The 50,533-nt window shown below is 63.3% G+C and carries 47 protein-coding genes (1 of these 47 cut by a window edge); 21 read left to right on the plus strand and 26 right to left on the minus strand.

What is annotated here, in order from left to right; all coding sequences use genetic code 11:
* The 4 genes from BLW08_RS15975 to BLW08_RS15990 all read right to left on the minus strand — a co-directional run.
* Positions 1-112: the 5' end (the start) of an FG-GAP repeat domain-containing protein gene (locus BLW08_RS15975; protein ID WP_091326305.1), read on the minus strand. 1,160 nt of this gene lie to the left of the window's left edge; the window shows 112 of its 1,272 coding nt (coding positions 1-112); the start codon lies at positions 110-112; its stop codon lies off the left edge, out of view.
* A complete protein-coding gene (locus BLW08_RS15980; RefSeq protein ID WP_091326403.1) occupies positions 109-1,320 on the minus strand; it encodes an MFS transporter in 1,212 nt (403 codons plus the stop codon). The genes BLW08_RS15975 and BLW08_RS15980 overlap by 4 nt, the downstream gene beginning before the upstream one ends.
* Before the next feature lie 5 nt (positions 1,321-1,325).
* Positions 1,326-2,507, minus strand: a complete 1,182-nt coding sequence (wecB, locus tag BLW08_RS15985; protein WP_090824628.1) for a non-hydrolyzing UDP-N-acetylglucosamine 2-epimerase — start codon at positions 2,505-2,507, stop codon at positions 1,326-1,328.
* A gap of 67 nt (positions 2,508-2,574) precedes the next feature.
* A complete protein-coding gene (locus BLW08_RS15990; protein WP_091326404.1) occupies positions 2,575-3,264 on the minus strand; it encodes a hypothetical protein in 690 nt (229 codons plus the stop codon).
* A gap of 202 nt (positions 3,265-3,466) precedes the next feature.
* Here BLW08_RS15990 and BLW08_RS15995 point away from each other — a divergent pair, with 202 nt between their 5' ends.
* The 5 genes from BLW08_RS15995 to galU are packed head-to-tail and all read left to right on the plus strand — an operon-like array spanning position 3,467 to position 7,641.
* Positions 3,467-4,306: an alpha/beta hydrolase gene (locus tag BLW08_RS15995; RefSeq protein WP_175538727.1), complete on the plus strand. Its 840-nt coding sequence runs from the start codon at positions 3,467-3,469 to the stop codon at positions 4,304-4,306.
* Position 4,307: 1 nt separating this feature from the next.
* Complete coding sequence (locus BLW08_RS16000; RefSeq protein WP_090824625.1) at positions 4,308-4,829, plus strand: hypothetical protein; 522 nt, start codon at positions 4,308-4,310, stop codon at positions 4,827-4,829.
* Positions 4,826-5,851: an LLM class flavin-dependent oxidoreductase gene (locus BLW08_RS16005; RefSeq protein WP_091326309.1), complete on the plus strand. Its 1,026-nt coding sequence runs from the start codon at positions 4,826-4,828 to the stop codon at positions 5,849-5,851. Before BLW08_RS16000 ends, BLW08_RS16005 begins: the two co-directional genes overlap by 4 nt.
* The gene (locus tag BLW08_RS16010; protein WP_091326311.1) at positions 5,823-6,704 is read left to right on the plus strand and encodes an acyl-CoA synthetase family protein; all 882 of its coding nucleotides are present in this window, start codon (positions 5,823-5,825) and stop codon (positions 6,702-6,704) included. The genes BLW08_RS16005 and BLW08_RS16010 overlap by 29 nt, the downstream gene beginning before the upstream one ends.
* Positions 6,697-7,641, plus strand: a complete 945-nt coding sequence (gene galU, locus BLW08_RS16015) for a UTP--glucose-1-phosphate uridylyltransferase GalU (RefSeq protein WP_091326312.1) — start codon at positions 6,697-6,699, stop codon at positions 7,639-7,641. The genes BLW08_RS16010 and galU overlap by 8 nt, the downstream gene beginning before the upstream one ends.
* 65 nt (positions 7,642-7,706) lie before the next feature.
* Here galU and BLW08_RS16020 read toward each other — a convergent pair whose 3' ends face one another.
* A complete protein-coding gene (locus BLW08_RS16020) occupies positions 7,707-10,787 on the minus strand; it encodes a S8 family serine peptidase (protein ID WP_254779912.1) in 3,081 nt (1,026 codons plus the stop codon).
* Positions 10,788-11,143: 356 nt separating this feature from the next.
* Positions 11,144-14,080: an exo-alpha-sialidase gene (locus BLW08_RS16025; RefSeq protein WP_254779905.1), complete on the minus strand. Its 2,937-nt coding sequence runs from the start codon at positions 14,078-14,080 to the stop codon at positions 11,144-11,146.
* Positions 14,081-14,290: 210 nt separating this feature from the next.
* Here BLW08_RS16025 and BLW08_RS16030 point away from each other — a divergent pair, with 210 nt between their 5' ends.
* Positions 14,291-15,238 (plus strand): phosphoglycerate dehydrogenase, encoded by a 948-nt coding sequence (locus tag BLW08_RS16030; RefSeq protein WP_091326316.1) that lies wholly within the window; start codon positions 14,291-14,293, stop codon positions 15,236-15,238.
* Between the two features lie 153 nt (positions 15,239-15,391).
* Entirely contained in the window at positions 15,392-16,387 is a 996-nt protein-coding gene (locus BLW08_RS16035) for a manganese catalase family protein (RefSeq protein WP_090824614.1), read from the plus strand.
* A 61-nt stretch (positions 16,388-16,448) separates the two neighbouring features.
* Here the strand turns inward: BLW08_RS16035 and BLW08_RS16040 are convergent, their stop codons facing one another.
* Together BLW08_RS16040 and BLW08_RS16045 are read right to left on the minus strand one after the other, a co-directional pair.
* Complete coding sequence (locus BLW08_RS16040; protein ID WP_090824612.1) at positions 16,449-16,739, minus strand: DUF1540 domain-containing protein; 291 nt, start codon at positions 16,737-16,739, stop codon at positions 16,449-16,451.
* A gap of 122 nt (positions 16,740-16,861) precedes the next feature.
* Entirely contained in the window at positions 16,862-17,059 is a 198-nt protein-coding gene (locus BLW08_RS16045) for a hypothetical protein (RefSeq protein WP_090824610.1), read from the minus strand.
* Between the two features lie 306 nt (positions 17,060-17,365).
* On the opposite strand from BLW08_RS16045, the gene purS reads away from it, so the two are divergent.
* The 3 genes from purS to purL are packed head-to-tail and all read left to right on the plus strand — an operon-like array spanning position 17,366 to position 20,695.
* Entirely contained in the window at positions 17,366-17,617 is a 252-nt protein-coding gene (gene purS, locus BLW08_RS16050) for a phosphoribosylformylglycinamidine synthase subunit PurS (protein WP_011773385.1), read from the plus strand.
* A 1-nt stretch (position 17,618) separates the two neighbouring features.
* Positions 17,619-18,389 carry a phosphoribosylformylglycinamidine synthase subunit PurQ gene (gene purQ / locus BLW08_RS16055; RefSeq protein ID WP_090824608.1) on the plus strand — a complete coding sequence of 257 codons (771 nt, stop codon included), beginning with the start codon at positions 17,619-17,621 and terminating at the stop codon, positions 18,387-18,389.
* Positions 18,386-20,695 carry a phosphoribosylformylglycinamidine synthase subunit PurL gene (gene purL, locus BLW08_RS16060; protein WP_091326319.1) on the plus strand — a complete coding sequence of 770 codons (2,310 nt, stop codon included), beginning with the start codon at positions 18,386-18,388 and terminating at the stop codon, positions 20,693-20,695. Before purQ ends, purL begins: the two co-directional genes overlap by 4 nt.
* Before the next feature lie 67 nt (positions 20,696-20,762).
* Here purL and BLW08_RS16065 read toward each other — a convergent pair whose 3' ends face one another.
* The 6 genes from BLW08_RS16065 to BLW08_RS16090 all read right to left on the minus strand — a co-directional run bounded on the left by BLW08_RS16065 (position 20,763) and on the right by BLW08_RS16090 (position 29,595).
* Positions 20,763-22,181, minus strand: coding sequence for a putative bifunctional diguanylate cyclase/phosphodiesterase (locus tag BLW08_RS16065; protein ID WP_254779906.1), 1,419 nt, complete (start codon positions 22,179-22,181; stop codon positions 20,763-20,765).
* Positions 22,178-22,681, minus strand: a complete 504-nt coding sequence (locus BLW08_RS16070) for a hypothetical protein (protein ID WP_091326321.1) — start codon at positions 22,679-22,681, stop codon at positions 22,178-22,180. Before BLW08_RS16070 ends, BLW08_RS16065 begins: the two co-directional genes overlap by 4 nt.
* Positions 22,678-23,856: a GGDEF domain-containing protein gene (locus BLW08_RS16075; RefSeq protein WP_091326323.1), complete on the minus strand. Its 1,179-nt coding sequence runs from the start codon at positions 23,854-23,856 to the stop codon at positions 22,678-22,680. The genes BLW08_RS16070 and BLW08_RS16075 overlap by 4 nt, the downstream gene beginning before the upstream one ends.
* A 111-nt stretch (positions 23,857-23,967) precedes the next feature.
* Positions 23,968-25,926 (minus strand): glycosyltransferase family 2 protein, encoded by a 1,959-nt coding sequence (locus BLW08_RS16080; RefSeq protein WP_091326325.1) that lies wholly within the window; start codon positions 25,924-25,926, stop codon positions 23,968-23,970.
* Positions 25,923-27,617, minus strand: coding sequence for an ArnT family glycosyltransferase (locus tag BLW08_RS16085; RefSeq protein ID WP_091326327.1), 1,695 nt, complete (start codon positions 27,615-27,617; stop codon positions 25,923-25,925). Before BLW08_RS16085 ends, BLW08_RS16080 begins: the two co-directional genes overlap by 4 nt.
* Positions 27,607-29,595, minus strand: a complete 1,989-nt coding sequence (locus tag BLW08_RS16090) for a cellulose biosynthesis cyclic di-GMP-binding regulatory protein BcsB (RefSeq protein WP_091326329.1) — start codon at positions 29,593-29,595, stop codon at positions 27,607-27,609. Before BLW08_RS16090 ends, BLW08_RS16085 begins: the two co-directional genes overlap by 11 nt.
* A gap of 173 nt (positions 29,596-29,768) precedes the next feature.
* On the opposite strand from BLW08_RS16090, the gene BLW08_RS16095 reads away from it, so the two are divergent.
* Positions 29,769-30,062, plus strand: coding sequence for a DUF503 domain-containing protein (locus tag BLW08_RS16095; RefSeq protein ID WP_090824595.1), 294 nt, complete (start codon positions 29,769-29,771; stop codon positions 30,060-30,062).
* Here BLW08_RS16095 and BLW08_RS16100 read toward each other — a convergent pair.
* On the minus strand, positions 30,059-30,700 hold the full coding sequence (locus BLW08_RS16100; protein WP_091326331.1) for a GntR family transcriptional regulator: 642 nt from the start codon (positions 30,698-30,700) through the stop codon (positions 30,059-30,061). The genes BLW08_RS16095 and BLW08_RS16100 overlap by 4 nt on opposite strands.
* A 216-nt stretch (positions 30,701-30,916) precedes the next feature.
* Here BLW08_RS16100 and BLW08_RS16105 point away from each other — a divergent pair, with 216 nt between their 5' ends.
* From BLW08_RS16105 to BLW08_RS16130, 6 genes are read left to right on the plus strand one after another with little or no spacing between them, the layout of a single operon-like run.
* On the plus strand, positions 30,917-32,278 hold the full coding sequence (locus BLW08_RS16105) for an MFS transporter (RefSeq protein WP_091326332.1): 1,362 nt from the start codon (positions 30,917-30,919) through the stop codon (positions 32,276-32,278).
* Positions 32,275-33,069 (plus strand): carbon-nitrogen family hydrolase, encoded by a 795-nt coding sequence (locus BLW08_RS16110; RefSeq protein WP_091326334.1) that lies wholly within the window; start codon positions 32,275-32,277, stop codon positions 33,067-33,069. Before BLW08_RS16105 ends, BLW08_RS16110 begins: the two co-directional genes overlap by 4 nt.
* Positions 33,070-33,077: 8 nt before the next feature.
* Positions 33,078-33,764: a DUF2848 family protein gene (locus BLW08_RS16115; protein WP_091326336.1), complete on the plus strand. Its 687-nt coding sequence runs from the start codon at positions 33,078-33,080 to the stop codon at positions 33,762-33,764.
* Positions 33,761-35,233, plus strand: a complete 1,473-nt coding sequence (locus BLW08_RS16120; protein WP_091326338.1) for a 4-hydroxyphenylacetate 3-hydroxylase family protein — start codon at positions 33,761-33,763, stop codon at positions 35,231-35,233. Before BLW08_RS16115 ends, BLW08_RS16120 begins: the two co-directional genes overlap by 4 nt.
* 2 nt (positions 35,234-35,235) lie before the next feature.
* On the plus strand, positions 35,236-35,607 hold the full coding sequence (locus tag BLW08_RS16125) for a cupin domain-containing protein (RefSeq protein WP_091326340.1): 372 nt from the start codon (positions 35,236-35,238) through the stop codon (positions 35,605-35,607).
* Between the two features lies 1 nt (position 35,608).
* The gene (locus BLW08_RS16130; RefSeq protein WP_090824583.1) at positions 35,609-36,133 is read left to right on the plus strand and encodes a flavin reductase family protein; all 525 of its coding nucleotides are present in this window, start codon (positions 35,609-35,611) and stop codon (positions 36,131-36,133) included.
* 86 nt (positions 36,134-36,219) lie between these two features.
* Here the strand turns inward: BLW08_RS16130 and BLW08_RS16135 are convergent, their stop codons facing one another.
* The 8 genes from BLW08_RS16135 to BLW08_RS16170 form a co-directional block, all read right to left on the minus strand.
* A complete protein-coding gene (locus BLW08_RS16135; protein WP_090824581.1) occupies positions 36,220-36,540 on the minus strand; it encodes a putative quinol monooxygenase in 321 nt (106 codons plus the stop codon).
* 149 nt (positions 36,541-36,689) lie between these two features.
* The gene (locus tag BLW08_RS16140) at positions 36,690-37,583 is read right to left on the minus strand and encodes a carbohydrate ABC transporter permease (protein WP_090824579.1); all 894 of its coding nucleotides are present in this window, start codon (positions 37,581-37,583) and stop codon (positions 36,690-36,692) included.
* Positions 37,583-38,599 carry a carbohydrate ABC transporter permease gene (locus BLW08_RS16145; RefSeq protein WP_090824858.1) on the minus strand — a complete coding sequence of 339 codons (1,017 nt, stop codon included), beginning with the start codon at positions 38,597-38,599 and terminating at the stop codon, positions 37,583-37,585. Before BLW08_RS16145 ends, BLW08_RS16140 begins: the two co-directional genes overlap by 1 nt.
* A 5-nt stretch (positions 38,600-38,604) precedes the next feature.
* Positions 38,605-40,014 carry an N-acetylglucosamine/diacetylchitobiose ABC transporter substrate-binding protein gene (gene ngcE / locus BLW08_RS16150; protein ID WP_090824577.1) on the minus strand — a complete coding sequence of 470 codons (1,410 nt, stop codon included), beginning with the start codon at positions 40,012-40,014 and terminating at the stop codon, positions 38,605-38,607.
* A 176-nt stretch (positions 40,015-40,190) separates the two neighbouring features.
* Entirely contained in the window at positions 40,191-40,817 is a 627-nt protein-coding gene (locus tag BLW08_RS16155; protein WP_091326342.1) for a hypothetical protein, read from the minus strand.
* A 95-nt stretch (positions 40,818-40,912) separates the two neighbouring features.
* Entirely contained in the window at positions 40,913-41,323 is a 411-nt protein-coding gene (locus BLW08_RS16160) for an MmcQ/YjbR family DNA-binding protein (RefSeq protein WP_090824574.1), read from the minus strand.
* Between the two features lie 38 nt (positions 41,324-41,361).
* A complete protein-coding gene (locus BLW08_RS16165; RefSeq protein WP_254779907.1) occupies positions 41,362-42,153 on the minus strand; it encodes a polysaccharide deacetylase family protein in 792 nt (263 codons plus the stop codon).
* Positions 42,154-42,279: 126 nt separating this feature from the next.
* Complete coding sequence (locus tag BLW08_RS16170; protein ID WP_091326345.1) at positions 42,280-42,705, minus strand: CoA-binding protein; 426 nt, start codon at positions 42,703-42,705, stop codon at positions 42,280-42,282.
* A 217-nt stretch (positions 42,706-42,922) separates the two neighbouring features.
* On the opposite strand from BLW08_RS16170, the gene acs reads away from it, so the two are divergent.
* The 4 genes from acs to BLW08_RS16190 are packed head-to-tail and all read left to right on the plus strand — an operon-like array spanning position 42,923 to position 48,076.
* The gene (gene acs, locus BLW08_RS16175) at positions 42,923-45,040 is read left to right on the plus strand and encodes an acetate--CoA ligase (RefSeq protein ID WP_091326347.1); all 2,118 of its coding nucleotides are present in this window, start codon (positions 42,923-42,925) and stop codon (positions 45,038-45,040) included.
* On the plus strand, positions 45,037-46,227 hold the full coding sequence (gene sfnG, locus BLW08_RS16180; protein WP_091326348.1) for a dimethylsulfone monooxygenase SfnG: 1,191 nt from the start codon (positions 45,037-45,039) through the stop codon (positions 46,225-46,227). The genes acs and sfnG overlap by 4 nt, the downstream gene beginning before the upstream one ends.
* Positions 46,227-47,585, plus strand: a complete 1,359-nt coding sequence (locus tag BLW08_RS16185; RefSeq protein ID WP_091326350.1) for an O-acetylhomoserine aminocarboxypropyltransferase/cysteine synthase family protein — start codon at positions 46,227-46,229, stop codon at positions 47,583-47,585. Before sfnG ends, BLW08_RS16185 begins: the two co-directional genes overlap by 1 nt.
* Entirely contained in the window at positions 47,582-48,076 is a 495-nt protein-coding gene (locus tag BLW08_RS16190; protein ID WP_091326351.1) for a CoA-binding protein, read from the plus strand. Before BLW08_RS16185 ends, BLW08_RS16190 begins: the two co-directional genes overlap by 4 nt.
* Before the next feature lie 23 nt (positions 48,077-48,099).
* Here the strand turns inward: BLW08_RS16190 and BLW08_RS16195 are convergent, their stop codons facing one another.
* The 3 genes from BLW08_RS16195 to BLW08_RS24175 form a co-directional block, all read right to left on the minus strand.
* The gene (locus BLW08_RS16195) at positions 48,100-48,930 is read right to left on the minus strand and encodes a hypothetical protein (protein WP_091326353.1); all 831 of its coding nucleotides are present in this window, start codon (positions 48,928-48,930) and stop codon (positions 48,100-48,102) included.
* The gene (locus BLW08_RS16200; protein WP_090824560.1) at positions 48,927-49,481 is read right to left on the minus strand and encodes an RNA polymerase sigma factor; all 555 of its coding nucleotides are present in this window, start codon (positions 49,479-49,481) and stop codon (positions 48,927-48,929) included. Before BLW08_RS16200 ends, BLW08_RS16195 begins: the two co-directional genes overlap by 4 nt.
* Before the next feature lie 445 nt (positions 49,482-49,926).
* A partial coding sequence (locus BLW08_RS24175) for an HNH endonuclease (RefSeq protein ID WP_254779908.1) occupies positions 49,927-50,533 on the minus strand: 607 nt, incomplete at its 5' end.

Here is a 50,533-nt window from a genome sequence, read left to right on the forward strand (position 1 = left end):
CCGCTTCCAGCCAGTAGCCGTCGCGCAGGAAGTCCGTGACTGTCTCGGTTCCGAATACCGGTTCGGTGACATCCAGAGTGGGTGTGGTCTTGGGGATCGCTGGTGGAGTCATGAGAGTACCTTTCGTGTGAGTACGGGTGATGGTGCTGTTTCCGGTGTGCCTGAGGTGTTCGTTCGTCGCAGCATCAGCGACGCTGACGCAATGAGCGCGACAGCGATGATGGCCAGGCCCGCGCCAACCCAGATGGGTGAGGCCAAGCCAAGCCCTGCCGCGATGGTTGTCCCGCCGAGGTGGGCGCCTATCGCGTTGCCAAGGTTGAACGCGGAGATGTTGACTCCGGAAGCCAGCGTTGGCGCTCTGTGCGCGAAGGACAGGACGCGGGTCTGCATTCCGGGCACTGCCGCGAATCCGACAGCACCGAGGAGGAACAATGTCACCGCTGCACCCCACGGGTTATGGACGGTGACTGTGAAGACCAGCAAAACAACGGTCAATGCCGAGAGGAGGGCCACCAAGGATTTGTCCAGGTTTCCGTCCGCCGCCTTGCCACCGATGATGTTCCCGGTGAACAGTCCGACGCCGAAAATGACCAGCATCCACGGCACCGCCCCTGCCGGCATCCCGGCGAGCTCGGTGAGCATCGGTGCGATGTAAGTGAACGCGCCGAACATGGCCCCGAACCCGAAGACGGTGACCAGAATGGACAGCCACACCTGGCCGGACGTGAAAGCCCCGAGCTCGCGTCGCAGCTGTCCCGGTCCCCGCTCGACGGCGTCCTGCGCCGGTACGTAGGCCATCAGTCCGGCCAGGGCGATGATTCCCACAATGGTGATCGCCCAGAAAGTGGACCTCCATCCCAGCTGTTGGCCGAGGAACGTACCCATGGGAACGCCGAGGACGTTGGCGATGGTCAGCCCGGCGAACATGATGGAGATCGCCCTGGCTTTGCGATCCGGGGTGACCAGCTGTGAAGCCAACACGGCTCCAATCCCGAAGAACGCCCCGTGGCACAGCGCCGCCACGATTCTGCCCGCAAACATGGTTGCGTAGTCCCCGGCCACCGCTGACAGCAGGTTTCCCAGAATGAAGAGCACCATCAAGGCGCACAGAACAGTCTTGGGGCGAAGGGCCGCCGTCGCTGCAGTCACCAGCACCCCTCCGACGGCGACGCTTAATGCGTACCCGGAAACCAGGTGCCCGGCAACCGGAATGCTGACGGAGAAATCCGCCGCCACCTCCGGCAACAGTCCCAGGATGACGAACTCGGTGAGGCCGATGCCGAAGCCTCCCACCGCGAGGGCCAGCAGCCCCAACGGCATCCTGGTCATGCTGCGGTCCGTGTCGGTGCCGGCACGAAATCTGCGCCCGGCACGAACGGCATGGCGGCCGGGCCCAACTTGAAATAGTGGGCCACGGCGGCAATGGTCCGGTCGGTGGCTTTGCCATCACCGTAGGGGTTAATCGCGGTCGCCATCTCCATGTAGGCGTTCGGATCATCCAGCAGGCGTTCCACCTCGTGAACGATCTGGCCACGGTTTCGGCTGACCAGGCGCGAACTTCCCGTCAGGATCGACTCGCTGCGTTCGGTGATTTCCCGCAACACCAGCGTCGGCTTGCCCAGCGCCGGGCCTTCTTCCTCGGCCCCGGAGCTGTCCGAGAGGATCAGGTCGCTGCGCTGCAGGAGCCTGCAGAAGCTCAGGTATGGAAGAGGGTCCACCATGTCCACGTTGGGGATACCGCTCAGCACTGGAACCATGACTTCGCGAACCTTCGGGTTCAGGTGCAGCGGGACCACAATGCGCACGTCCTCACGTCGCCGGGCGATGTCAGCCAAGGCGGCAGCGATCTCCCGCATGGGCTTGCCGTGGCTTTCACGCCGGTGGGTGGTGGACAGGATCACCTTGCGGGGATCGTTGTCGAGATCCGCCAATGCCGGTTCCCCGTAGCCGCGAAGGTTGTTCATCCCCCACTGCAGGGCATCAACTATGGTGTTTCCGGTGATCACGATTGAGTGTTCCCGGACGCCTTCACGGATCAGGTTGGCGCTGTTTCCCGGAGTGGGGGCCAAGTGCAGCGCGGCGATCTGCGCCACCAGCTTCCGGTTCACTTCTTCGGGGAACGGCGAGTAATTGTTCCCGCTTCGCAGGCCGGCCTCGACGTGGATGATGGGCACGGAGCGGTGCAGTGCGGCCAGGGCGCCGGCCAGGGTTGTGGCGGTGTCCCCATGGACCATGACGGCGTCGAGGCCTTCCATGTGGTCTCCGGAGCAGAGTCCTTCCAGTATCCGGTGGGTCACCTGGGAGAGGGTCTGCTGCTCTTTCATGATGCGCAGTTCAACATCAGGGGTGATGCCGAATTCCTCCAGCGTGCTGTCAAGCATTTCGCGGTGCTGGCCGGTGGAAATCAGCACCGGGCGGAAACGGGGATCCTGGATCAGGGCGTGGATGATGGGGGCAAATTTCACAGCTTCGGGTCGTGTCCCGAAGACAATTCCAATGTTTTTCATTGCTGCTCTCCTGAAAATGGGCATAAAGGACCTGCCGGTTGTCGCCGGCGGATATGAGACGGAGTGATTAGCTGAGGTGGTATTCCAGCGCGAGCCAGATACAGTCTGTGTCTGCCCGGTACTGGTGCCACGGGTAGGTGAAAGTACCCTCCCGCTCCAGACAGAACGGCACGGGGTTGGTATTGCCGGGGCTCAACAGCTGGTCCTCATAGAGGGACGCGTGGTCCTGAGATGTGAATTTCTGCATGCGTCCGAGACCGGAAATCTGGGTGTGGACCTCGATGAAGTCATGCCGGTTATGGATTCCGCAGTCGGTTCCTGCAGGGCTGAACCACAGATTAGCCTTCACAATGAAGGACTTCTCTCCCGGTGCCAGCCCGGGCTGACGCAGAACCAGGGCAGGGTCCAGCAGGACCGTCCCTACCGTGTCCTGCGAGGAGCGCAGCAGGACCGGCTGTCCGGTTTGGGCACCGTAGAAGTCGGACCACCCGAGGTCCCGTGCCAGCTGTTCCCCATTCTGGACCGTCTCCACGGAAAGCATGGCGAGCAGGGCCCCTGTTATGGAACCGCCGTGGAGAATCGTGGAGCTAAAGGCCGGTAATGCCGCTGACTGTCCGTGACCGACGAACGCGTCGCTGCCGGCAAGGTTCACCACGACGACGGGTCCTGTCACCTCGTACTGCTGCACGTCCCGCAGCACGACGGCGTGAGTCAACCCGCTGCTGAAGGACAGTTCTTCCAATAGGACAGTTCCCACAATTACCCCCAAGGTCATCATTCAATCTCTGCGCACCTACGGATCGGCACAAAGAAGTGGAACGGTGCGAAACCTTCGCCAGGCCACAACACTGTCCCACTGGAGCAAGTATTGGCAGTGCCAGGCAAAGTTATCCACCCCCTGTCAGTGATAGGCAGAACAGGGACAGGCGCGGATCCTTCATGGCATGAAGGATGAAAGCATGACTTCAGATACTTCTGCGCTGCCCGGGGCCCCGCGCCTCCGCGAAAAACGGCCCACTGTGCCGTGGTCGGACCTCTTTGTGCAGGGGGCGGACGGTGCGGATATCCGGTTGCGCGTTTATGAAGCCGCGGCCCGCCCGTCCGTAACACTGGTGTGGGCGCATGGCGGCAGCTGGACCCGCGGGTCCATTGAAGGTTGGCATGAAGCGTGCGCCGCTCTGGCCTCTCTTGGCACTGCAAGGATCATCAGCGTTGGCTACCGGCTCGCTCCCCGATGGCTCCACCCCACCGCGGTGATGGACATCGCCGCAGCCACTCTCTGGGCACAGCAAAAGTACAGTCACCCGGTGCTGGTGGGCGGTGACAGCGCAGGTGGAACCCTGGCCGCGGGTGTCGCACTCTGGTTCCGGGACAATGGGCTGCCCCTTCACGGACAAGTCCTGGCCTATCCCCCGCTGGATCCCGAGTGCAGCGCAGCGTCTTACCGGCACAGCAGGTCCTTCCCGCCCCGATCACTGCTGCTGGATGCGTGGGGCGAGTACGCCGGCTCCGAAACCGACCTACGGGAACGGCTGTACCTTTCGCCGTTGCACGCGGCCAGACTCACTGGGCTCTGTCCTGTTTCCCTCATAGTCGGCGCGGCTGACCCGGTGCGCGACGACGTCGAGCAATTCGCCCAGCGGTTGGCAGCATCGTCGGTCCCCGTGGACCTGGAAGTAAGCCCGGCCGTCGCCCACGGACACTTCCTGGACAGCTCCCCGGCGAACCCGGTCCATCGGTGGATCCAAACCCGCCTGAGCCTCAAGAACAACCAACCAGCTACAACTGAAGGAGCATGAGATGAGCACCACCACCAGCCCGGACGCCGCTTACACCAAGGCCCTGCTGCGGCACTTCGCTGACCTCCGCGATGGAACGCACGGAGAGGCCGTGAGCCGGCAGGACAAGGAAGCTCTCTTCCGCTCGGCAGTCGATCTGCTGGAACCCTACGCACGCCAGGCTCTGGATGAAGTCAATGATGTCCTCATGCTGGGCCAGGGCACCGTGGAGTCCTCAGGCATTGGCCGTTCACCGGACACCGGGTTGATCTGCTCCTGGACGCTGGGGTGGGCCGAACAGCGCGCCGCCGGCATCCCACCGATCACCATTCACGCCTATTACGGACGCGGTTTCCACCACCCCCACTTACGGGGCGGGACGGTCAAAGAATGGCCGCTGAACGTGTTTACCCCCGAACAGGCCGCACAGGAACTGCCGATCCTGCGCGCCATTGCGTCGGCCGAGATCCACAACCTCGTTTTCCTGGCCGATTACACGATCGTTCCGTCCTCCAAGCCCGGCACCACCACCTCGACGCGATGAAGCTCTCAGTCCTCGACCAATCCCCCATCGCCGCCGGCCACAGCAAGGCCGGGGCACTGGGTGAAACCATTGCGTTGGCCCGTGCTGCGGAGGAAGCCGGCTACCACCGCTTCTGGCTCGCCGAACACCACGATTCCCCGGGCTTCGCCGGCACCACTCCCGCCCTCATGGCGATGGCCGTCCTGGATGCCACCACCAGGATCACTGTCGGCTCCGGCGGGGTCCTGCTGGGCCTGCATGAACCCTGGCAGGTTGCGGAGTCCTTCGACATCCTTGCGGCCCTCCATCCGGGCCGCGTGAACCTCGGCGTCGGCCGGGCCGGCAGCGGCGGTACGGGTTCCTTCAACGAGAAGATCATCGAACTGCATGCACGGCTTGGCCTGATGCCCGGAACGGAGGGCCGGGATGACCTGGACATCTGGCTGCTGGGCGCCGGCACCGGCTCGGCGCCCCTGGCCGCCGCCACCGGAGCAGGATACGCCCATGCCCACTTCCTCAACACCGGAAGCGCCAGGACAGCCCTGGCGCACTACCGGGAGAACTTTCGTGCCGGTGCGGTACGGAAGCAACCGGAGGCGCTCCTTGCTGTGCGGGCCATCGCTGCCCACACCGATGCCAAGGCACAGGAACTCGCCAACCCGGTGAGGCTCTGGAGGGCACGGAAAGACCTCGGCCTGGACGAACCCTTCCCCCTCACCACAGATCCTGCAGGGTGGTCCGCAGAGGAGCTTCGCCGGACTGAAAACAACGAAAGCCGGCTGATCGTCGGCGCCGCGGACGACGTTGCCCATCAACTCACCGTCCTGGCGGAAGAACTGGGGGTCAATGAACTGATGATCAGCAGCCCTGTTCCCTCCCTGGAGGACCGCATCAGCTCCAACACGCTGATCGCCCGCGCCTTTGCCCGGCTTTCCCCTGGAGACACCGGTGGCCGGCCCGCCCAGGAAGGGGCAGCCGCCCAGGAAGGGGCAGCCGCCCAGGAAGGGGTTAGGAGTGCATCCCCTCGTTTCAGCCATTCATGATGTAGCCAGGCACCACCCTGGCAAGGTGGCCCTTCGGTGGAATTGCCATGACTTCCCTTACGCGGCCGTGGACAGGCAGATCAACACCAAGGCCCTGGCCATGCAGCTCAAAGGCGTACGGGCGGGTGAACTCGTGGCATTTGCCGCAGCCCCGGGCCCGGACAGCCTGGTGGAATCCGCGGCGCTGTGGGCACTGGGGGCTGCCGGGCTTCCGCTCCACTCAGGTGCCGAAGGAACGCTGCCTGCCCATGCGATCCTTGAGCAGGCTACCGGCTTCATGCACCCCGACGGCGACTACCTCAAGGCTGCCCCCGGGTCCGGAACCGCACCGTCTTTTCCCCCTGCCGTGTGGCTTCATGAAGAGCCTGCCGCCGGGCCAACTGCGGTGGATGTCCAGGAGTTCACAGCTGTTCTTGAGGGCGCTGAAAAGAGGTTCAGCCTCTCGACGCGCACCGTGCTTGGACTCAGCAGCTTGGTGCACCCGGGGTCCATGATCGATGTGTGGGCGGTTCTGGCCGCGGGCGGGACGGTCGATCTGATCAACCACCACGAATCACTGACTGGAGACTGCCTCGGGCAGCATCTCCGCGAGACCGAAGCGGACCTGCTGGTGGTCCCTTCGGCTCTTCCCCGGAGGCTCCGCGACGTTCCCGGTGCTGTCTTCGCTCAGTTCCGCGACGTCATGGTCCTTGAACCCTTCGACAGGGATTCCCGCACCACCCTGGCGGATGCTTTCCCATGCGCCATTTTTCATCACTGGGACCCCTCAACAGCTTTTGAGGACATGTCCGATTACTGCCCGGCGGACTTTGTTGCCGGTACCAACCACCAACCAAAGGACTCCCATGCGTAAGGCAGTCATCCCCGCTGCGGGGCTCGGAACGAGGTTCCTGCCGGCCACCAAGGCGATGCCCAAAGAGATGCTCCCCGTCGTAGACAAGCCCGCCATCCAGTTCGTCGTGGAAGAAGCAGTCCGGGCGGGTATTACTGACGTTGTGATGATCACCGGGCGGAACAAGCGGGCTTTGGAGGATCACTTCGACCGCGAGCCCTTCCTGGAACAAACCCTGATAGCCAAGGGAGACCACACCAAATTGGCTGCCGTCCAGGAGTCCTCGTCGCTGGCGGATCTGCATTACCTGCGCCAAGGCGACCCGAAAGGATTGGGCCATGCCGTCCTGCGGGCGCGGGCACACGTTGGCAATGAACCGTTCGCGGTGCTGCTCGGCGACGACCTCATCGATGAAAGGGACAGCATTCTGGACGACATGGCCCGGGTCCAGGAACGCACCGGGGGCTCAGTGGTGGCCTTGATGGAGGTGGAGCCGGAACAGATCAGTTCCTACGGCTGTGCCGACGTTGCCTCCAGCGACGTGGAGGGGGCCTTCAGGGTCCGCGGTCTCGTCGAAAAACCTGAACCCGACAACGCGCCGTCGAACCTTGCCATCATTGGCCGCTACGTTCTTCATCCACGGGTTTTTGAGGTACTTGAGCAAACGCCTCCGGGCCGTGGAGGGGAAATTCAGCTGACGGATGCCCTGCAAACCCTTGCGGTTTCCGACGGACCGGGCTCCGGAGTGTACGGGGTGGTGTTCCGTGGCCGGCGCTTCGATACGGGCGACAAGTTGAGCTATCTCAAGGCCGTGATGACGGTGGCTTTGGAACGCGAGGACACCGGGCCCGGGCTGCGTGCGTGGCTCCAGGAAAATGTTTGCCTCAGCGACGTGGACCAGCCGGAGGGCCTCCCCGCAGGAAGGACTCAATTCGTTCAAGAGCCGGCAGGTGCTTGACGGGTAAAGCAGAGTGGCCGGTGGGAAGCCCCACCGGCCACTGCCGTCACTACATCAAGAAAGCCTTAGCCGGCGTTGTTGCTTTGTACCGGCTCGTCAGCGCGGATCTTGCCGCGCGGTTTCTTGTCCTTCTTGTCCTTCTTGGGGTCTTCCTCGTCCGGGACCACTACGGCTCCGCCCGGGTTGACCAGGACGGTGACGAAGCTCGGCTCGCTGGTCCCTGCGAAGGTGAGGCGGCCGATGTAGGAACCCGGGGTCAGGTTCTTCCAGTTGAGCGTGATCTGGCCCGCCTTTCCGTTGGCCAGGCGGATCGGATTCGGCGTCACGGTGGCGTTGCCCTGGTTGGCACCCAGGACGGCAGCATCAACAGTGGCCTTGGTGGGCTGGTTGTTGGGGCTGGCGTAGAGGTTGGCGAAGACGTAGTAGTCGCCGGGTGCCGGGTTGGGAACGGACAGTGTCTCACTGGCCGAGGCCGTTGCGGCCGGCAACTGCTGGCCGGAGGGGGTGAGGACCAGCATGTCGAAGTCCGCGGCCTCGTTGGAGGAAATCACCGAGAACTTGGCAAGGGCGCTGCCCTCACCAACGGTCACCTTCTTCACGTAGTTGGACGCGTTGGTCTCGCCTGCGAAGGGACCCGGGACCAGTTCCACTGCCGAGGAATCAGCCTTGGACAGTCCGTCAACCGTGACACCGACGGGCAGGTTGGTGCCGGAGGTGATGTTGATGGTGGCGGAGCCGTTGGGCCCGGTTCCCGTGAACGCCAGGGCCTTGTCCGCAATGACGGACTGCGGCCGGACGGCGATGGGCGAGGTGACTGTCTTGTTGGCGCCCTGCCAGCTCAGCGAACCCATGGCGAACTTGCCCAGGGCTGCGTTGTTGTTTTCGAACTGCACCTTGAACGTCTTCTTCTCTCCGGCTGCCCCGAAGTTCAGGACGGACGGGGTGACCTTGACGTTGACGCCGGGGACGTTGACTGAGGCGCGGTACAGGCCCGGGGTCAGTGCGGTGACCGTGCGGGTGACCTCGATCTTGCCGGCCAGGTTACCCAGCGCGAAGGAAGGTACGTTCATGTCGCGGGCAGCGGTGGTACCGAGCCCTTCGATGCCCAGGTCCATGCCGGTGCCCTGGATGAACTTGAGGTAGTCCTCCGTGGTGGCGTCGTACACGAGCCCCGGGCTGAGGACCTTTGCGGGGTCAACCTGTCCGGCACCGGTGGCGAAGACATCCTTGTTGATGGCGCCGTTGGCCAGCTTGACCGGACCGGCGGTGGTCATCATGGCGGACTTCACGGTAGCCGGGGACCACTGCGGGTTCTTGCCCAGGATCAGTGCGCCGAAACCGGCCACGTGCGGTGAGGCCATGGATGTTCCGGACAGGAAGCCGAAGTTGTCTCCACCGGTTCCGATCGGCGAAACACCCGCGAGGATTGCGACACCGGGAGCGGATACGTCGGGCTTCAACAGATCCGAGTCGGTAGCGAGCAGCGGTCCGCGGGAGGAGAATCCAGCGATCTGGGGCTGCGCTTCAGCAGGCAGGCCCGTGGTGTCGCGGTTCAGCAGGGACACGGTGATGGCCGGGTTGGCCCCTACTTTGTCCTTGATGGTCTGCGTTGCTGGCGGGTTCACGTGGACCGTGGGGATGACGTGCTTGTCCGTGTCCAGCGAAGAATCCGTCAGGTTCACCAGGATCATGCCCACGCCACCGCCGCGCAGGACCTCGGCGCTCTTGGCGGTACGGTCAACAACGCCGCGGTCACAGACCACAACCTTGCCGGCAACCTTGGCCGGATCCAGGGACCCGGGAGCACAGAGTGCCGCGTTGCCTTCACCGCTTGCAGCGTTGTTGGACAGCACGACGCCGGCCCCGCTCACCTCGCGGTTCATGATGGACGCTCCGCGGAATTTGCTGCCGTCTGAGAATTCGACAGTACCCTGAAGCTCCTGCGAGAACGAGGTAGCGGCAACCGTGGTCAGCCACGGTGCTCCGTGGTTCACGGTGCTGGCGGTCGGCCCGGAGTTGCCGGCCGAGGTTGCCACGAAGATGCCGGCGGAAGCTGCCGAGAGGAACGCCAGGGAGACCGGATCCGTGGTGGACGTGGTGGAGCCTGAGATGGAGTAGTTCAGGACGTCCACGCCGTCCAGGATGGCCTGCTCAATAGCGTCCACGGAAGCTGAGCCGTAGCAGCCACCCGTGGCAGGATCGGTGTCTTCCCAGCAGACCTTGTACACGGAGAGCTTGGCGGCGGGAGCGATCCCGCTGGTGGTTCCGAAGCTGCGGCCGTCCACGACGGCGTCGACGTTGGCGTTGCCCGCCGCGGTGCTGGCCGTGTGGGTGCCGTGGCTGTCCACGTCAACGGGAGAGATGACTTCTTCCGGGGCACGGTTTTCCGGCGGGACTGTTTCCAGGAAGGCGTCGGCGAAGTAGTGGGTGCTGAGGACCTTGGAGTTGCAGGCGCTGCCGTCGTAGTCAGCGCCGGTATCGGTACCGGCCTGGCATTCGCCGATGAACGTATCGCCATCGGCCTTCAGCATGGCGATCTTGCCGTCAGCGGTGCGGTAGGGAACGCCTACCTGGGGGTTGCCCACCAGCGGACCGACGGGCTCTCCCGCAAAGAACGGGTTGGAGGGGGTGTAGCCGGTGTCGATCACGCCAACAACGGTGCCCTTGCCGGCGTTGTCCTGCCCGCCGTATTGCGTGGCCCAGGTGCCGTTGGGGCCGCTGAGCTTGAGGAAGTCGGTGGTGGAGTAGTCCGGGGCGTACTGCGTGTCCGGCGCCACCATGAGGACCTTGGGATCCTTGGCCAGGTTAATGGCCTGGTCTGCGGTCAGGTTGGCACTGAAACCGTTGACTGCCGTGGTGAAGTCACGCTCGATCGTGATGTTTTCCTGTTTCGCGACCTCCTGCTGTTTCTGCTGCAGGTGCGATTGGTATTCCTTCACCTCGGCGCTGTCGGCGTCGAGCTTCTTGCCCTCCTCCGGCTTGGTAGGCGCGAGTCCCGCCGTGCCGCCGTCGTAAGTAGCCGCAGGCTTCTCGGCAAGGACCACCATGTAGCGGCCGTCCTTGTATGTGCTGGGGTCAAGGTTCTTCTTGGCCACGCCCGCAACGTTCCCGGGCGTCTCCGGGGCGGGAGCGGCCTGGGCAGGCATCGCCATTGACGAGAGCAGCAACGGCAGTCCGACGGCGAGCGCCGCGGCCTTCCGAAGCCCCCCGCTTCTGACGAAGCTCTTTCCTTGTGATTTCACGAGTGGTTGCACCTTTCACTGAGGGAGGCCCGGGCTCCATCACCAAGGCCTGTCAACTAGTAGTTGGTTGAACCTTTGACAGTTCTTGTCAAAGCCGCGCAACCAGCCGAGTCACAGAGTACCTAGTGATAGCCGAATATGACATACAGCACATTTTGGGAAATTTGTCTTGTCACAGTGCGGGTGATTCGTCATGGAACGACCAACAGCGGACCGCGGTAAATGACCCGCGGTCCGCTGCTTGTCACAGCCCCAAAAAGTCAGCCCTTGGGTGTCACGTGCAGCCTGTCGAAGGAGACCTGGGCGCCATCCTTGTCCAGAACCACAACGTCGTCACGGCCGTTCTTCGCCTCCGGGGGAAGGATGAACTCAACCGTGTTGTCAGTGGTGGGGAAGATCCACCCCAGGCGGTATTCCGTCTTGTTCAAGTACACGTAGTACCACTGGCCATACTCGAGCCCCTTGAGCACCACCTTCTGGCCGGTCCGGTATTTGTCCGCGGTGCCCAGGTCAAGGGGTGGCGTGCCCAGCTCCTGCGGGGCGATCGCAGGATCTGAGGATGGCTGGAGGGGCTGGACCTTCAACTCCACAGGGTCACCCGATGCCGCAGCTGCGGCATCCAGGGCTCCGTTGCGTGCGGTCGCCCTGAAAGAAACCCCTTCCAAAGTCCCCGCCGCAACGTCCGCGGCAGTCAGCACATGATCGCGGGTAGCGGTGACGGTGTCACCGGCGGCCAACGTGGCTGCCGAGATGCCGGCCTCGGGTGCTTCCAGCCCGGTGACCGCCACGTTCCCGGCATTTCCTACCGTGTAGGTGTACGTCACGGGATCGCCGACGCTGGCGAACCGGTCGCCGTCAGCGTCGCTCCACTGGGCGGACACAGTTCCTTCCAGCTTGGGCTCGCGGACTTTCAGGTCCACTTCGCCGCCATTCACCGAGAAGGTCTTGGTGGTTTGGCCCGCCGAGCTCACGTCCCAGGTGCTGGTGGGGACAAAGAACCCCTGCGCGGCTTCTTCTGCGGTCACGGTATGGCGCGGGGTGGCGCACTGGTAGCTCTGGCCTGCGGGGAGCACGCTGTAGCGGCAGTTGCCTGGCCCTTCCGGGAGGAACGGGCTGAAGTTACCGGCGGTGGGGACCACTTTCTCCACCAGCGGGCTCGTGTTCTTCACCGAGAACGCGTATGGGACAAGGTCTCCAGCCGCGTAAGGCTGGGTTGCCAGGTCACGCCCGACGTCGGCACGCGCCCCGGCGATGTCGGCCGTCAGCAGTCCGTCACGCAGGGCCACCGCAGCGCCGGTGAACGGGACGGTTTTGGTGAGTGACGGCGTCGAACTGGAGGTGATGCTGAAGCTTGCCTCCGGCACGAAGTAGCCGCGTTGGACATCTGCTGCCGTGATCACGTGCTTGGCGGTGGTGCAGCTGTAATTCGCACCTGCGGCCAGGTTGTTGTAGCGGCAGTTAGGGGCCGACGGCGGAAGGAACCCGGAGTCGAAGGTCCCGGAGAGCGGCACCGAGTTGGCCGTGACGTTGGCGGTGCTCTTGACGTTGAGCGAGTAGCTGAGGACCTCGCCCACTTGGTACGGGCTGGCCACCACGTCGCGGGCGGGCGCCGTTCCGGTGATGGTCAGGCCGACCTGCGGGGCCACCGGCACGGTGGCGGCGAAGGTGAACTGCGAAACCCGGCCATTCGCCGTGGTGAAGGCTGCGTTGAGGTTCTGCGGACCGCTGGCGTTGGCCGGCGCTGTCAGCGCAACGTTGACAGTGACCGAGGCGCCAGAAGCGACGTCGGGAACCGGCACCGTGGTGGCCGACCAACCACTGGGTGTGTACACAGTGGCGGTTGCGCCGGACAATGTGGCGGCTTCTTGGTTGGTAACGGTCACGGGGACCTGCTGCGTAGCGCCCGGCGCAGTGGTGACGGCCGGGACCGAGAGCGGGGCGCAAACATAGTTCAGCCACGCGTCGTCGAACTTCGCGAACGGCATGTTGTCCTTGTAGTTGCCTTCGTAGAGCACACCGAATTTGCCGTCTTCCAGGCGGGTCACGGTGGAGTAGGCGGAGAATCCGGAACGGATGGTGCGGACGCCCGGCCACGTGGCGCCGTTATCGCAGGAGACGCGGGCGGAGACGTTTTCGCGGCCGGTCTTGGAGTTGGCGTTGGTGAAAATGAGCTTCTGCGCATCAGCTGAGCCCTGCGCTGCGTTGGGGAACATCCGAGCAATGGCGCCGTTGTTGGCGGGATCCGGGAGTTCGGTGTCCTGCGTCACGGGACCATAGCTGGCCCCGCCGTCCGTGGAGATGGCCACCTTGCGGTAGCCCTGGTTGGCGTTGTCCCGCGAGTTCAGGAGCACACGGCCGTCCGAGAGTTCCACAGTCTTGTTCTCGTCCATGCGTTCCCCGACGTTGGCGCCCTTGTGCCAAGTGGCGCCGTGGTCATCCGAGTAGACGCTGTAGGCCTGGATCTTGTTGGTGCCGTCCATCTGGCGGACATCACCGGCATATTGCTGGATCAGGCGGCCCTTGTATTGGCCGTACTTGAGTTGGATGCCTTCACCGGAGGACGCGAAGTTGGACCTGACATCGCCCGCCACAGGGCTGGTTTTGCTGGTCCCGGGCTTGGTGACGCCCGTGATCAGCCGCGGCTGACTCCAGGTGAGCCCGCCATCCGATGACTCGATGACCGCTGAGGAAATCACCGTCCGGTCAGCGTCGCTGTTGCCGAACTGGCTGCCACCGAAGCCCTGGTCCTTGGAGTACACGAAGAAGGCGAAGACCTTGCCCGCCTCGGCATCGTAGATGTAGGAGGGATCGCTGTAGCCGTACTTGGGTCCACTGGCATCGCCAACGTGTCCCGCGGCGATGACCGTGACGGGTCCCCAGGTCTGGCCGCCGTCAGTGCTGCGGCGCTGCACAATCGAGTTCGGATTGGGAGCGTCCGCCGCTGAATCCGGACGTCCGTCCCACGCGGCGAGCACCACATTATTGCCCAGGTACGTCAGGGCGGGAATCCGGTAGAAGAAGTTGGCTGCGGTGCGGTCAGCTCCGATGTTGGCTTCGGTGAAACTGCCGGGAGCTGCCGCAGGGTTGCTGGGCGGGATGGGCGCGGCGGTGGCGGGAAGGCCCAGGCCGGCCAGAAGGCCCAGGCTCACGATGCCGGTTGCGGCGATGCGGGCCAGAGGTGCTGTAGGGGATCTCAAATCCGATGTCCTTTCGAAACTGCTTCGAGCGGGAGGATGCGAAACGACGACATGAAGATTGCTTGTGTTACGTGCCACGTCGAACGTCCTACAACCATAAGGTGTCAGTCGTCACATTGCTAGAGATGAAGTTCACGAGCCACCCCGGGCCGGGCGAAGAGATAGCCTCGAGAGCGAAAAGCCCCCGCAACACAGACCCCTGGAGCCAACGTGAAAATCCTCGTCCCGGACACCATCGAACTGGACCTCGCCCACCTCGCTGCCGCGGGTGACGATGTGGTGGTTTACGCGGTGGACCAGCCGATTCCTGCTGAACACCGGGACGCCGAGGTTCTGGTGGTATGGCGGAACACGTCAGAAAACCTGTCCGACGCCGCCGGGTCGATGCCCCATCTGAAACTGGTCCAGACGCTCGCGGCCGGCCCGGATTCCGTGCTCGCCGCTGGCTTCGCGGACACCGTGGCCATCACCTCGGGCCGCTCACTCCACGACGGCCCGGTGGCCGAGCACGCGCTGGCACTGGTACTGGCAGCCGTGCGCCGGCTGGACGTTTTGCAGGATTCCCAGAAGGCAAACACGTGGAACCAGCCCTACAACGCCGAACAGTCCAACCCCGACACCGAACAGCTCTACACGCTCGACGGCGCCAAGGTCACCATTTGGGGCTTCGGCTCCATCGCAGGGCGACTCGCTCCCCTGCTGGCAGCATTGGGCGCGACGGTCACCGGCGTCGCCAACTCCAAGGGCGAACGTTACGGATTCCCCGTGGTTTCCACCGACGAACTGTCCGAGGTCCTGGGTGCAACCGACGTGCTGATCTCCATCCTGCCCGCCACCCCGGAAACCACGGACTCCCTCAGCAAGGAGATCCTCGCCGCCCTGCCATCAACGGCAATTTTTGTGAACGTGGGCCGCGGCGCAACGGTGGACGAAGACGCACTTCTTGCAGCTCTTACCGAGGGCCGCCTGCGCGCCGCGGCCTTGGATGTCACCAAAATTGAGCCCCTCCCCACCGACTCGAAACTGTGGAGTGCCCCGAACCTCATCATCACGCCGCACGTGGCAGGCAACCGCCCCAAAGGTTCCGCCCGTCTGGTCACAGAAAACATCGCCGCACTCAAGGACGGCAAGCCACTGACCAACCAGGTGGCCGGCTAGCCAACACCCGCATCAATCCGGCTCAGTCCGGCCGGTTTCCTTGCGGGAAATACCCTTGCGTGAAAATAGTAAGCATGCTTATGTTATGGAGTCCGGGGTGGCCAGCAGAGGGTTTCCATCCCACGCACAGCATGAGACAACGTGAGGAAACGTATGTACCTGCACACCCAGCTTCTCATCAATGAAATCGCCTCCGACGAGCCGGATCCCGCGGCCGCCAATGCCCTCCAGGAAGGTCTCGGCGGACAGTTCGGCGAGATGCGCACCATGATGCAGTACCTCTTCCAAAGCATGAATTTCCGGGGTGACGCCGCCTCGAAACCCTACAAGGACCTCCTCCAGGGCATCGGCACCGAAGAGATCAGCCACGTGGAGCTCATCGGGACTACCATTTCCCAGCTCCTGGATGGTTCACCGCGCTACCAAGGGAAGAAGTCCGATCCTGTGGACGAACCCGGAGCAAAGGGAGCGACTCCCCTGAAGATCGCGCTGGACACCAGCAATATCCACCACTACCTGGTGGGTGCCCAGGGCGCACTGCCCGTGGATGCTGCCGGCAATCCGTGGAGTGGCTCCTACGTCTACAACAGCGGCAACCTGGTACTGGACCTGCTCTACAACCTGATGCTGGAATCAACGGGCAGGCTGCAGAAGTGCCGCATCTACGAAATGACGGACAACAAGACCGCGCGTTCCACCATCGCGTACCTCATTGTCCGTGACCAGGCGCACGAGAATGCTTACGCCAAGGCTTTGGAGAGCCTGGGCGTGAACTGGGGCAAATTGCTTCCCATCCCCAAGACCAACGCCGAGCAATTCCCGGAGGTCAAGAAACTCTTGGACAAGGGCCTGCAGAGCATCCAGTACACCTTCAGCGCAGACAACCTGAGTGAAGCAGGCAAACTCTACCGGGGAGCGTCACCATCGAACGATGGCACGGAGCTCAGCACCCAGCAGATGCCCGACGGATTCCCCATGACCATCTCGCCGGAACGCAAGGAAGAATTTGCCCCCGGCCTGGACCCGGATTTGATGGCCCTGATCCAGGCCACGGCCGAACAGGAACTCAAGGACGCGGACAACCCCAAGGAGTCCACGTCCACGCCAGCCAAGCCTTCGCCAAAGAATCCGGCAAGCAAGAAGAAGTAGCCACCATAAAAAGGGTCCCCGCCTCAACCGAGGCGGGGACCCTTTTTGTCGAAGGAAAGTATCAGGCGTGCTCGTACGTCAGGCAGTCTGCAGCTTCGCGGCCGGGTCCAACCTTGACGTCATGTGCCTCGCACATCAGGTTGTTGTTGTGGACGCACTCGGACCGCTGGCAGGCACCAACGTGGGCGAGGACCTTGGGCAGGCCACCCATGGCATTGGTGTCAATGAACGTTGCGCAGGAAGCGTGGTCCTGGCTGCCACCGATGGTGATTCCAAAGGCCGTACATCCATTGTGGTTGAATCCGCACGTGCCAACGCTGCAGGCGGATACTTCGGCAACATGTTCGGTCATTGTTCCTCCTGGTTGGATCCTGAAAAGTACTGGGGTAAACCCCGCGTGTACTACCCAAACTACGCCGGAAATGCGTGGTTTAACCCGCTCAAATAGCGCATTTGTACGTGCGCTAATGGGGGCTATTTCCCAGGGGCCCGGCTGGGCGTGCGCAGTGCCTGGCTGATTTTTGCCCGGGTTTCCTCATCCAGGGGCGCAGCAACCCGGCTCTCCCGTGCGGCCCGGTCCGCCATGATCTTCTGGATGACCATTCGGCCCAATCCGGCAAAAACGGCTGCGGCCACAACGCCCAGCACCATCGATTTCGGTTTCTCAGCCATGCCGCAATCCTAGTGACGCCCGCCACCCTGCGAAAGTGCCGCCGTCGGGCCTTGATCTGACCCTGTTTCCCCCGCCACGGCGGGGTGTCCTCGCGGAATCCGGCTGAATAGGGTATGTGCGCGGCTCCCGGTAGAATAGGTGTGCAAGCTCGCGGAGCGCCCCCCATGCCGTTCAAACATTGCAGATCACCACCGTGTTTAACCCTGTGTTAATAACGCTGTTTGAATGCGGCTGAACGGCGTGAGACGGCATCTCCGCGGCAGCCTTATTTAAGGTTCACCCAACTCACGCACAGGAGTTACCGGATGCCCCGGATCGTCGTTGACGTCATGCCCAAGCCCGAGATTCTGGACCCCCAGGGGAAGGCCATCGTGGGTGCACTGCCCCGCCTCGGCTTCAACAGCTTCAGCGCAGTCCGCCAGGGCAAGCGTTTCGAACTGACCGTCGACGGCGAGGTGACCGACGCTATCCTGGCCCAGGCCCGCGAAGCTGCCGAGACCCTCCTGTCCAACCCGGTGATCGAGGATGTTGTCAACGTCGAGGTCGTCGAGGCCTGATATGACGTCGATCCCCCTGATTGGCGAGGCTGTAGCCGTCGCCGCAGAGCCCCGTTTGGCTGGCGCCAAGATCGGCGTCGTCACCTTCCCCGGAACCCTGGACGACCGCGACGCCGCCCGTGCAGTGCGGCTTGCAGGCGCCACGGCGGTGCCGCTTTGGCATGCTGACTCGGAGCTCGGCGATGTTGACGCCGTCATCATCCCCGGCGGTTTCTCCTACGGCGACTACCTCCGCGCAGGCGCCATCTCACGTTTCGCGCCGTTGATGTCCAAGATCATCGATGCTGCGAACTCCGAGGCAAAGCTCCCGGTTTTGGGTATTTGCAATGGTTTCCAGATCCTCACCGAGTCGCACCTGCTGCCCGGTTCCATGATCAAGAACGACCACCTGAAGTTCATCTGCCGCGACCAGACGCTGCGCGTGGAAAACGCCAACACTGCGTGGACCGTGGACTATACCGACGGCCAGGAAATCATTGTGCCGTTGAAGAACCAGGACGGCCAGTACATCGCCGACGAGAAGACCCTGGATGCCCTTGAGGCTGAGGGCCGCGTGGTGTTCCGCTACGTGGGCTTCAACCCGAACGGCTCCCGCCGCGACATCGCCGGCATCTCCAACGCCGCGGGCAACGTGGTGGGCCTCATGCCGCACCCGGAGCACGCTGTGGAAACCGGCTTCGGCCCCGAAAGCCTTGATGGCGCTCCCCGCGACACCGATGGCCTGGGCTTCTTCACCTCCGTACTGACCAAGATTGTGGGAGGCGACAAGTGACCACGGAAACCACCAAGAAGTTCAACATCGACACCGTTGAGCACGCTGCCAAGACCCCGGACACGGAACTCCCGTGGGCCGAGCTGGGCTTGAAGCAGAACGAATTCGACGAGATCGTCAAGGTCCTTGGCCGCCGCCCCACCGGCGCTGAGCTGGCCATGTACTCCGTCATGTGGAGCGAGCACTGCTCCTACAAGTCCTCCAAGAACCACCTCCGCCAGTTTGGCGAGAAGGTCACCGAGGAAATGAAGAAGGACATGCTGGTTGGCATCGGCGAGAACGCCGGCGTCACCAACCTGGGCGACGGCTGGGCCGTGACGTTCAAGATCGAGTCACACAACTCGCCGTCGTTCGTTGAGCCGTACCAGGGTGCCGCTACCGGCATCGGCGGCATTGTCCGCGACATCATCTCCATGGGTGCCCGCCCGGTAGCCGTGATGGACCCGTTGCGCTTCGGCGCGATCGACCACCCGGACACCGCCCGCGTCATGCACGGTGCTGTTGCCGGCATCGGTGGCTACGGAAACTGCCTCGGCCTGCCGAACATCGGTGGCGAAATGGTGTTCGACTCCGTCTACCAGGGCAACCCGCTGGTGAACGCACTGGCCGTGGGCGTCATGCGCCACGAGGACATCCGCCTGGCCAACGCCTCCGGCAAGGGCAACAAGGTTGTCCTGTTCGGTGCCCGCACGGGTGGCGACGGAATCGGCGGCGCCTCGGTGCTCGCTTCGGAGTCCTTCGATGACACCAAGCCCTCCAAGCGTCCGGCCGTCCAGGTGGGCGACCCCTTCGCTGAGAAGGTCCTCATCGAATGCTGCCTTGAGCTCTTCAAGGGCTCGCTGGTTGAAGGCATCCAGGACCTCGGCGCCGCAGGTATTTCCTGTGCCACGTCCGAGCTCGCGTCCAACGGCGACGGCGGCATGGAAGTGGAGCTGACCTCGGTCCTGCTCCGCGACCCCACGCTGACCCCGGGCGAGATCCTCATGTCCGAGTCGCAGGAACGCATGATGGCCGTGGTCACCCCGGAGAACATCGCCGCGTTCGAAGCTGTGATGGACAAGTGGGCCGTGGAGTACTCCTGGTTGGGTGAAGTTACCGATACCGGTCGCCTCATCATCACCTGGGAAGGCGAAGTAATCGTCGACGTCGATCCCCGCACCGTTGCGCACGACGGCCCGGTCTACGACCGTCCTTTCGCCCGGCCGGAGTGGCAGGACTCGGTGCAGGCCAACTCCTTCACCGGTTCCGTGGAGGACGCAGGCCGTCCCTCGGCTCCCACCGAGCTGGCCGCAGCCGTCACCGAACTCGTTGCATCACCGAACATGTGCAGCAAGGCCTGGATCACCAAGCAGTACGACCGCTACGTTGGCGGCAACACCGCGATGGCGTTCCCGGACGATGCCGGCGTGGTCCGCGTTGACGAGGAAACCGGCTTGGGCGTTGCCTTGGCTACTGACGCCAACGGCCGCTACACCTACCTCGAGCCGTACCAGGGTGCACAGCTCGCACTGGCTGAGGCCTACCGCAACGTAGCCACCTCCGGTGCTATTCCGATGGCCGTCAGCGACTGCCTGAACTTCGGCTCCCCCGAGGACCCGGATGTCATGTGGCAGCTGGCCGAAGCCATCCGTGGTCTCTCCGACGCCTGCATGGAACTCGGCATCCCCGTGACCGGCGGCAACGTCTCGCTCTACAACCAGACCGGCACCACGCCGATCCACCCCTCCCCTGTGGTGGCAGTTCTGGGCAAGCTCGACGACGTCGCCCGCCGCACGCCGTCGGGCTGGCGTGAGGACGGCCAGGCCATCTACCTGCTGGGCACCACCGCAGCAGAACTGGATGGTTCGGAATGGTCCAACCTCCGCGGACACCTTGGTGGCTTGCCGCCGAAGGTTGACCTCGCAGCAGAGCGCGCTTTGGGCGAGATCCTGATCAACGCTTCCCGCGACGGCATGGTTGACGCAGCACACGACCTCTCCGAAGGTGGCCTCGCGGCTGCCTTGGTGGAGTCCTCGCTGCGCTACGGCGTGGGTGCCCGCATCGCCCTTGAGGAACTCATGGAGCGCGACGGCGTGGACCTGTTCACGGCCCTCTTCTCCGAGACGCAGGCCCGGGCCATCGTTTCCGTGCCGCGCTCCGAGGAAGTCCGGTTCAAGGACATGTGCACCGCCCGCGGCTTTGCCCACCTCCGGATCGGCGTTGTTGACGCTGCCGGTGGAAAGCTGGAGATCAACGGCGTGGACGAGCTCTCCCTGGACGCTCTCCGCGAAGCACACGAAGCAACCCTGCCCAAGTATTTCGGCTAGGAACAGCTAACGTCGCAAGGCCCCGGCGCTCGAAGAGTGCCGGGGCCTTGCGCGTTCCCGCAGGAGTTTACGCCGGCCAGGTCTGCTGCCGGGACAACTGCTCCGTAAAGTCAGCCTCGGGCAACGGCTTGCCGAAGTAATACCCCTGCCCGCTGGTACACCCGATGCTCCGCAGGGCTTCGGCCTGCTCGGCGGACTCGATCCCCTCCCAGATCCCTTCCAGGCCACAAGAGCGGATGACTTCCTGGATTGCGGCCAGGAAGCTGAGCTGGGACGGGTCTTTGCCCAGGTCCTTCACGAACTGCCGGTCCACCTTCACGCGGTCCACGGGGAGTTTCCGCAGGTAGCCCATGGACGAGTAGCCGGCCCCGAAGTCGTCGATCTCCAGTCCAACGCCCAATCGGTGCAGGCTCGCCAAGGTGTAGCGGTCAAGCTCGTTGTTCTGGATGATGGCGCTCTCGGTCAGCTCCAGCACCAGCGATTCCGGAGGAAGGCTTTCCTCCGCCAACGCTTCACTGACGTCGTCCACGAACTCCAGGCTTTGCAGGTCCGCGGCGGAGACGTTGATGCGCATGGAGAAGGTGTGCTGCGCAGTGGCCGGGTTGTCGCGCCAATGCCGCAGCTGCCGCACAGCCGTGCGCAGGACCCATCTTCCCAATTCCGCGATGAGCCCGGTGGCTGCGGCCACCGGAATGAAGTGGTCGGGCATGATCAGCCCGTGGACGGGATGGTCCCAGCGGACCAGGGCCTCGCAGCCTTCGATTTTTCCTGTCGCAAGCTCCACGATCGGCTGGAAAAAGAGGACCAGCTGCTCAGAGCGGATGGCCTCACGGAGTTCGCCTACTATCTGCCGTTGAAGTTGCCTGGCGTGCAGCGTTGCGGGGTCGAACACTTTGAGCTTGTTCCGGCCCTCGCTTTTGGACTCATCGACGGCGAAATCGGCTTCCTGGAGCAGGTCCTCCACCGTGTGGTGCGGCTCCGCGATCCGCAGACCCATGCTGGCACCACAACGCACTGTGTTGTTTCCGAGGTCTATGTTGGGTTCCAGCGCGGCCAGGATGCGGTTCCCGACGGCGGTGGCCCGGGCTTGCGGGGTGGCGGGCAAGAGCACGGCGAACTCGTCGCCGCCCAGCCGGGTGACGACGTCGTTCTCCCGGACAGCGGACCGGATGCGCATCGCGACGGTGACCAGGACCTGGTCCGCGGCGGCGTGGCCGGCGGACTTCTTGAGCGCGTTGAACCCATCCAGGTTGAGGAGCAAAAGCGCAGGCTGCGGGGCGCCCCGGGCCGCGGCCACCTGCGCTTCCTGGAAGGCATTGACCAGCGCCGTGCGGTTACCCACGCCGGTGAGCGTGTCCGTGAGCGCTTCCCGGCGCTGTTCGTAGCGTGCTTGGTGGAGTTCCTGCATCAGGGCCTGGATGTGCCGTTCCAGCTTCCCTAGACGGGGATCCAGATGGGCAGGACTGTCAGGGGCCGTGCTGGTCACGATTCTGCCAGGCTTCGGAGCGTCGAGTCGGCTACGGCCTGCGGCTTGGAGACGGGATTGCGCCGTTCGTCCAGGAAGAGCCGGTAGGAGGCGATGTCCAGCCTGCCATCGGCCGCCACCTTGTTCCCGGCCCGGTACACGTGCGTGATCCAGGATCCTCCGAGGATCGCTTCAATCCACGCATCGCATTCGGCCAGCGGCAGGTGGACTCGGGTACCCGTGTTCCTGCGGTGGCCTGCGATGGACACCGTGATGCAGCTGCCCAGAAGTCCTTTGTCCGCGGTGAACCAGGCGAGGCCTTCCACGTCCGCCACAATGGTCAGGTTGGCGTTGCCGTCCTCCACTGACTGGACGGGGCCCATGCGGACCGATCGACGGTCAGCATTGAGCTGTGTGGGCGTTCCGGCCTTGTAAGGAGGACTGGTGATGTTGTGCCGGAAAGCGGACAGCTCCTGCGTGTGCTGGATCTGGATCTTGGTGGTGAGTTCGTTGAAGGTCATGATCGTGCCTCATCCGCGATAATGGCCGCCTCCAGGCGGTCCGCTCCTACAATCCGGTTTCTTCCTTGAGCCTTGGCGCTGTAAAGGGCTGCGTCCGCTACCTCGATCATGAAGGTCAAATCTGCTCCTGCCGGGATGCTGGAGGTGACTCCATAGCTGATGGTGGGGAATGCGACGCCGTCCGGCGTCGGTGTAGCTGCCATGCGGCGGCTGATTTCGGTGGCTATGCTTTCGGCACGGTCCTGTGTGGCTCCGGGCAGGAAGAGGATGAATTCCTCGCCCCCGTAACGTCCGATCAGATCTGTTGACCTGACCGAAGCGGCACAGGCCTCAGCGAACGCCCTCAGTGCCACGTCTCCTGCCCCGTGACCGTATTCGTCATTGACGGCCTTGAAATGATCGAGGTCTGCCAGCACCACGGCCGCGCCGGACCCCGTCGAGTGGAGCCGGTTGAGTTCTGTGGTGGCCAGGTCCAGGAAGGTTCCACGGTTGAGGAGGCCCGTCAGATGGTCGCGGGCCGCCCGTTCCTTGAGTCCCTTGATGAGTTGATCGCTGGTGAGGGCGGTCATGCTGAAGGACACGGTGACCAAAAGGACCATGGAGACCAGCCCGGATGGGCCGGGCCCAAAGTAGGTGCGGAAAGTTTCCCCGCCGGGGCCTTCCAGTACGTAGACCACCCAGCGGCCCAAGTAGTAGGCAGCCAGGAGGCCAGCGGCCAGTGACAGCGCCTTGTGGACCTGGGAGTGCGAGGCCTTGATCAACCAGAGATCCTTCGCGGCAAGAGCGATGCCCGCCGTCATCATGGCCAGGTAGACCATCCCTCCGGACCAAACATTGGTGCCGGGGTTTTCCAGGATGGATGCCAAGGCCGTCACGGCGGGCCCAACGGCCAGCTGCCATGGCACCGCTTTAAGGTCGCGAAGGGAACGGGCCCCGGCCCAGACGCTGAAGGCTCCGGCCACCACCAGGACATTGCCCAGAGGGTTGGCCCATTGCTGGTGCGGGGAGCCGTTGAGCAGGAAGGCTGCGTTGCCCACCATGAATTCCATCAAAGCCAGGCTCCACCAACCGGCGTACGGCGAGCGGGTGCGGTGGAAGGAGGTGCAGAACAACACCAAAAGGGTCACTGTGACCACGCCCAGGGCGACTCTTACTGAAAACGCATCGAGCACCATGTCCAACCCCCTCAGCTGGTCATCCTTCGGCCTTTGAGTCCAGTGTCTTGGTGGTTACTCAACCCGGATGCGGCATTTGCTCAAGATTCGCTCAAGATCCGGTGCTGGACCTCAACCCGCCCAGTGGCCGTCGTCGTGGTATTCCGCTTCCAGGCCGTGGGGAGTCTTCTCCCACTTGTGCGGGCTGGTGAGCATCTGCCAAGCCGCCCGCCAGGCGGCTACCGAGTGCAGCACCCAGTAGAAGGGGTTCAACAGCGCGAAAATGGCGATCCGCCAGCCATGGCGACGCAGGGTGGCAACGCCGGAAACGATGATCATCATGGCGTTGCCGAACAGCATGGACACCACGCCTCCCACCAACAGCCACTGGGGCAGGACCAAGCCCACAATGTCGTAACCGATGTAGGTGACCACGGTGAAGCCGACCACCAGCGGGTAGGCCAGGAACGCGAGCGGTGTTCCCAGGATGAGGCCAAGGAAGCCGATGGTGCCGGCCACCCCGGTGCTCTTGATGTAGCGCAGCGAGTTTCTGGTGTTCACGGCGGAGGTCACCATGTACCCCTTGATCCAACGCGTGCGCTGCTTGATCCAGGCGGGCACCTGCGAGCACGCTTCTTCCCAGGTGGTGGAGTTGATGACGCCCACGCGGTATCCGTCCACGGCTGCCCGGAGGCCCAGGTCAGCGTCCTCGGTGACGTTCCACGGATCCCAGGCGCCCACTTCCTTGAGCAAGGAGGTGACGAAGTGGTTGGACGTACCGCCCAGCGGAAGCGGGATGCCGGAGTTGTCCAGGCCCGGGAGCATTGAGTCGAACCAGTGGGTGTACTCGATGGTGAACATCCTGGTGAGGACGTTTTGGTCTGCGTTGAAGTAGTTCAGCGCGGCCTGGACACAGATGAGCGGTTTGCGGTGGGGGTTGAGGTGCTGCCGTTCGAACTCATCCTGCTTGAACGCCGCAATGGACGCCCTGAGCTGGCCAGGGTCCGGCCGGTCCTCGGCGTCGTAGATCACCACGTACTCACCGCGGGCAAACGTCAGCCCGTAATTGCACGCACGGGGTTTGGTCTGGGGATCGCCCTTGGGCACGATGAGAATGCGGACATACTCCGGTGGCCGGGAAGCCTTTGCTGCCGCAATCGTCTCGGCATCGTCTTCTTCCAACAGGACCAGGACGTCCAGTTTGGAGCGCGGATAGTCCAGCTGCCCCAGGTTGCCCAGCAGTTTGTCGATGATGTTGGCTTCGCGGAAAACGGGCACCAGGATGGTGTAAACAGGCAGCTCGGAGTCGGGAATCCGTTCCTCTGCCAAGGGTGGAAGGCCACGGCGGGCGCGCTCCCTGTCCCGGGCTTTGGTGACTCCGGCCTGGTGCAGGTTGTCGAAGGGACGGCGCAGGCTTGCCAACGATTTGAAGCCGATGCTGACCAGGAAAACGATGTTGGCAGCGGCCAGCAGCACGATGATGGCCGTCAGCGGGGAGAGGACGAACGCGAGCACAAGCCCCGCGATCAGGACCACCGGAAGGTAGCGCTGCCATCGGGTCAGGGCAGTGCGCGCGGACTCTCCCGGCCGTTCCTCGGCCAGCCGTTCGGCGGACTCGTAGAGGAGGTGGCGGCGGAAGGAGCGCTGGATGGACTGGTTGATGTCCCAGTCCGTGGTGGTGCGGAACACCACGGACCCGGCGCCGAACGTCAGGGCAGCTTCATGCGCAATCGCCGCCGTGGGGGCCACCGCAGTGGCCACTGTCAGGACATCACCGTCCATCCGCCACGGCAGCCAGTGCGGCTCGCCCAGCTCGCTGTAACCGAGCAGCTCCATCAGCCGGTCATCGACGGGTTCGGCCACCAGATCCACCAGCGGGGCTTCCCACTGCTCGGCAAGGACTTCATAAATACGACGGCGGTCCAGCCCGGCTTCCAGTATGAGGTGCCGGCCCAGCAGACCCCCCTCGCTCGCTGCACGGTCCAGTGCACGCTGAATCTGTTCCGGGGTCACCAGCCCTGCAGCCAGCAGTGTCTGGCCGATGGACTGCCGGTTGTACTGCAGGTCCGCGGTGTGGGACGTGGGTGTCATGAGTCGGAGGACCTTTCATAGATCCGGTGGGTTGGCGTGGAGAACGCGACGGAATAGCGGACGTTGAAGGAGGGGTCCTTGATCATGGCTTGGTACACCAGGTCCGTGGGACCTGAATCCCGGGCACCCGTGCCTGCCTCGACGTTGACGAACACCCATTGCGCATACTTTGCGGGATCCTCCAGTGCGGGTCCAAAGTAGTCGCCGGAGGCTCGGTTGTAGATTTCCTTGAGCGGAATGCCCATCACCGGCAGCACGGCGTTTCCACGGGCACTTTCGTCCATCAGGATTCCACCGGACTGGTAGTGCTGGTTGAGCCAGCGGGCCGCCGCAGTGGAGTTGGCAGTGGATTCAGCGGACATTCTGCCTTCGGCCAGCACGGCAAGACGGCCTGTGGGATCCTCGTTCCACCACACGTTCTGCACCACGAGCCCGGCCAGCAAAGCGCCGATCAGCCATGGCCTGAGCCGCGCGGGCCGGGTGATTTCCTCAACGAACACGGCCACCAGGATGGCCACCAGCGGCAAGGCCGTCAGCGCGAAGCGGTTGTTCCACCACGTGGCCGGCAGCGAATGATCGTTGTTGATGGCCGTTTGCCCCAGGAACAGGCTCAGCAACGCGAAGGCATAGGCGCTGCCGGTCACCACCACCAGCAGGGTGCTGTTGGCGAAACCCCGCCTGAAGACGAGCACCACGGCACCACATGCCGCCAAGGCCAGAACAACCACGCCGGCCGTCTCCAGCAGCGACCAATGGAAAGTAGTCAGCGTGAGCCCAAGGTTTCCCTTGGTGGGCAACAGTCCGCCGTCGGTAATGTTTTTCTGCTGTGCGTAAGCGGAGTATTGCCCGAACATGAACTCCAGCGGGTTGCCGTAGATGGCCCAGTTGTAGGAAATCCACCAGAGCACGGCAGCTGCCGGGACCATCACGTAGCCGCCGGCCATGGTGAACGCCTCGCGCCATCCACCCGTACGGCGCTTGGCCACGATCAGCACAAAGAGGGTTCCGGTCATCACCAGAGCCCAGCCCTCATAGCGCGAGAGCACCGCTGCTGCAGACGGAATCCCCGCGAAGACAGCCAGCTCGCCGGCACTCATTCGACGGCGGCTGGTGGCCCAATGCGCCAGGCCAGCCATGCCGCCCACGATGCACATGATGAGCACCGGCTCGGTGAGAGCCGTGGTGTAGACGTAGAGGACGGCGGGGTTGGCCAGGACCACCAGGGTGGTGGCAAGCCGCCCTGCCCGGCCCAATCCCAGGCGGGCAGCGATCAAGTACAGGCCGGTGGCGGTGGCGGACAATGCCAGGATACCCAGGATTCCGGCGGCCCAACCGGTGCTGAACAGCCACATGTTCAGCACGAACGGTGCCAGCAGCAGGTGCGGCATGGGCAACCAGACCGTGCCCAGCTGTTCAAAGCCGGGCGCCTTGCTGTCGAAGATACGGCGCGCGATGGTGAGGTGGCTCTGGGCGTCGGAGTAATCCAGGTTGGTGCCATGGCCGATGGTGTAGAGGCACGCCAGGTATCCCACCACCAGGGCCGCCACGGCAACGATCCTGGTACCGGGAACCTTGCGGCCCACTACCGGAGCACCCAGCCGTTCCCAGCCCGACGCCACCAGCGACGTCAGGGACCACAACGCCGGCTGCCGGTGGGCAGCCCGGCGGCGCGTGGCAACGCTAGTTGCCATGACCCGGTTCTGCCGGTTCGCTCGCCTTTTCCTCAGCATCCACGTACGCCTGAGCTTCCTTGGCGTGACGCCGCATGAGCACAGTCCTGAGGGCGAAAGCGAGGCCAAGCACCAGCACCGCTCCGCCGATCCACCAGGCGTAAGGCCGGTAGTCGTCCGTGACCGCCTTTTGGGGAACCAGCACGTTGCTTTCCAGCAGGACGGGCGTGCCCGAGGGCTGCGTCACCAGAAGGTTGCGGGACAGGGAGGCCCACCCACCTTCGACGCCGCCCACGTGGGTGGCCAGCGATGACTGCAGCACGGAGGCTGCTGCCGCGTCTCCCTCGGGCGCCCAGGCACCCAGGAGCAACAGATCGCGTCCGCCCTGCTCAAACGCTTCCAGCACGCCGAACGGTGCCGTGGTCCCCACGCCATATTCGACGCCGGAGGGCGAGATGGTGCGGAACTCGGCCAACCGCAGGGGTGCCGAGAGCTTGTTGGCCACCTCGGCGGTGGCTCCCACCACCAGCCCGGACTCACTGGAGCCGGCCAGGGCATCAAGGCCCACCACGCGGGTGTCCAGCAAGGTGGCACTGTCCCGCTGCAGGGACGCCACCAGGGAAGCTGCATTGACGGTGTTTGCCTGGGCGTTTCCGTCTCCGAATGCCACCGGAACACTCTGGCCAAACGCCTGGGGGAAGCGTGCAAAGCCGGCCTTCGTGGAGCCGCCGCGAACAGCGGCCAGGATGCTTCCCGCGGTGTCAAGGGTTACTTCCATGGGCATGACACCCGCAGGCCCGGTGCAATCACCGCCGGCCGGAAGGGCGGCAAGGCGAATCCGGAGGCCGTTCTTCGCCTGAAGCTGCCCGGCTGGAACGTCAGCGTCCACCGTGAAGGTGTCACCGCCGTCGAGGTTCTTGGAGCTGAGCAGGTAATCGTTCCAGAAGACCGAAATCTGGGCCTGGGCGTTGTCCGGAACTGCTGTGTGGGTGCCCTTGAGCTGGACCTTCACCGAGGAGACGGGGCCGCCGAACTGCGATTGCGTGACGCCTACGTAGGATTCCGGAGTCCCGTAGCCGGACAGCTTGAGCGTGGTGCTGCCCAGGTCCTTGAGGCTCTGGGTCAGGCCGGGGGCCGCGGGCAGGGCGGAGGTCAGGCCCGTCACTGAAGAGGTCACTGCGAGCGCGGTCTTGTCGCTGGCGAGCGCGCGGGCTGCTGTGCGGAGCTCTTCATCGTGGCCGCTGAGGATGAGCTGGGGCAGGCCGGCAGCGGTGCCCAGCTTGGTGCTGATCCCGCCCTGATCGGCCACTACGCTGAGGATCCGGCTGCCGGCCGGGAGGCCTGCCGTGCGGGCCCCCACCTCGGCCTCAGGAACCACCGTGATGGCAGCGTCCGGGTAGCGCTGGGACATGGCGGCTGTCGCGGTCATGATGGCCGCGGAAACATCGGCGCCTGGATCCGCGGGGACGGGAAGCACGACGGCGGGGACGGACACCGGGAAGAACTCGCCCACCGTGGTGGGAACCATGGCGGTGCCGCTGAAATCGACCACCAGGTTGGAGAGGGTGGCCGTGGCGTTGGAAACAACACACATGGTCTGGGTTGCCGGGACGAACTGCAGCCCCACTGTCAGTTGCTGGTTGGTGATGTCGGCGTTGCTGACCCTTGCGTCCAGGACAAGGTTCGCTGACGCGTTGGCTTCCAGGATGACCCTGCCGTTGACCGTTGCGCGGACCGTGCCTTCCGGCTTTCCGGACACTGAAATGGCCCCTTTCACCCGTGTGGGTTCCAGACCTGCCGTCACCGGCACCACCAGTGTCTGCTCATTTTGGCCGGCCAACGCAGAAACGCTGGAGGAGGTCTGCAGGGCAGATCCTTGCGAGGGCGCCGCGAGGGCTCCCGGAGCTGTGACGGCGGAGAGGGCCAGGGTTGCGGCGCACGCGACAATAACGGCCGCGGCACGCGATCGGGTACGGGATCGGGCAGGGGTGAGGGGCACGATGTCAGTCCTGAGTAACTAGCAGCGAATGAGTCTGTCAGCCGTTGTGGGCCAACCTCATAGACAATGCCGGGTGGAACTCAAGGCGCATTGCTGCGTTGGCTCAAGATTGACTCAAGATTGGCTCAAGACCCCTCTGCCCATATGCCTGTGACCTGCGGTGATAATGAATCATGTGGATCGGCTGGATTGAGTTCGACGTCCTTTTGGGCGACGTCCATAGTCTCAAGGAGAAGCGCTCGCTGATTCGGCCCTTGGTGGCCGAGCTGAAGCGGCGCTTCGATGTTTCTGCTGCCGAAACAGGCCTGCAGGACCAGCATCGGCGCGCTCTGATTGGGGTCGCCTTGGTGGCTCCGGACCACTCCCATCTTCAGCAAGTGCTCGACGCCGTTGAACGGTTTGTGGCGGCCCGTCCGGAGTTTGAGCTGCTCAGTGCACGGCAGCGGGTGCTGCACAGCGAGGACTAGTAGCCGATGACGGCCAAGCGTGTGGAGTCCAGGTGGGCGTCGATGGCTTGGTGGGCTGCTTCGAGGCTGCGGCTGCGGAGGGCATCGACGATCAACTGATGCTCCCTGAGGACGTCCCCCGCGCGGTCTGTTCCCTGGCTAACTGCCTTGACGCCGATCCTGAGTTGCTTTTGCCGGAGCGAAGCGTAGAAATCGGCCAGGACGGGATTCCCTCCGGCACGGACCATGAGGGTGTGGAACTCGGTGTCCAACTCGATGAACCGGGCTGGATCATCCTTGGCTTCCTGCTGCTGGTCAATGACTTGCTGGAAGGCATCGATCTGGGCGTCCAGCATGGTCTCCAGTGCGGAGACCGCCCATTTCTCCACAACGGACCTGGCTTGCAGGATGGCGCGGACGTCGGGATCGGAGATCGGCGGGACATAGGCGCCTTTGTGCGGGATCCGCTTGACGAACCCCTCAGCTTCGAGGCGCAGCAGGGCCTCTCGCACAGGGGTTCGTGACGTGCCGGTGGTCTTGGCCAGGACTCCCTCGTTGAGAAAAGTCTCTTCCTCACGGGGCAGGGCTGCGATGTAGCTTTTCATCCACTGGTAGGCCACTTCTGGCTGCGACTGTGCAGCGGGGGTCATCTGGATCATGCAGAGCCTTTCTCGCGAAGCCCAGTATACGAGTTGTGTTCAGAAGCTGAGGGACGTTCGGAAAACTTCTGCTTCAAATATAGACAGGTTGTATACAACCCGTCTACAGTGATGTTCAGTGACTCCGCTCACGCATCGGAAAACCCCAATTTCCTGGGAGACCGGCCTTCTGACTCAACCGAAGCCCACGTCTCCCCCTCGCAAAGGATCCCCAGAATGACCGATTTGAAGAAAGCAGAACTGAGGCAGCAGAAGCACTCCAGCCTGCCCGTCGTGGCTGCTTCAAGCCTGGCCGGCACTGCCGTCGAATGGTACGACTTCTTTCTCTACGGCACGGCCGCCGCGCTGGTATTCAACAAGCTCTACTTCCCCACCGATGATCCCCTGGTGGGCACCATGCTGGCACTCGGAACGTTTGCTGCCGGCTTCCTGGCCCGTCCGATCGGTGCCATCGTCCTTGGCCATTTGGGCGACAAGCACGGTCGCCGCGCCACGCTGGTGGCCAGCCTGATGCTCATGGGCGTCGCCACCACCCTCATCGCCTTCATTCCCTCGTACGCCGCGATCGGCATTGCCGCTCCGTTACTGCTCTTGCTGCTTCGCTTGATCCAGGGATTTGCCCTCGGTGGCGAGTGGGGCGGGGCCGTCCTCCTCGTGTCCGAACACAGCAATGAAAGCGCCCGGCGCGCCTTCTGGGCCTCGTGGCCCAACATGGGCCCGCCCCTGGGCAACCTGATGGCAGCAGGTGTGCTGGCCGTGCTGGCTGCCACCATGCCGGAGAGCGAGTTCCTGGCATGGGGCTGGCGCATCGCCTTCGGATTGTCTGCCCTGCTGGTGGTCATTGGCCTCGTCCTGCGGCTCTACGTTCAGGAAACCCCGCTGTTCAAGGAAGCACAGCGGAAGCGCGAAGCCGAAGGCAACAAGGAACGGAAGATGCCGCTGACCATCCTGTTCCGCCGCAACTGGCGTGAAATCCTCATCGCAACCGGCAGCCGTATGGGCGAGAACGCGGGCTTCTACATCTACTCGCTGTTCATCATCACCTACGTCACCCAGATCATGGGACTGCAGAGGCAGACCGGACTCACCGCCGTCATGATCGGCCAGGGCGTCGCCGTCGTCGCCATTCCCATCCTGGCGCTCTACGCGGACAAAGTGGGCCGCAAGCCCATCTTGATTGGCGCCTCGATTGCCACCATGGTGTGGGCGTTCGCGTTCTTCTTCCTCCTGAACACCGGCCAGCTGTGGGGCATCATCGCCGCCGCTGTTGGTGGATTGCTGATCTTCGCCGCCTACAGCTCGGTGATCGGAGCCTTCTTCTCCGAACTCTTCCCCACGGATGTGCGGTACAGCGGCACCTCGGTGTCCTACAACCTGGCGTCACTAATCGCCGGCTCCTTGTCCCCGATCATTGCCCTGGCCCTCTACAGCGCCTTCGGCACAGGCTATGCGATCGGCATCTACCTCGCCGCCATGGGCCTGATCTCCATGGTCTCGGTGATGTTCGCCAAGGAAACCAAAGGGCTGCGGCTCAGCGACCTGGACCAGCCCGCCTCTGTGAGTAAGGAACAAGCATGAGAATCGCCCTCGTCCAGGTGGCCAGCCCGGACCCTGAAACCCGTGAGGACCGGATCAACCGCATCGAAGCGATCCTGCGCGGGATCACCGGCGCCGATCTGATCGTCCTCCCGGAACTCTGGAGCGCCGGCTATTTCCACTTCGATAACTACGAAAATCTCGCGGAAACACTGGACGGCCCCACTGTCTCCATGTGCTCGCGGGTGGCAGCAGACCTAGGCGTTCACCTCCACCTCGGCAGCATCATTGAAGCCGGCGAGGACGGCCAGCTCAGCAACACCTCCATCCTGCTGGGACCGGACGGCAGCGTGGTCCACACGTACCGGAAGATCCACGTGTTCGGTTACAAGTCCAAGGAGGCCAGCCTCCTCACGGCAGGCTCCGCCCTTCCGGTGGCCCAGCTGCCGTTCGGTGCAGTTTCCGGGATCACCTGCTACGACCTCCGCTTCCCCGGATTGTGGATGGAGCTGAGCACCCGTGGCGCGGAAATCGTGATTGTCCCGGCAGCCTGGCCCGCAGCGCGACGCGAACACTGGCGCCTCCTCACCACTGCCCGTGCGGTGGAGCACCAGATCTTCGTGATTGCCTGCAACGCCGCCGGCACCCAGGAAGGCGTGGAACTCGGCGGACACAGCAGGGTGGTGGATCCGACGGGCGCCGTCATCGCCGAGGCAGATGCCGGGGAATCAGTGCTCATGGTGGACATCGATCCCGGCAAGGTCCACGCAGTCCGCACCGAATTTCCGGTGATCAACGACCGCCTCAGTAACTACCAAACGTTGACCGTCTAAGGGAGAACATGGAAACGACAAGGCAAGTCCCACTCACCTTCAGGGTGGTGGGCACCGACAAGACAATCGTGGTCTCGGATTTCCACGCAGTGGTGGCCGGCTACACAGGCCGGGACCCGAAGGCGGTCCAGCACCACATCGACGAACTGGCAGCCATCGGCGTAGCACCACCGCCGGAAGTGCCCATGTTCTACCGCATGGACTCGGACCTGTTCGAGACCTCGGGCGAGCATGACACCTCGGAGAACCTGACCTCCGGCGAGATCGAACCCCTCTACCTTCGCCACGACGGCCAGTATTACCTGGGCATCGGTTCGGACCACACGGACCGTGACATCGAGGCCCGGGATATCGGGGACTCCAAGCGGGCCTGTCCCAAGCCGATCGCCGGTGAGGTCATCGCGGTCGAATCCTTGGAGGACCTGGACCTCGATCAGTGCATCGCGCGCTCCTGGGTGGACGGGGAACTGTACCAGGAGGGTTCGCTGAGCGGCCTGCGCAAGCCGGCGGACGTCGTCGAGCGCCTCCTGGCCCGCACCGACATCGGCGACGCCGATTTCATGTGCCTCGGCGGCACCCTGCCGCTGCTGGACGGGAAGTTCGTGAACGGAACTTCCTGGAAGTTGGAGCTCTCCTTCCCGAATGGGACCACCATTGAACATAACTACAAAATCAAGAAAGGCTCACTTCGATGAGAACCGGTAAGCAGTATTTGAAGTCCCTGAACGACGGCCGGACAGTGATCCTCGATGGCGAGGTGGTCGGCAACGTCCTGGAACACCCGGCGTTCGCGAAGGTTGCCCGGACCATGTCAGAGCTGTTCGACATCGCAGCCGATCCCGCCAACGGCATGCAGTTCCATTCGGAGGAAATCGACGGACCAGCCAACCGCACGTTCGCCGCTCCCCGCACCCAGGAGGAACTGGTGCTGCGGCGCCAGGCAATCGAGAAGTGGGCCAAGCACACGCACGGCTGGGTGGGCCGCAGCCCGGACCACGTTGGTACGTTCTTCGCCGCGTTTGGCTCGCACGCGGACGTGTTCAAAAACGACGAGCGCGACTTCGCCGGCAACGTGGAGCGGTACTACAAGAAGATCCTGTCCGAGAATCTGTACCTGTCCTACGCGATCATTCCCCCGCAGGTCTCCCGCGCCACCACAGCGTCAGGGTGGGAAGGCGAATACCTGCAGGTGGGCGTCGTGCGTGAAACCGAGGAGGGCATCATTGTCCGCGGTTCGCAGATGCTCGCCACCGGCGCCGCAATCGCTGATGAAGTCTTTGTCACCTGCATCAAGCCGCTGGGGCCGGACGATGTTGACTTCGCCGTCAGCTTCGCCATCCCGGTAGCCACCGACGGCCTGAAGCTCTACTGCCGCCGCCCGTTCGCGCCCGCAGCCACCAGCGACTTCGACTACCCGCTGACCAGCCACTACGACGAGCCGGATGCCCTGGTGGTCTTCGATGACGTCCTTATCCCGTGGGACCGCGTGTTCATCAACCGGAACATCGACACCCTGCGCCGCCAGTTCTTCGACACCGGCGCCCACGCCCTGGGCAACTGGCAGGCCCAGATCCGGTTCTCCACCAAGCTGAAGTTCATCGCCTCCGTGGCCCGCAAGGTCACCCAGGTGAACGGCACGGACAAGATCCCCGGAGTCCAGGAGAAGCTCGGCGAGCTCGCCGCGATTGTGCAGTCCGTTGAATCGGCCGTCCTCGCCGCGGAATACACGGCGACAACGGACGACGCCGGCATGCGGATTCCGGGGAAGAGCGCACTGTACGGGGCCATGGGCCTGCAATCCGAGACCTACCCCCGCGTGATCTCGATCCTCCGCGACCTGGTAGGTGGCGGCGTCCTGCAACTGCCCTCCAGCATCGCTGACATGACCAGCAGCGTCACCCGACCGGACATGGAACGCTACGTGCAGTCCCCCGGCGTCGCCAGCGAGGAACGGGTGAAGCTCTTCAAGTTGGCCTGGGACATCATCGGTTCCGAGTTCGCCGGCCGCCATCAGCAGTACGAAATGTTCTACGCCGGTGCACCGTTCGTTGTCCGCGGCGCCTACACCTACAGGAATTACGGCTACGACGCCCTGGTAGCGGAGCTGGACACGTTCCTCGGTTCCTACAGCATCCAGAGCACCACCGATTCGGAGGGAATCTGACCATGGCAAAGCCCGAATTCGAGTTCACCCCTGTTTCCTCGGTGGACTTCGCACCCTGCAACCCGCACATCGAGGGCCTGTCCGAGGCCATCCTCGCCCGGGATTCGGACAACGACAGCGTCACCCGGATCCTCAAGTTCGAGCCCGGCACGGACACCTCCGCCAACGGCGTCCTCACCCATGATTTCTGGGAAGAGGTCTTCATTTTCGAGGGCTCGTTCGTGGACCAGCGCCTCGGCAAAACCTTCAAAGCCGGCGACTGGGCCACCCGCCCGCCGGGCATGGAACACGGACCGTGGGTCTCGGAAAACGGCGCCAGGATGTTCGAAGTCCGGTACTACACGGATCCGGCACCAGCGGAGCGGAGCAACTGACATGAGCCTGGCACCAGCCTTCACCATCCCCGACGCCATGGGGATGCGCCGCGCCATGGGCCGCTTCCTCACCGGCGTCGCTGTGGTGACCACCCAGCACGAGGATGAGCAGTACGGGATGACCATCAGCTCGCTGACCTCCATCAGCCTGGAACCACCCATCCTGATGATCTCGCTGAACTTCGGCACCCGGACCGGAGAGGCACTGATGGAGAGCGGCAAATTCGCCGTGTCCATCCTCGGCGCCAAGCAGGAGTCAGTGGCCCGGCGATTCGCAGTCCGTGGCGGCGACCGCTTCGGCGACGGCGACTTTGACATCACGGACAGCGGCCTGCCGGTCATCAAGGGCGCCCTCGCCCAGGCGGACTGCACCGTTGTGCAGCAGTACGACGTCGGAGATCACCAGGTTTTCTTCGGACAGGTCACCACGTGCCGGGACCGGGACGGCGAGGTGCTGGCCTTCAAGGCAGGCCGCTTCGGCTCGTTCAGCGACTTCGGCCACGCAGAAATCCCCTGGATGTTCTGACGAGTGCTGAGTAGCGCTTAAAGAGGCGGTGCCGGACTCCATGAGTCCGGCACCGCCTCTTTAACGCTCAGCTGGGCAATGGCCCGCTACGCGATGGTCAGCTCACCCATACGATCCCAGCCACTGCCTTCGAATTGCCGGCTGATGATGTGCGGCGTCTCCACCAGCGCCTGCGGCATGTCCGCCATGGCCTTCTTGAAGTGCCCGCTGTTGACGTGCGCCTCCGCCGCGTCGTCCTGGAAAGCCTCCACCAGCACGAACTCATTCGGGTTGTCCACGCTGCGGGACCAGTCGAACCACAGGTTGCCCGGCTCCGCACGGGTTGCCTCGGTGAAGTCGGCAACCAGGTCCAGCCACCGCTCGGACCAGTCGGGCTTGACGTTGAACTTGACCACAATAAAGATCACGGGCTGCTGCCTTTCGTTGCACTACAGATCCGTTCCATTCTGTCACTGCCGTTATCGCCACTGCCTTAACGCCCGACGGCGGCCCGCACCACAAGGTGCGGACCGCCGTCGAACGCTGTTTTAGCGTGCCAGTGCTACTCAGGTGCCTGCTACTTTGAGGTGCCCTGCGAGACGGACCCCTGCAGCTGGCGCTGGAAGATCACGTAGACGATGAGAACCGGAATGACGGTGACGCTGACGGCTGCGAACAGCGCGCCATAGTCCACGGCATAGCCCATCTGGCCGGCGAAGGCCGCGAGTTCCTGGGAAAGGACGCGCGGACCGGCGGCGTTGATGGACACCGGAATCAGGAACTGGTTCCACAGGCCCAGGAAGTTGAAGATGGCAACCGAGGCGAGGCCCGGCTTGGCCATCGGCAGCATGACCTGGAAGAACGTCCGCCACTCCCCTGCTCCGTCCAGCGCTGCTGCCTCGGTGATTTCGTGCGGCAGCGACTTGAAGAAGGAGAAGAGGAAGAACACCGTGAACGGAAGCGCGAAGCCCACGTACACCAGGATGAGTCCCGGCAGGGTGTTCAGCAGTCCCATGTTCTTCAGGACGAAGAACAACGGCACCATGGCCAGGAAGATCGGGAACGTCAGTCCGGCCAGCATCAGGTAGTAGATGGCCCTGCTTCCCGGGAAGGTGTACCGGGCAAGAACGTAGGCACACATGGCGCCCAGGACCATGACGATCACCAAGGCCACAGCCACCACCAGCACGGAGTTAAGGAAGGCAGATCCAATGCCGGCCTCGCTCCATGCCTTGACGTAGTTATCCAGCTTCCATTCCGCAGGCAAGGCGAACGGCGAAGCGAAGATCTCGCTGGACGTCTTGAAGGAGGACATGAACGTCCACAGGAGCGGAAGGATGACGATGAGCGTCCAAATGGTCAGCGCCGTGTGTGAAACGGCTCCCACCACTTTGTCGCTGGTGGAGGTTGCCGGCGTCCGCGGTTGGAAGTGCAGCGACTTCCTTTCCGGAGTTGAGACTTTTGTTGTCATTACAGACTCACATCCTTATCTCCGCCGGTGAGCCGGTTGACCACGAATACCAAGCCGGAGAAGATCAGCGTGGCAACGGCCAACACAACACCCATGGCGCTGGCGAGTCCGAATTGTCCCTTGCTGAATGCGGTGAAGAACAGCTGCTGGGCCATAACCAAAGTGGAGTTGTCCGGCCCACCGCCCGAGTTGAGGGCAGCCATGTAAACGAACGCGTCCAAGGCCAGGATGCCCATGTAAATGTAGGCGGTCTGGATGTTGTCCCGGATCAGGGGGATGGTGATGGACACTGCGGTGCGGAAGCGACCCGCGCCATCGATCCTGGCGGCCTCAAAAAGCTCGGCAGGAATGCCCTTGATGCCGGCCACGAACAGGACCATGTAGAAGCCAACAAAGCCCCACACGATCACAAACATGGTGGCAATCATGGCGGTGTTCTTGTCGCCCAGCCAGGCAAAGTCCTTGAACTGGTCCATGCCCAGCCCGGTCAGGATGCCGTTCAGCAAGCCACCGGAGGGATCGTAGATCTGCCCCCACATGATGCCGATGGCGATAGCGGGGATGGTGTACGGGAAGAAGGACACCACACGGTAGAAGCTGGAGTTCCGCAGGCCCTTGATCTGGCCCTTGCTGCTGCCACCCACGGTCACCAAAGACGCCAGTATCAGGCTCAGGATAATAGTGATGATCGGCAGGAAGATGACCAGGAGGATGTTGTTCCCCATGGCCTTCATGAAGATATCGTCCGTAAAAATCTTGCTGTAGTTCTCAAGTCCGATGAAGTTCTGGGTGGGCGAAAACCCGGACCAGTCCGTCAACGAGTAACCAAAAGCCTGAATGAACGGCCAAATCACGAACAAGAGGTAGATCGCCAGCGGCAGTCCGAGGAACACCGCGAAGAAACTGACCTTGTCCCACGTCAATGGCTTCCGCCGCCGCTTGATGACCTGCGGTGGAGCCGTCGCCGGAACGACGGCGGCCAGGCCGTCGTCGTTCCGGCTCTGCTGAGTTTTCACTGAACTCACTTCACTTCGATCTTCTTGACCGAGCTGTCGTTGCGGACCTTGTCGGTGATGTTCTGCAGTGCGGAGGTCAGGGTAGCGACGTCCGACTTGCCGTCCAGGAAGCTGTTCCAGACAACCAGCTGATCCTTGTTGGTGCCGTACAGGTCAATGAAGTTCCAGGTGAAGATATCCTCACCGGCATCGCCCAGCAGCTTGGTCTGCGAAACCAGCGCCGTGGAACCGAAGCCATCGGCCGGAACGGTGTCCTTGACGATGGTGGGAGCCAACTTGGTCTTGGCGAAGTTGGTGGCAGCTTCCTTGGAGAGCATGATGCGGAGCAGTTCCTTGCCACCGGCAGCGCTCTTGCCCTGCGACGGGACAATGAACGGCTCGCCGGCAGCGCTGTGGAGCGCGGTGTAGGGCATCTTGGGGCTTGCGCTCGCGGTGGGAACGGGTGCACCCATCATGTTGAAGCCGGACTTGGTCTGGTCCTTCATCTCGTTTTCGATCCACGAACCGGACGGGTAGAACACGGCCTCCTGGGCGTTGCTCCACTGTGCCTGGGCCGCAGTGAACTGCGTGCCGGAGCCGCCGGGCTTGAAGAAGCCTGCCTTGACGATCTTGTCCAGGGCGGTGAACACGGACTGGATAGCCGGGTGCGACCAAGCGTCTGCCTTGAGGTTCTCCAGGCCGAGGCGGACGTCGTCGCCACCTTCCTTGATAGCGGAGGCGATAGCCATTTCCTGGTAATACGTGGCCGCTTCCTTGCCCCACACGAACAGGTACTTGCCCTTGGCCTTCGCCTGCTCGCCCAGTGCGTACATTTCATCCCAGGTCTTGGGAACGGTCCAGCCGTTTTCCTTGAGCAGGGAATCGGAGTACCACATGGCGTAGACGGTCAGCACGTAGTTCAGGGCTGCCAACTTGCCGTCGAAGGTGCCTGGAGCCAGTACGCCGGTGTACAGGGTGTCCTTGATGACCTTGCCCTCGAGGTTCTTTGCCTCTACAAGGGGGGTGAGGTCTTCGAGCTGGGCAAGGATGGTGCTGAAGCCGATGGCCTTGGCACCGGAGTTGTCGATCAGGTCCGGCGGGTTGCCGCCTACGAAGCGCGGCTGGAGTTCCTGGGCAATGTCCGTGGACGGGGAAATCTTGGCGGTGGAGCCCTCGTGGGTCTTTTCGAAGATCTTGCCTGCGAACTCGACGTAGTCGATGCCGTAGCCGCCCTTGAAGATGACGGCGTCGATGGTGGCCTTGTCTGCCATGCCGAACGGGTTGGTGTCGGAGACGGTGCCCGTGGGACCGGTGGTGGTTGTACCGCCACCTGCAGCACAGGATGCAATGGTTCCCCCCATGGGCACGAGCACGGCTGCTGCGAGTGCTCCGCGCAGGAATCCACGGCGACCGACGGACTGGTGCTGAACGTTCATTTCTAAACCCTCCAGTGACTCGTAGTGTCGACTGTTTCGGCGGGAAAGCCGTTCAGTCAGACAGTCTGGGTTGGCGCTCTGGCAGCACCAACCTTCTGTGACATAATTCACCACGAATGATTGAAAATCAATATTTCGCGGCAGTTTCGATCAACATTTGTCAAAGCGTGATCTTTCTACGGACCTTCGGCGAGTGCTTCTCCGCACTCAGTGATCGCTTCCCGGGCTGATGCCCTTTGCCGCTCAGTTCCCAGTCGTTCCGCCCATTGTTCGGCCAATTGGAACTCCACCATGGCCTCCGTGAGCCGGTTTTTACCCCTCAGAAACGTGCCCAGGCTTGCGTGCAAAGCAATCATCCAGCCTTTGGTTCGATCATCATGGGCTGTGGAGGCATATTCGAGCGCACTGCGCATCCACACCTCGGCGTTTGCCCCGTCCGCGATGGACAGCATGTGGAGGGCGTCCACAGCCAGGAATTCCTCACCCAGGTGGTCCGCCAACTCAGCCGCTTGTTCCAGGAGAGGCACAGCCATGGGAGCACGTCCGCCGGAGTTCAAAACCCGGCCGCGCTCCAGGAGGATGCGCACGCCTACTGTCGGCTCGTCGTCGTCAATGTTGTCCAGCAGCGCATCGGCTTCTTCGAAGCGGCCTTGCAAACCGATGGCCCGCCCAAGTTGGGTTGCCAGCTCAGCGCGCTCATCGGCGTCGTAAGTGTTCTCGATCATTGCGGCGCGAAAGGTGGCCTCCGAGGCTGCCGGATCGCGAAAGTTCCATAGGTGGTCCAGTGTTTTCTGATCCAGCATCAAACCGCTCCTGACCAGCCCGTAGCTGAGGTCTTTAGGTATGCAGTATCAATCTAGTCCCATGTCAGCGCCGTGGGGAGGTGTTCGCGGGCGTGTCAGCCGCCCTTGGGATTGGTGAGTCTGGCCCACCCCAGCTGCTCCTGTTGCTTGCGGCTCAGGGTGGCCACCACCAGGTCATAGGAGTCCTCCACCATGTCCCTGACCATGTCATCGGGCAGGCCACCATCAAGCCGAACGCCGTTCCAGTGGGTCTTGTTCATGTGCCAGGCACCGGTGATTTCGGGGTGGGCTGCGCGGAGCTGCTCGGCCAAGGCAGGCTCGCATTTGAGGCTCACAGACCAGTCATCCGGATCCATGGAGGACAGCGCGAACATCTTCGACTCATGGCGGGCACCACCGGCGACGGCGGCACGCACCTTGAACACCGACGTCTCGGGGCCGAACGGAAAGTCCTCGAAGGCACCGGGAAAGCCCAGGCAAATCTCGCGGAGACGGGAAACATCCATGGAGCGAGCCTACTGGCGGTCCATGCCGGGGGTCACGCTTACGCCACGCCCAGGAAGTCCTCCAGCAACACCACTTCCAGCCCTGCAGCAAGCTGGGCAGCACGGAAAGCAGCCAGGTCCGCGGCAAACTCGGCGCGGAAATGCATCAGGACGATGTCGCCTGGGCGCAGCGAGTTGCCCACCTGATAGTCCATCTTTCCTGCGTTGGCCTTGGCTTCCCACGTGATGATCGCCTTCAACCCAGCGGCAGCCACGGCCTGGCGCATCACGGTGGAGTACGCACCACCCGGGGGCCGGAACAGTGTGGGGCGGCGCCCGTAGTGCTGCAAGGCGTACTCCTGCATGCCCAGCATGTCGTTCAGCTGCTGCTGGTAACCCCACTGCCGCACCATGTTGATGTTGTGCGTCACGGTATGGTTTTCCACCAGGCTGCCCTGGGCCTTGAAGTCGTTGAAAAAGGCCGGGTTGTCCGCGATGGTGTCCTTGGTCAGGAACAGGGATGCCGGGTAGTCGTACTCGGCCATGAGCTTCACCGATTCCGGCGTTTTGATGTTGCCATCGTCAATGGTCAGGAACACCACCGGATGCTTGGTCGGGATCCTGGTGATGACCGGTGCGAGTCCCCCAACGATCGGCGGCAAGGCGTAGTCCGGGATGAACGTGCGGCGGATGCGCTTGGTGGGGATTGGCGTAGGAGTAGCGGTAGCAACCTGTGAGCCGCCCGCGGCACTGGGCGTCAGCGCCGGCGTCGAACTTTCAAGGCTGACGGAACCCTCGGAGCCTTCGGCGGCAGTGCACGCCGTCAACCCGGCAACCACAGAGGCGCCCATGACTCCGAAGATGGCCCGTCTGCTGGGAGTGGAAAATGGCACCGCAGATTGGCCGCCGAACATGGCTGTCCCCCAAGACTCAAGAAATGATTCAGCTGAAATCTAGCAGAGGAAAGCGCCGGGGAATTACAGGCCGTAATGCCAGCCTTCGCGCGCCGGGCAGGAGTTCACCACCACGTCGAGTCCTGCGTCCTTGGCACGCTGGGTTGCTTCGTCATCCAACACGCCCAGCTGCAGCCAGACCGCCTTGGCACCGATCGCAATCGCTTGGTCGATGACGGCCCCGACGCGTTGGGAGTTCACGAAGCAATCCACTACGTCGATGGGGTGCTTCGCCGCAGGGATGTCAGCCAGGGTTTTGTACCCTTTTTCGCCGTGAACGTCCTCGCCCTTGAGGTTCACCGGGATGATCTCCATGCCCATGGTGTCGCGGACATAGAGCGCCACCTCGTACGCGGAACGCCACTGGTTGGTACTCAGGCCAACCACGGCCCATGTGCCTTTTGTTCGCATCAACCGCTCCACGACGGCTGGATCGTTGACATGCATCATCACCCAAGCCTACTCCTGCACCCCCACAGCCGGATTGACCGAATAATCTGCATCTTTGAATGAAAAGAGGGCGCCCGGGGCGAATATTACGCAGGGCGTCCGGGAAGTTTTGAGGCAAATGAACGTTCGGCTTTAGTGGAGAACTACCATCCCAGCGAATCAGAGGGCGACCATCCCTTGAGTCGCAACGCTGCAACTCCAGGCATGGAGATTTCCCATGACGACTGCCGTACCCAAAATTTCACACACCACTTCGGACGCGACGGCCTCTGAAGCAGGGCTGCTTGACGCGCCCGGCTCCCCTCACGGCTCAGCGGGATGGTCCTCGACTGAGCCCACGGACGGCGCAGTGCACGGCGCTGATTTGGGCGAGCGGGCGCGTCACAGCGGTTTTGATGAGAGCGGTTTTGATGACAGCGGATCAGCGGTGGCGTTCTGGGAAGAGCAGGCACGCCGCTTGCACTGGGATGAGCCGTGGCACACCGCCCACACGTGGACTCCCACGGATGTTGAGGCGGGCCAAGGCCCCCGGATCAGCTGGTTCGACGGCGGCAAACTGAACGTTGCGTACAACTGCGTGGACCGGCACGTGCTTGCCGGCAGGGGTGACAAGGTAGCTCTGTTCTTCGAGGGTGAACCCGGTGACCGCCGAGCCATCACCTACGCGGAGCTGCAACGGGAGGTATCCAAAGCCGCGAATGCGCTCCTGGAACTCGGCATCACCCAGGGCGACCGCGTGGTCATCTACCTTCCGGTGATCCCCGAGACCGTGATCATTACTCTGGCGGTAGCCCGCATCGGAGCCATCCACTCACTCGTTTTCGGCGGATTCTCTGCCGAGGCACTGCGTCTCCGGGTGGAGGACACACAAGCCAAGCTCCTGGTCACCACGGACGGACAGTTCCGACGCGGAGTGGCTGTGCCGGTGAAAGACAACGCCGATGCCGCGGTGTCCGGTGACAATGCCATCGAGCATGTGCTGGTCATTAACCGCACCACCCCGGCCGCGGACCTGGCCACCGTCAGCATGGAGGAAGGCCGCGACGTCTGGTGGCACGACGTCGTTGACTCCGCCTCGGACGTTCACGAGCCTGACGCTTTCGACGCCGAGACTCCCCTGTTCATCATGTACACCTCCGGGACCACGGGTAAGCCCAAGGGCCTGGTCCATACTTCGGGTGGCTATCTCACGCAGGCCTCGTGGAGCTTCGAGTACCTATTCAGCAACCCGGACCCCTCGTTGCGGGAAAGCGACGTGCATTGGTGCACGGCTGACCTCGCATGGGTCACCGCCCACACCTACGAGATCTACGGCCCCCTCTCCAACGGCGTCACCCAGGTGATCTTCGAGGGCACGCCCAACACCCCGCATCCCGGCAGGCACTTCGAGATCATCGAACGCTACGAGGTCACCCAGTACTACACCGCACCCACGCTGGTCCGCTCCCTGATGGGTTGGTTCCCCGATGGCGTTCCGGAAAGCTACGATTTCTCCTCCATTCGCGTTTTGGGAACCGTGGGAGAAGCAGTGAACCCCGAGGCCTGGCGCTGGCTCCGCGACAACATCGGCGGCGGTACTGCACCCATGGTGGACACGTGGTGGCAGTCCGAAACGGGCGCCACCATCATGTCCCCCGCCCCCACGGACACCGAGTTCAAGCCAGGCTGCGCCGCACGGCCACTTCCCGGTGTGAGCACGCGGGTGGTTGATGAGACCGGAGCCCTTTCTGAACCCGGCGTCCAAGGCTTCATCGTGGTGGACCGCCCAGGCCCAGCCATCGCCCGGACCGTGTGGGGCAACCCGCGGCGCTACTTCGACTCCTATTGGAGCCAGTACGCGGAGCACGGTTGGTTCCTTGCCGGGGACGGCGCCAAATACGATTCCGACGGCGACATCTGGATCCTTGGGCGCGTGGACGACACCCTCAATGTCTCCGGCCATTTGCTGTCGACCATCGAGATCGAGTCCGCCCTGGTGTCCCATCCGGAGGTGGTGGAGGCCGGGGTCTGTCCGGTGGCCGATCCCACCACTGGGCACGCCGTCGTCGCGTTCGTCGTGCTCCGACATGACGCCGCAGATGACGTTCCCGCCCACGTCGCCGCGAACCTGCGCAACCACGTGGCCAAGGAGATCGGCCCCATCGCCAAGCCGCGCGACGTCGTCGTGGTGGCGGACGTACCCAAGACCCGCAGCGGCAAGATCATGCGCCGGCTGCTGACCCAACTTTTTGAGGGGACCGCCCTGGGCGATACCACCTCACTTCAGAACGAACCGGCAATTGCCGGCATCCAGGACGTCCTGCGCGAGCGGGCCCTAGTAAAGGAAAATTCATGACTGAGATCAGCAACGTCGCACGACTCTCCGAGCCGCTCAAGTTTGCCTATTGGGTTCCCAACGTGTCCGGCGGTTTGGTGGTGTCCACCATCGAGCAGCGCACCGGCTGGGACTTCGACTACAACAAGAAACTGGCGCAGATCGCGGAGAACTCCGGCTTCGAATACGCGCTGACCCAGACCCGTTACGCCGCTTCGTACGGCGCGGACAAGCAACACGAGGCAACGTCCTTCAGCCTCGCGCTCCTCGCCGCCACGGAGCGCCTCAAGGTCATCGCCGCCGTCCACCCGGGCATGTGGCACCCCGGCGTCCTGGCGAAATACATCATCACCGCGGACCACATTTCCAACGGCCGCGCCGCCGTGAATATTGTCTCGGGCTGGCTCAAGAGCGAGTTCACCAACTTCGGCCTCGAATGGCTGGAGCACGATGAACGCTATGTCCGCACCGAGGAATTCATCAAGGTGCTCCGCGGCCTGTGGACCGAGCAGGGTTACAGCCAGGGCGGCAAGTATTACAACATCACTGACTTCACGCTGAACCCGGCACCCGTTGACGTTCCCGGCCGCGCCCATCCGGAAGTCTTCTTCGGCGGAAACTCGACGGCGGCACAAGCCACCGCCGGCCGCGTCGCCGACTGGTACTTCTCCAACGGCAAGGACCTTGAGGGCTTCAAGGAGAACATCGCCGGCGTTGTGGCAGCATCGGGCGAGACGAAGCGCGGCACTGAGGGCGCACTGTCCTTGCCGAAGTTTGGTCTCAACGGCTTCGTAATCGCCCGCGATTCGGAGAAGGAAGCCCGTGACACTCTTCGCGAGATCGTGGAGAAGGCACACAAGCCCGCAGTTCAGGGTTTCCGGGACGCCGTGCAGGAAGCCGGCCCGTCCACCAAGGATGGCAAGGGCATGTGGGCTGACTCCACGTTCGAGGACTTGGTCCAGTACAACGACGGTTTCAAGACTCAGCTGATCGGCACACCGGAGCAGATTGCCGAGAGGATCGTGGAGTACAAGAAGATCGGCGTGAATCTGTTCCTCACCGGTTACCTCCACTTCCAGGAGGAGATCGCCGCGTTCGGCCAGGACATCCTGCCGATCGTCCGCGAACTGGAGGCAGACCTTGCCCGCAAGAACGGCACCGAGCTGGACCTCTCCTCCACACCCGTTGCCGAGTCGGTGGCCGTCTGATGGCTGACCGCACCTTCGGATTCCGCACCCGCGCCCTGCACGCCGGCGGCACTCCCGACGCCGAGCATGGCGCCCGCGCAGTCCCGATCTACCAGACCACGTCCTTCGTCTTCAAAGACACCAATGATGCCGCCAACCTCTTCGCGCTGCAGAAGTACGGCAACATCTACTCGCGCATCGGCAACCCCACTGTCGCGGCTTTCGAAGAGCGCATCGCCTCCCTTGAGGGCGGCATCGGGGCGGTAGCAACGGCGTCGGGAATGGCCGCCGAGTTCATCACGTTCGCCGCGCTGACGCAGTCCGGCGACCACATTGTGGCGGCGTCCCAGCTCTACGGTGGCACGGTGACGCAGCTGGACGTTTCGCTGCGCCGCTTCGGCGTGGACACCACGTTCGTGCCCGGAACTGACCCGGCGGACTACGCCGCCGCCATCCAGGAGAACACCAAGGCGCTGTTCGTCGAGGTGGTGGCCAACCCGTCGTCGGAAGTCCAGGACCTTGCGGGGCTGGCCAAAGTAGCGCACGACGCCGGTATCCCCCTGGTGGTTGACGCCACCTTGAGCACGCCTTACCTGGTGCGGCCGTTCGAGCACGGCGCCGACATCGTGATCCATTCAGCCACGAAGTTCCTGGGCGGACACGGCACCACCCTGGGCGGCGTAATCGTGGAGAGCGGACGCTTCAACTGGGGCAACGGCAAGTTCCCCATGATGACCGAGCCCGTTCCCTCCTACGGAAACGTGTCCTGGTGGGGCAACTTTGGCGAGTACGGCTTCCTCACCAAGCTGCGGTGCGAGCACTTGCGCGACATTGGTCCGGCACTCTCACCACTCTCCGCGTTCCAGCTTCTCCAAGGTGTTGAAACACTCCCCCAACGCCTGGACGAGCACCTGAAGAACGCCCAGGCCGTGGCGGAATGGCTCGACGCCGATCCTCGTGTTGCCTACGTGAACTACTCAGGTTTACCCTCACACCCACACTTCGAGCGCGCACAAAAGTACTTGCCGAAGGGGCCCGGTTCGGTGTTCTCGTTTGGCGTTGCCGGTGGACGCGCGGCCGGCCAGAAATTCATCGAATCCTTGCAGCTGGCCTCACACCTGGCCAACGTGGGCGATTCGCGCACCCTCGTGATCCACCCCGGCTCCACCACGCACCAGCAGCTCAGCGCCGAACAGCTCGAGTCGGCAGGTGTCCCCGAGGACCTGGTCCGCATCTCTGTGGGCTTGGAAGATCTGGACGACATTCTGTGGGACCTCGACCAGGCACTGACCGAGGCACAGTCGGCTGTTTCCTTGGTTGATGAAGAACCCGCGGATGCCTGCGCTGTTGGCACCCAAACTGTAGGAGCGAAGGCATGAGCACCGCAGAACGCACCTGGGAAGGCCCCTCCGCGCCTGAGCGCCTGTCACTCCTGCGCGAGGCCAAGTCCATCGCCATTGTTGGCGCCTCGGACAAACCGTCCCGGGCCAGCTACTTCGTGGCCACCTACTTGCAGTCGTCAACGCGCTACAAGGTGTACTTCGTGAACCCTGTGGTCAAGGAAATCCTGGGCCAGCCGACGTACGCTTCACTGGCCGATCTGCCTGAGTCTCCAGACATCGTGGACGTGTTCCGCAAGCACGACGACCTTCCCGGAGTTCTGGATGAGGCCGTCGCATCGGGGGCCAAGACCTTGTGGCTACAGCTTGGTTCGTGGCATGAGGACGTTGCCCGTGATGCCGAGACCGCGGGCCTCAACGTGGTGATGGACCGCTGCGTGAAAATCGAGCACGCCCGTTTCCATGGCGGGCTCCACCTTGCCGGTTTCGACACCGGCGTGATCTCGTCCAAGCGCCAGGTCCTCGCCTAGGGCCAACAAGCCAAATAGTGCTTCTAGCGCCCTGTGCGCTTCAACCACTGCTTCCACTTATCGATGGCGCTCTGGAATTCTTCCTCTGCGCGTTGCTCAGTCAACGCCGGAGACCACTGCCCGGGCTTGTTGCCCTGCGCGCCGTGAGCTGGCTTGGCAGGCGTGGCCGCGGCAGCTTTCGACGAGTCCGGTTTTGGGGCCTCCGGCTTTGTGTCCGGACGCGACGGCAGCACTTGGGTTGGTTTGTCCTGGCTCGCCTTGTCCTGGGACGCCGTTTCCTGGGGGTCCTTGGCAGTCTTGTGGGCTGCGTCGGCAGGGGCTGGAGCGTTGGGGGCGGGCGCTGCCGGGATTGCCTGTGCCTGTGCCTGCGCGGAGTTTTCGGCTGGGGCTGCGGGCGCGGGTACGGGGATCGACGCAGCTTCCGAGGCTGACGGAACCGCAGCAGGATCGACGGCCGGAGCCGCCTCTGTTGTGATCCTTGGAGCGTCCGGAACGGGAAGTTCAGGAGCTGCGACGGCCGGCTGGAACCTGCCCACCAATTCATCAATGAACGACGGGTTCCGGGTGAAGCCCGAGCTCGCGGCGGCAACGCCGCTCACCCCGAGTCCCATCGCTGCCACCACGGCAACACTGACCACGGCGGTGCGGTGCTTGTGGCGCCAACGGCGCTTGGAGAGTTCGTCGTGAGGGCCAGCCAACATCGCGGCGAGTTCAGCGCTGGGGGCTGGAACCGGCGAATTGGCCATGGAACCCAGTGACAGGAGCGTTTGCCGGACGTCCGAGGCGTCGGCGAGATCGGCGTCGAGCATGAGCTCGTCCACGATTGCTTCGCGTTCTGTATCCCTGTATGTCATGACGACACGTATTCCTTTACTGCCGAATGCTCACGGAGCGTAATAAGAGCCCGCCGTTGCAGCTGTTTCACTGCGCCCGCGGTTTTCCCCATGATTTCGGCTACCTGCTCAACCGTGAGTCCAGCAACGATGCGGAGGGTCAAGACTTCCCGCTGATCATCGCCGAGGTGGTCCAGGAGGGCCATCACCTCCAGAGGAGCCAGCCGCATCATCGCCTCAGCCTCGGCAGAACTCGATTCGCGTGTATCCCGCTCGGGCTCGAACTCATGGTGTTCCGGTGCCCGGCTGTGCTTCCGATGCTCGTCCACCATGCGCGCATGGGCTACCGAGAATATGAAAGTCCGCAGTCCGGATACGCCACCGCTCAGGTCGTCCAACCGCGGAAGGACCGCAAGGAAAACATCCTGCGTAACTGCTTCGGGATCTGACACACCTTTGGCAGTCAAATACCCGAGAACCTGCCCCGCGTACGCCTGATAGACGGCGCTGAACAGTTCCGCGTTATTGCCCTTGAGTGCACTCAGCGCTTCATCGGTCAATGCGTCGGTCACAGTTATGGGACTTTCGATCGGCGGCAGGTCCGTGGCTTGATAGCCAGGCCACCCGCCATTTCTCGACGGATAACCCCACCAAGGGTAACTGCTCTGCCGGGCCATCCATAGGAAGGCCCGCTTGTCCGTCAGAAAACTCCTCTGAACAAGGAAGAGCCGAGCTGGAACATGATGGGGGACAAATTCCAGCTCGGCCCTTTCAATGACGTAATCGTCGGGGGACGCCAAAGGGTTACGCCGGGTACGAACTTTTTTGAAAAGTTTTCTCGCGCGTACTTTCCGGGCGCCATTCAGCGTCGCAGGAACCCGCGCGGAGCTGACTTTCGAGAGCGTAATTCAGAGTCCCCGGAAACCGCGCAGAGCTGACTTTCCTGGCGCAAGACGGGATCCAGGCTTCCGGCTCCTCGCTCCTGGCTCCTGGCTCCTGGCTTCCGGGTCCTGGCGTTCAAGGATGCCTACGTTCTGGAGGGCCGAGGCCCAGTAGCGGTGGGGCTTTGGATGTGTAGGTGTGGCCGGTGGGTGTGCGGATGTGGAGTGTGTGGTTGTCCTCGTGGAGTGGTTTCGCGGTCCAGCGGGGGTTTTCTTTGGTGTGGTTGCAGGCTTCGCAGAGGCCGGCGCCGTTGCTCAGGGTGGTGGTACCCCCTGTGTGCCAGGGGATCACGTGGTCGATGTGGCGGATGGGCGCGTCGCAGTACGGGGTGCGGCAGGTATCGTCCCGGGTTTGAATGAAGCGTCTGAGTCGTGGTGGGAAGAGCCGGGCTTTGGAGTCCATGCTCAGGAGCTCGCCCGTTCCGGGTGCTGTGTAGAGCCGGCGCAGCCACACGGTGAACTCATCATCCTGTCTGGAACTGGAACTGGAACTGGAACTGGAGCCGAAGCGGGGTCTGGAGCTGGAGCTGGAATTGGGGCTGGAGTCAGGGCCGGGGTGCTGGCGTGGCCCGGGTCGCCGGCCAGCTGCGCCAGCGTGCGTGGCCGCGGCTACCCGTCCGGGCCCGGGATCAACCTGCGCACCCGTGGCTTGAAACCCAAGCCTTGGTTCCTGCACTCCCGCA

Origin of the sequence: Arthrobacter sp. cf158 (assembly GCF_900106835.1) — a bacterium.
In the GTDB taxonomy this organism is placed as follows: Bacteria; Actinomycetota; Actinomycetes; order Actinomycetales; family Micrococcaceae; genus Arthrobacter.

Bases quoted from the DNA above. Each gene is read 5' to 3' on its own strand.
- BLW08_RS15995 (WP_175538727.1), top strand. From the start codon at position 3,467: ATGACTTCAGATACTTCTGCGCTGCCCGGGGCCCCGCGCCTCCGCGAA.
- BLW08_RS16165 (WP_254779907.1), bottom strand. From the start codon at position 42,153: ATGGGCGCCTCTGTGGTTGCCGGGTTGACGGCGTGCACTGCCGCCGAA.
- BLW08_RS16125 (WP_091326340.1), top strand. From the start codon at position 35,236: ATGGCAAAGCCCGAATTCGAGTTCACCCCTGTTTCCTCGGTGGACTTC.
- purQ (WP_090824608.1), top strand. From the start codon at position 17,619: ATGACGTCGATCCCCCTGATTGGCGAGGCTGTAGCCGTCGCCGCAGAG.
- BLW08_RS16190 (WP_091326351.1), top strand. From the start codon at position 47,582: ATGAGCACCGCAGAACGCACCTGGGAAGGCCCCTCCGCGCCTGAGCGC.
- BLW08_RS16070 (WP_091326321.1), bottom strand. From the start codon at position 22,681: ATGACCTTCAACGAACTCACCACCAAGATCCAGATCCAGCACACGCAG.
- wecB (WP_090824628.1), bottom strand. From the start codon at position 2,507: ATGAAAAACATTGGAATTGTCTTCGGGACACGACCCGAAGCTGTGAAA.
- BLW08_RS16170 (WP_091326345.1), bottom strand. From the start codon at position 42,705: ATGATGCATGTCAACGATCCAGCCGTCGTGGAGCGGTTGATGCGAACA.
- BLW08_RS16185 (WP_091326350.1), top strand. From the start codon at position 46,227: ATGGCTGACCGCACCTTCGGATTCCGCACCCGCGCCCTGCACGCCGGC.
- BLW08_RS16100 (WP_091326331.1), bottom strand. From the start codon at position 30,700: ATGATCCAGATGACCCCCGCTGCACAGTCGCAGCCAGAAGTGGCCTAC.
- BLW08_RS16085 (WP_091326327.1), bottom strand. From the start codon at position 27,617: ATGGCAACTAGCGTTGCCACGCGCCGCCGGGCTGCCCACCGGCAGCCG.
- BLW08_RS16120 (WP_091326338.1), top strand. From the start codon at position 33,761: ATGAGAACCGGTAAGCAGTATTTGAAGTCCCTGAACGACGGCCGGACA.
- BLW08_RS16080 (WP_091326325.1), bottom strand. From the start codon at position 25,926: ATGACACCCACGTCCCACACCGCGGACCTGCAGTACAACCGGCAGTCC.
- purS (WP_011773385.1), top strand. From the start codon at position 17,366: ATGCCCCGGATCGTCGTTGACGTCATGCCCAAGCCCGAGATTCTGGAC.
- BLW08_RS16005 (WP_091326309.1), top strand. From the start codon at position 4,826: ATGAAGCTCTCAGTCCTCGACCAATCCCCCATCGCCGCCGGCCACAGC.
- BLW08_RS16155 (WP_091326342.1), bottom strand. From the start codon at position 40,817: ATGCTGGATCAGAAAACACTGGACCACCTATGGAACTTTCGCGATCCG.
- BLW08_RS16035 (WP_090824614.1), top strand. From the start codon at position 15,392: ATGTACCTGCACACCCAGCTTCTCATCAATGAAATCGCCTCCGACGAG.
- BLW08_RS16110 (WP_091326334.1), top strand. From the start codon at position 32,275: ATGAGAATCGCCCTCGTCCAGGTGGCCAGCCCGGACCCTGAAACCCGT.
- BLW08_RS16105 (WP_091326332.1), top strand. From the start codon at position 30,917: ATGACCGATTTGAAGAAAGCAGAACTGAGGCAGCAGAAGCACTCCAGC.
- BLW08_RS16020 (WP_254779912.1), bottom strand. From the start codon at position 10,787: ATGCCTGCCCAGGCCGCTCCCGCCCCGGAGACGCCCGGGAACGTTGCG.
- BLW08_RS16140 (WP_090824579.1), bottom strand. From the start codon at position 37,583: ATGACAACAAAAGTCTCAACTCCGGAAAGGAAGTCGCTGCACTTCCAA.
- sfnG (WP_091326348.1), top strand. From the start codon at position 45,037: ATGACTGAGATCAGCAACGTCGCACGACTCTCCGAGCCGCTCAAGTTT.
- BLW08_RS16160 (WP_090824574.1), bottom strand. From the start codon at position 41,323: ATGGATGTTTCCCGTCTCCGCGAGATTTGCCTGGGCTTTCCCGGTGCC.
- BLW08_RS16115 (WP_091326336.1), top strand. From the start codon at position 33,078: ATGGAAACGACAAGGCAAGTCCCACTCACCTTCAGGGTGGTGGGCACC.
- BLW08_RS16000 (WP_090824625.1), top strand. From the start codon at position 4,308: ATGAGCACCACCACCAGCCCGGACGCCGCTTACACCAAGGCCCTGCTG.
- BLW08_RS16040 (WP_090824612.1), bottom strand. From the start codon at position 16,739: ATGACCGAACATGTTGCCGAAGTATCCGCCTGCAGCGTTGGCACGTGC.
- BLW08_RS15980 (WP_091326403.1), bottom strand. From the start codon at position 1,320: ATGCCGTTGGGGCTGCTGGCCCTCGCGGTGGGAGGCTTCGGCATCGGC.
- BLW08_RS16075 (WP_091326323.1), bottom strand. From the start codon at position 23,856: ATGGTGCTCGATGCGTTTTCAGTAAGAGTCGCCCTGGGCGTGGTCACA.
- BLW08_RS16095 (WP_090824595.1), top strand. From the start codon at position 29,769: ATGTGGATCGGCTGGATTGAGTTCGACGTCCTTTTGGGCGACGTCCAT.
- ngcE (WP_090824577.1), bottom strand. From the start codon at position 40,014: ATGAACGTTCAGCACCAGTCCGTCGGTCGCCGTGGATTCCTGCGCGGA.
- acs (WP_091326347.1), top strand. From the start codon at position 42,923: ATGACGACTGCCGTACCCAAAATTTCACACACCACTTCGGACGCGACG.
- BLW08_RS16045 (WP_090824610.1), bottom strand. From the start codon at position 17,059: ATGGCTGAGAAACCGAAATCGATGGTGCTGGGCGTTGTGGCCGCAGCC.
- BLW08_RS16195 (WP_091326353.1), bottom strand. From the start codon at position 48,930: ATGACATACAGGGATACAGAACGCGAAGCAATCGTGGACGAGCTCATG.
- galU (WP_091326312.1), top strand. From the start codon at position 6,697: ATGCGTAAGGCAGTCATCCCCGCTGCGGGGCTCGGAACGAGGTTCCTG.
- BLW08_RS16130 (WP_090824583.1), top strand. From the start codon at position 35,609: ATGAGCCTGGCACCAGCCTTCACCATCCCCGACGCCATGGGGATGCGC.